The organism is Candidatus Dadabacteria bacterium (genome assembly GCA_009837205.1).
Classification (GTDB): domain Bacteria; phylum Desulfobacterota_D; class UBA1144; order Nemesobacterales; family Nemesobacteraceae; genus Nemesobacter.
In genome coordinates this window covers 570-46,237 of sequence record VXTZ01000025.1, presented here as the reverse complement: position 1 = coordinate 46,237, position 45,668 = coordinate 570, and the positions used below count along the sequence as shown (strand labels likewise).

Annotated in this window: 43 protein-coding genes, 3 tRNA genes and 1 pseudogene (1 of these 47 only partly in view); 35 read left to right on the top strand and 12 right to left on the bottom strand. The window is 48.5% G+C overall.

Features of this window, described 5'->3' with window-relative positions:
* The first annotated feature begins 19 nt into the window (after positions 1–19).
* Positions 20–1,579, top strand: a complete 1,560-nt coding sequence (gene pckA, locus F4Z13_05940; protein MXZ48771.1) for a phosphoenolpyruvate carboxykinase (ATP) — start codon at positions 20–22, stop codon at positions 1,577–1,579.
* 89 nt (positions 1,580–1,668) lie between these two features.
* Here the strand turns inward: pckA and F4Z13_05935 are convergent.
* Together F4Z13_05935 and F4Z13_05930 are read right to left on the bottom strand one after the other, a co-directional pair.
* Positions 1,669–1,746, bottom strand: a tRNA-Glu gene (locus tag F4Z13_05935).
* A gap of 9 nt (positions 1,747–1,755) precedes the next feature.
* A tRNA-Lys gene (locus F4Z13_05930) sits at positions 1,756–1,828 on the bottom strand.
* A 121-nt stretch (positions 1,829–1,949) separates the two neighbouring features.
* Between F4Z13_05930 and F4Z13_05925 the strand changes: the two genes are divergently transcribed.
* Genes F4Z13_05925 through F4Z13_05900 form a run of 6 tightly spaced genes read left to right on the top strand, consistent with a single transcriptional unit; the run spans position 1,950 to position 7,615 of the window.
* Positions 1,950–3,116 (top strand): MFS transporter, encoded by a 1,167-nt coding sequence (locus F4Z13_05925; GenBank protein MXZ48770.1) that lies wholly within the window; start codon positions 1,950–1,952, stop codon positions 3,114–3,116.
* Entirely contained in the window at positions 3,113–3,904 is a 792-nt protein-coding gene (locus tag F4Z13_05920) for a tRNA (adenine-N1)-methyltransferase (protein MXZ48769.1), read from the top strand. Before F4Z13_05925 ends, F4Z13_05920 begins: the two co-directional genes overlap by 4 nt.
* Positions 3,901–4,563, top strand: coding sequence for a 16S rRNA (guanine(527)-N(7))-methyltransferase RsmG (gene rsmG / locus F4Z13_05915; GenBank protein ID MXZ48768.1), 663 nt, complete (start codon positions 3,901–3,903; stop codon positions 4,561–4,563). The genes F4Z13_05920 and rsmG overlap by 4 nt, the downstream gene beginning before the upstream one ends.
* A 14-nt stretch (positions 4,564–4,577) precedes the next feature.
* The gene (gene mtnP, locus F4Z13_05910) at positions 4,578–5,423 is read left to right on the top strand and encodes an S-methyl-5'-thioadenosine phosphorylase (protein ID MXZ48767.1); all 846 of its coding nucleotides are present in this window, start codon (positions 4,578–4,580) and stop codon (positions 5,421–5,423) included.
* Positions 5,420–6,649, top strand: a complete 1,230-nt coding sequence (locus F4Z13_05905; protein MXZ48766.1) for a transposase — start codon at positions 5,420–5,422, stop codon at positions 6,647–6,649. Before mtnP ends, F4Z13_05905 begins: the two co-directional genes overlap by 4 nt.
* Positions 6,650–6,709: 60 nt before the next feature.
* Complete coding sequence (locus F4Z13_05900; GenBank protein MXZ48765.1) at positions 6,710–7,615, top strand: sugar kinase; 906 nt, start codon at positions 6,710–6,712, stop codon at positions 7,613–7,615.
* A 9-nt stretch (positions 7,616–7,624) separates the two neighbouring features.
* Here the strand turns inward: F4Z13_05900 and F4Z13_05895 are convergent, their stop codons facing one another.
* Both F4Z13_05895 and F4Z13_05890 read right to left on the bottom strand, forming a co-directional pair.
* The gene (locus F4Z13_05895) at positions 7,625–7,861 is read right to left on the bottom strand and encodes a DUF1844 domain-containing protein (GenBank protein ID MXZ48764.1); all 237 of its coding nucleotides are present in this window, start codon (positions 7,859–7,861) and stop codon (positions 7,625–7,627) included.
* A 74-nt stretch (positions 7,862–7,935) separates the two neighbouring features.
* Positions 7,936–8,883, bottom strand: coding sequence for a J domain-containing protein (locus tag F4Z13_05890; GenBank protein ID MXZ48763.1), 948 nt, complete (start codon positions 8,881–8,883; stop codon positions 7,936–7,938).
* Positions 8,884–9,062: 179 nt separating this feature from the next.
* Here F4Z13_05890 and F4Z13_05885 point away from each other — a divergent pair, with 179 nt between their 5' ends.
* Positions 9,063–10,007, top strand: a complete 945-nt coding sequence (locus tag F4Z13_05885; GenBank protein MXZ48762.1) for an NAD-dependent epimerase/dehydratase family protein — start codon at positions 9,063–9,065, stop codon at positions 10,005–10,007.
* Between the two features lie 116 nt (positions 10,008–10,123).
* On the opposite strand, the gene F4Z13_05880 is transcribed toward F4Z13_05885, so the two are convergent.
* Both F4Z13_05880 and F4Z13_05875 read right to left on the bottom strand, forming a co-directional pair.
* A complete protein-coding gene (locus F4Z13_05880) occupies positions 10,124–11,251 on the bottom strand; it encodes an Mrp/NBP35 family ATP-binding protein (protein ID MXZ48761.1) in 1,128 nt (375 codons plus the stop codon).
* Complete coding sequence (locus F4Z13_05875; GenBank protein MXZ48760.1) at positions 11,185–11,589, bottom strand: metal-sulfur cluster assembly factor; 405 nt, start codon at positions 11,587–11,589, stop codon at positions 11,185–11,187. Before F4Z13_05875 ends, F4Z13_05880 begins: the two co-directional genes overlap by 67 nt.
* Positions 11,590–11,810: 221 nt before the next feature.
* On the opposite strand from F4Z13_05875, the gene ispG reads away from it, so the two are divergent.
* The 3 genes from ispG to F4Z13_05860 all read left to right on the top strand — a co-directional run bounded on the left by ispG (position 11,811) and on the right by F4Z13_05860 (position 15,173).
* The gene (gene ispG, locus F4Z13_05870) at positions 11,811–12,869 is read left to right on the top strand and encodes a flavodoxin-dependent (E)-4-hydroxy-3-methylbut-2-enyl-diphosphate synthase (protein MXZ48759.1); all 1,059 of its coding nucleotides are present in this window, start codon (positions 11,811–11,813) and stop codon (positions 12,867–12,869) included.
* Positions 12,870–12,937: 68 nt separating this feature from the next.
* Positions 12,938–14,671, top strand: a complete 1,734-nt coding sequence (locus F4Z13_05865; GenBank protein MXZ48758.1) for a proline--tRNA ligase — start codon at positions 12,938–12,940, stop codon at positions 14,669–14,671.
* 151 nt (positions 14,672–14,822) lie between these two features.
* A complete protein-coding gene (locus tag F4Z13_05860) occupies positions 14,823–15,173 on the top strand; it encodes an STAS domain-containing protein (GenBank protein ID MXZ48757.1) in 351 nt (116 codons plus the stop codon).
* A 14-nt stretch (positions 15,174–15,187) separates the two neighbouring features.
* Here the strand turns inward: F4Z13_05860 and clpB are convergent, their stop codons facing one another.
* Both clpB and F4Z13_05850 read right to left on the bottom strand, forming a co-directional pair.
* Positions 15,188–17,776 carry an ATP-dependent chaperone ClpB gene (gene clpB, locus F4Z13_05855; protein ID MXZ48756.1) on the bottom strand — a complete coding sequence of 863 codons (2,589 nt, stop codon included), beginning with the start codon at positions 17,774–17,776 and terminating at the stop codon, positions 15,188–15,190.
* 189 nt (positions 17,777–17,965) lie between these two features.
* Positions 17,966–19,120 carry a thiolase family protein gene (locus tag F4Z13_05850; protein ID MXZ48755.1) on the bottom strand — a complete coding sequence of 385 codons (1,155 nt, stop codon included), beginning with the start codon at positions 19,118–19,120 and terminating at the stop codon, positions 17,966–17,968.
* A 188-nt stretch (positions 19,121–19,308) separates the two neighbouring features.
* Between F4Z13_05850 and F4Z13_05845 the strand changes: the two genes are divergently transcribed.
* Together F4Z13_05845 and F4Z13_05840 are read left to right on the top strand one after the other, a co-directional pair.
* Positions 19,309–20,325: a nitroreductase family protein gene (locus tag F4Z13_05845; GenBank protein MXZ48754.1), complete on the top strand. Its 1,017-nt coding sequence runs from the start codon at positions 19,309–19,311 to the stop codon at positions 20,323–20,325.
* Between the two features lie 33 nt (positions 20,326–20,358).
* Positions 20,359–20,550, top strand: a complete 192-nt coding sequence (locus F4Z13_05840; GenBank protein ID MXZ48753.1) for a hypothetical protein — start codon at positions 20,359–20,361, stop codon at positions 20,548–20,550.
* A gap of 101 nt (positions 20,551–20,651) precedes the next feature.
* Here the strand turns inward: F4Z13_05840 and hflX are convergent, their stop codons facing one another.
* Positions 20,652–22,391: a GTPase HflX gene (gene hflX / locus F4Z13_05835; GenBank protein MXZ48752.1), complete on the bottom strand. Its 1,740-nt coding sequence runs from the start codon at positions 22,389–22,391 to the stop codon at positions 20,652–20,654.
* A 151-nt stretch (positions 22,392–22,542) separates the two neighbouring features.
* On the opposite strand from hflX, the gene F4Z13_05830 reads away from it, so the two are divergent.
* The 14 genes from F4Z13_05830 (at position 22,543) to F4Z13_05765 (ending at position 34,738) form a co-directional block, all read left to right on the top strand.
* Complete coding sequence (locus tag F4Z13_05830; GenBank protein MXZ48751.1) at positions 22,543–23,016, top strand: hypothetical protein; 474 nt, start codon at positions 22,543–22,545, stop codon at positions 23,014–23,016.
* Between the two features lie 196 nt (positions 23,017–23,212).
* Complete coding sequence (locus F4Z13_05825; protein ID MXZ48750.1) at positions 23,213–24,109, top strand: radical SAM protein; 897 nt, start codon at positions 23,213–23,215, stop codon at positions 24,107–24,109.
* Between the two features lie 21 nt (positions 24,110–24,130).
* Positions 24,131–25,066, top strand: coding sequence for an LLM class flavin-dependent oxidoreductase (locus F4Z13_05820; GenBank protein MXZ48749.1), 936 nt, complete (start codon positions 24,131–24,133; stop codon positions 25,064–25,066).
* A 179-nt stretch (positions 25,067–25,245) separates the two neighbouring features.
* On the top strand, positions 25,246–26,832 hold the full coding sequence (locus F4Z13_05815) for an NADH-quinone oxidoreductase subunit M (protein MXZ48748.1): 1,587 nt from the start codon (positions 25,246–25,248) through the stop codon (positions 26,830–26,832).
* Positions 26,833–26,882: 50 nt separating this feature from the next.
* Entirely contained in the window at positions 26,883–27,305 is a 423-nt protein-coding gene (locus F4Z13_05810) for a 6-carboxytetrahydropterin synthase (protein MXZ48747.1), read from the top strand.
* Positions 27,299–27,730, top strand: coding sequence for a 6-carboxytetrahydropterin synthase (locus F4Z13_05805; protein MXZ48746.1), 432 nt, complete (start codon positions 27,299–27,301; stop codon positions 27,728–27,730). Before F4Z13_05810 ends, F4Z13_05805 begins: the two co-directional genes overlap by 7 nt.
* On the top strand, positions 27,723–28,427 hold the full coding sequence (locus tag F4Z13_05800; GenBank protein MXZ48745.1) for an SDR family NAD(P)-dependent oxidoreductase: 705 nt from the start codon (positions 27,723–27,725) through the stop codon (positions 28,425–28,427). The genes F4Z13_05805 and F4Z13_05800 overlap by 8 nt, the downstream gene beginning before the upstream one ends.
* Before the next feature lie 29 nt (positions 28,428–28,456).
* A complete protein-coding gene (locus F4Z13_05795) occupies positions 28,457–29,785 on the top strand; it encodes a glutamyl-tRNA reductase (GenBank protein ID MXZ48744.1) in 1,329 nt (442 codons plus the stop codon).
* The gene (gene hemC, locus F4Z13_05790; GenBank protein MXZ48743.1) at positions 29,754–30,650 is read left to right on the top strand and encodes a hydroxymethylbilane synthase; all 897 of its coding nucleotides are present in this window, start codon (positions 29,754–29,756) and stop codon (positions 30,648–30,650) included. Before F4Z13_05795 ends, hemC begins: the two co-directional genes overlap by 32 nt.
* Positions 30,651–30,721: 71 nt before the next feature.
* Positions 30,722–30,798: transfer RNA gene (locus F4Z13_05785), tRNA-Met, on the top strand.
* A gap of 173 nt (positions 30,799–30,971) precedes the next feature.
* Entirely contained in the window at positions 30,972–32,843 is a 1,872-nt protein-coding gene (locus tag F4Z13_05780; GenBank protein MXZ48742.1) for a hypothetical protein, read from the top strand.
* Between the two features lie 13 nt (positions 32,844–32,856).
* On the top strand, positions 32,857–33,093 hold the full coding sequence (gene xseB, locus F4Z13_05775; GenBank protein MXZ48741.1) for an exodeoxyribonuclease VII small subunit: 237 nt from the start codon (positions 32,857–32,859) through the stop codon (positions 33,091–33,093).
* Positions 33,094–33,987, top strand: coding sequence for a polyprenyl synthetase family protein (locus F4Z13_05770; protein ID MXZ48740.1), 894 nt, complete (start codon positions 33,094–33,096; stop codon positions 33,985–33,987).
* Positions 33,971–34,738 carry a TlyA family RNA methyltransferase gene (locus F4Z13_05765; GenBank protein MXZ48739.1) on the top strand — a complete coding sequence of 256 codons (768 nt, stop codon included), beginning with the start codon at positions 33,971–33,973 and terminating at the stop codon, positions 34,736–34,738. Before F4Z13_05770 ends, F4Z13_05765 begins: the two co-directional genes overlap by 17 nt.
* On the opposite strand, the gene fsa is transcribed toward F4Z13_05765, so the two are convergent.
* On the bottom strand, positions 34,716–35,360 hold the full coding sequence (fsa, locus tag F4Z13_05760) for a fructose-6-phosphate aldolase (GenBank protein ID MXZ48738.1): 645 nt from the start codon (positions 35,358–35,360) through the stop codon (positions 34,716–34,718). The two genes, F4Z13_05765 and fsa, sit on opposite strands and share 23 nt — an antisense overlap.
* A gap of 237 nt (positions 35,361–35,597) precedes the next feature.
* On the opposite strand from fsa, the gene F4Z13_05755 reads away from it, so the two are divergent.
* Complete coding sequence (locus F4Z13_05755; GenBank protein ID MXZ48737.1) at positions 35,598–35,894, top strand: hypothetical protein; 297 nt, start codon at positions 35,598–35,600, stop codon at positions 35,892–35,894.
* A gap of 29 nt (positions 35,895–35,923) precedes the next feature.
* The gene (locus tag F4Z13_05750) at positions 35,924–36,808 is read left to right on the top strand and encodes a hypothetical protein (GenBank protein ID MXZ48736.1); all 885 of its coding nucleotides are present in this window, start codon (positions 35,924–35,926) and stop codon (positions 36,806–36,808) included.
* A gap of 240 nt (positions 36,809–37,048) precedes the next feature.
* Here the strand turns inward: F4Z13_05750 and F4Z13_05745 are convergent, their stop codons facing one another.
* Positions 37,049–37,864: a DUF547 domain-containing protein gene (locus tag F4Z13_05745; GenBank protein ID MXZ48735.1), complete on the bottom strand. Its 816-nt coding sequence runs from the start codon at positions 37,862–37,864 to the stop codon at positions 37,049–37,051.
* A 441-nt stretch (positions 37,865–38,305) separates the two neighbouring features.
* Between F4Z13_05745 and F4Z13_05740 the strand changes: the two genes are divergently transcribed.
* From F4Z13_05740 to ileS, 3 genes are all read left to right on the top strand, one after another.
* Positions 38,306–39,487, top strand: a complete 1,182-nt coding sequence (locus F4Z13_05740; GenBank protein MXZ48734.1) for a hypothetical protein — start codon at positions 38,306–38,308, stop codon at positions 39,485–39,487.
* A gap of 70 nt (positions 39,488–39,557) precedes the next feature.
* Positions 39,558–39,896: a hypothetical protein gene (locus F4Z13_05735; GenBank protein MXZ48733.1), complete on the top strand. Its 339-nt coding sequence runs from the start codon at positions 39,558–39,560 to the stop codon at positions 39,894–39,896.
* A 72-nt stretch (positions 39,897–39,968) separates the two neighbouring features.
* Positions 39,969–42,788 (top strand): isoleucine--tRNA ligase, encoded by a 2,820-nt coding sequence (gene ileS / locus F4Z13_05730; protein ID MXZ48732.1) that lies wholly within the window; start codon positions 39,969–39,971, stop codon positions 42,786–42,788.
* A gap of 27 nt (positions 42,789–42,815) precedes the next feature.
* Here ileS and F4Z13_05725 read toward each other — a convergent pair whose 3' ends face one another.
* Positions 42,816–43,157 (bottom strand): histidine triad nucleotide-binding protein, encoded by a 342-nt coding sequence (locus F4Z13_05725; protein MXZ48731.1) that lies wholly within the window; start codon positions 43,155–43,157, stop codon positions 42,816–42,818.
* Positions 43,158–43,344: 187 nt separating this feature from the next.
* Between F4Z13_05725 and F4Z13_05720 the strand changes: the two genes are divergently transcribed.
* The 3 genes and pseudogenes from F4Z13_05720 to F4Z13_05710 all read left to right on the top strand — a co-directional run.
* Positions 43,345–44,097 carry a (Fe-S)-binding protein gene (locus tag F4Z13_05720; protein MXZ48730.1) on the top strand — a complete coding sequence of 251 codons (753 nt, stop codon included), beginning with the start codon at positions 43,345–43,347 and terminating at the stop codon, positions 44,095–44,097.
* Positions 44,094–45,539 (top strand): iron-sulfur cluster-binding protein, encoded by a 1,446-nt coding sequence (locus tag F4Z13_05715; GenBank protein ID MXZ48729.1) that lies wholly within the window; start codon positions 44,094–44,096, stop codon positions 45,537–45,539. Before F4Z13_05720 ends, F4Z13_05715 begins: the two co-directional genes overlap by 4 nt.
* A gap of 117 nt (positions 45,540–45,656) precedes the next feature.
* A pseudogene (locus tag F4Z13_05710) lies at positions 45,657–45,668 on the top strand (lactate utilization protein C); it runs 459 nt beyond the window's last position.

The following is a 45,668-nucleotide window of genomic DNA, read 5'->3' as shown; positions in this document are numbered from 1 at the left end:
GAATTTGGAGGCAACGACCATGTCCGAGAATTTTTCAATCGAAAAGGAGCTTTCAGAAAAACACCAGCTTAAGAAACCTTCGGGAGTATACTACAACCTTTCCGTTCCCAGGCTTTACGAAGAGGCGATCAAGAGAAACGAAGGACACATTGGCGAGAGTGGAACTTTTGTAGGCTACACCTCCCCTCATACTGGAAGATCCCCCAAGGACAGATTTGTGGTAAAGGAGCCCTCCACGGAAAAAAATATAGACTGGGGAGCGGTAAACAAGCCCGTATCACCAGAGGTATTTGATCACTTTTACGAGAAGGTGATGGATTATTTCAAGGGGAAGGACGTTTTCGTGAGAGACCTGCAGGTCTGCGCTCATCCGGACTACAGAACAAACGTGAGGGTGATTAATGAATTCGCCTGGCACAATCTTTTCGTAAATAATCTCTTCATACGACCCGGCGTTTCTGAGCTTCCGCATAAGGAAGTGGGTTTTACAGTCATTTCAGCCCCGGGTTTTAAGGCAGACAACCCAGAAAAATACGGTCTTAACAGCGAAACCTTTATATTTCTTAACCTAAGCCGAAGAATTGCCCTTATCGGTGGTACACGCTACGCGGGAGAAATGAAAAAATCCGTTTTTGCCGCCATGAATTTTCTTCTGCCGGAAAGAAACGTTTTTCCAATGCACTGTTCGGCAAACATCGGAAAGGACGGAAATGTGGCGCTTTTCTTCGGATTGTCGGGAACTGGGAAAACCACGCTTTCTGCTGATCCCGAAAGGGCGCTTATCGGAGATGACGAACATGGCTGGTTTGATGAAGGGGTTTTTAATTTCGAAGGTGGCTGTTATGCGAAGACCATAAAGCTTAGCCCGACTACAGAACCCGAGATTTATCAAGCAGCGCTTAAGTTCGGTTCGGTTCTTGAAAATGTCGAACTTGATCCGGAAACAGGAAAGATAGATTTTGACAGCGACAGGTATACGGAGAATACCCGCGGGGCATACCAGATTGATATGCTCGAAAATATTGTTCCGGAAGGAATAGGCAGTATTCCCAAAAGTATTTTCATGCTTACCTATGATGCTTTCGGAGTCCTGCCCCCTATATCAAAGCTTGATTCCGACCAAGCCATGCGTTATTTCCTTCTGGGCTACACGGCGAAAGTTGCCGGCACCGAGAGGGGAGTGAGTAAACCTCAGGCGACTTTCAGCTCATGTTTCGGGTCTCCTTTTCTTCCAAGACCCCCGAAGTTCTACGGAGCGATGCTGAAAGAGAGAATGGAAAAACACAAAGTAAACGTATGGCTTCTAAATACCGGAATTTCCGGCGGGCCTTTCGGGGTCGGCAAGAGAATGCCTCTTCCATCCACAAGAGCTCTTGTTACAGCAGCCGTAAGCGGTTTGCTTGACGACAGAGAGTTTGTCAAAGTTCCTATACTTGACCTCTCCGTGCCGGTTGATTGCCCTGGAGTTGATTCAACTCTTCTACAGCCTCGACTTTCATGGGATGATCCGGACGAATATGATCACAAGGCTCGTACTCTTTCGGAGCTTTTCGAGAAAGAATACGAAAAGTATGTCTAGAGTTTAAGCCGGTTTTAACCCATCTTCTTGTTAAGACTTGACTCCGTAGTATAGAAAACACCTAGCGAATTGAGGCCGGGGATTATTTCTGGCGTCCCCGAGGGGATTTGAACCCCTGTTACCGGCGTGAAAGGCCGATGTCCTAGGCCTGACTAGACGACGGGGACGGCAAGAATTGAGCCGTACAGGATTCGAACCTGTGACCCACTGCTTAAAAGGCAGTTGCTCTACCAGCTGAGCTAACGGCTCAGAAGATGCCGTATTATATCACGGACCCTTTTCATGTCAAAAAATTACAGTTGTCCTGATAGAAAGTATAAAATCATGTAAACTCCCTTTCTCACTTTCTTTTTTCGGGTCACCATTTAGGATGTCTTTTGCACAAAAGTACAGAGATTTTTCCCTCGTCACTTTGGGAAATTTTTTCTTTTTCTGCAATTTTTCCTCTTTTTTCCTGCTTCCGCTTTTCATAAAAGATATCGGGGGTGACGAGGCCCTCATAGGCTATGTCATGGGCACCTTTGGCATAACTTCAATAGGAGCTATCCCCTTCGCAGCTTATCTGATAGACCACTACGGGCGAAGAAGGTTCATGCTTGCAGGCTCTTTTCTGATGTTTTTGGTTTCCTTTCTCTATATTTTTATATCGGATATTGACGTAAAGATATTTCTCCTGAGACTCATGCAGGGAATTGCTTTCGCTTTTTTCTTCACCTCAGCCGCTACTGCGGTCTCCGATTATGTTCCCAGTGAAATAAGAGCTTACGGACTCGGCATTTTTGGAGCCTTCACAATAGCTTCTTACTCGGTCGGACCTACTATCGGAGAAATTGTGATCGAAAGATTCAGCTACTCGACCTTCTTTCTCTATACCTCCTTGTTTAGCCTGCTTGCCTTTATTCTGTGTTTTCTTTCGCGGGAGGGGAACTTCAGGGTATCCGAGAAATCCATTTTCAGCGGATTTTTCGACGTTGTTTTCTCCGAGAGGTTCCGTGTGCTTCTGCTGGTCAATCTTATAATTGCCGTGGGGCTTGGAAGCATGCTTAATTTTTTCTCCGTTTTTCTTGAGGAAAACGGAATTCATGCGTGGAGCTTTTTTCTTACATATTCGGTAACCGTCATATTAATCAGGATCCTGGGAGGAAAGCTTCCAGATATTGTTGAGAGAAGGAAAATAGCCCTGCCTTCAATGCTTATCATGGTGTCGTCCTTGCTGATGATTTTTTCCATAAACTCTACTTTGAGCGCTGTTCTGGTTTCTTTCGTCTTCAGCCTGGGTTACGGAATTCTCTATCCCACCATAAGCGCGATGATTATCGACAGAGCTCTTGATGATGAAAGGGGAACTGCGATGGGAGCGTTTAACATGTCTTTTAGCATTGGGATAAACTTTTTTGCCTTCGCTCTCGGACTCATAGCGCGAGATTACGGTTTTTCGAACATGTATTCGATAACGGGAATGTTCATGTTTGCGGGGTGCATTATCTTTACCTATAAATATTTTATAAGTGCAGGGAGGGTGAAACGTCTTTCATGAAAATAAAATCCGGCGATACCATTCTCCTCGTTTCACCCGACAACAAGAGCTTCATGGTGGTGGTAGAAGAGGGCAAGTCGTTCAGTTCTCACATGGGGATACTCGACCTCTCCACCGCGCTGGGAAAAGAATGGGGAGAAACGATAGTCTCAAGCCTTGGAAACGATTTTGTACTTCTTAACCCTACTGTGGAACAGAAGATTATGAAGGTGAGAAGGGCTACGCAGATCGTTTATCCCAAGGATGCGGCCTTGATTCTCTTTAAAACAGACGTGAGAGCGGGAGCCAGGGTTGTTGAAGCCGCAACCGGCTCAGGAGCTCTTACCATCGCGCTTGCGAATTCGGTGGCCCCTTCCGGAAAAGTCTATACGTACGAGAAAAGAGAACAGTTCATGAATAATGCCAAAGATAACGTACGACGGGCGGGGCTTTCTGAATACGTGGAATTTAACTGTGGCGATGCCAGGGAAGGTTTTAAGGAAAAAGATGTCGATGTCGCGATACTTGATCTCCCTTCTCCATGGTATGGAATTCCGGCGGCTTACGAGGCTCTTGCCTCCGGAGGGAGAATCGCGAGCATTTCCCCAACATACAACCAGGTGGAAAGAACTGCGGAATCGCTTGAGGAAACGGGTTTTGTGAGAATCGAAACGGTAGAGCTTATAATGAGGAACTATCAGGTGAAAAAGGGGAAGACCCGCCCAGATAACAGAACCGTGGCACACACAGGATTCCTTACCTTCGCCTTCAAGGGAATAAGCGATGTTGACGCTCGCGAATCAAAATGACTAACGAACGACTTCTTATAGAAGGCGCAGACCAAATAGGTATTGAAAACATCAGGACCGATCTTTTCCTCTCTTATGTTGACCTGCTACGCAAGTGGGGCAGGCGCATAAACCTGAGTTCGGTTCTCACTGACCGAGAAATCATAATCAAGCACCTGATTGATTCCCTTACAGTGGCTGAATTCATGCCCCCCGGCTCAAGGGTGATTGACATAGGAACGGGGGCCGGTTTTCCCGGAATTCCGCTTTCTATCCACGACCCGTCCCTTAACGTTACGCTTCTTGAGTCGGTTGGAAAGAAGGTTGCCTTTTTAAAGGACGTGAAAAGATCTCTCGGACTCAACGGTATTGATATTCACCATGGGAGAGCCGAGGAAGTAGATAGAGGGATGAGAGGGGGTTTTGACCGGGTGACGTTCCGGGCTCTTGGGAGCGTCGGCACTGTCGTGGCTCTCGGTACTTCTTATCTAGATATAGAAGGGGAGATGGTTATAATGAAAGGACCCCGGGGAAAGAAGGAATGGGAAGATTACGCGAACCGGTATCCGGAATATATGGAACTTCTTTTGACAAAAGAGCTTGAACTGCCTTTTTCAGGTGAGAAAAGGGTGATTATCGTCGCGAAGCCGACATCCCGGCAGATGGAGACGGAAGTTTGAAAACTATAGGAATAATGGGCGGAAGCGGTCTTTACGAAATGGAAGGGCTTTCGGACGTTAAAACCGTTTCCATGGAGACTCCATGGGGCGACCCCTCCTCAAGCTTGCTTACGGGAACCCTCGGTAGCGTGCAGATGGTTTTCCTTCCAAGACACGGGACAGGACACACAATATCCCCGTCTGAGATAAATTTCCGGGCGAACATATACGCGATGAAGGCCATGGGAGTCGAGCGGATTATATCTGTAAGCGCCGTGGGGAGCTTAAAAGAGGAAATAGAGCCGGGACACATAGTGATACCCGATCAGTTCATCGATAACACTAAACGCAGGCCTTCCACCTTTTTTGAAGGTGGCATAGTAGCCCACGTTTCAATGGCCGACCCTGTGTGTTCCGTGCTGTCGGATTGTCTGCGGGAAGCATCGCTTGGCTGCGGTGAGACGGTCCACTCGGGAGGAACCTATGTTTGTATTGAAGGCCCTCAGTTCTCCACCAAGGCGGAGAGCCATCTGTACAGAGAATGGGGAGCGGACATAATAGGAATGACCGCGATGCCGGAAGCGAAACTTGCCAGGGAAGCCGGGATCTGCTATTCCGTGATAGCCCTCTGCACTGATTATGACTGTTGGAACGAAGATCATGACGACGTTACGGTCTCGGACATAATCGAAATCATGAATAAAAACGTTGAAGCCGCAAAAAAAATAGTGGCCGCCGTAGCTGGCACTATCCCCGATGAAAGGGAGTGTCCTTGCGGGGGCGCCCTGGGTCACTCTATAATAACGTCCCCGGACTGCATAACTGAAGAGACAAAGAATAGATTTGGAATTATATATTTGACTAATCTGCGACAAAAATGACTAAGGAGATACGCACAGTAGAGTTTGTTGTTCTTCCAACCACGAGGGCGAAGGCGAGAAAGATGTTCCAGATAGCCGGGGCTTGCCGGTACGTGTGGAATCATTTCAGGGAGAGGAACCTTGCCGACTATCAGGCGTTTAAGAACGGCAAGGGTGAGAGACCGCAGACCAGTTATTTCAGTCTCGGGGTGGAGTTCACCAAGCTAAGGCATGAGACGGAGTGGCTGGGGGAACTTCCCGCCAACCCTGTAAAACATACGCTCAAGTATTTCGCTGACGCACTTGGAGAAGCAATGGCGGGCAGGAAAGGCTTTCCCAAGCCTCACAGCAAAAATCGTCATGCTCCAGGCTTCACGCTCCCCAGCACGGGGCAGTTCAGGATAGAGAAACGCAGCAGGAAGTACAGTCTGCTGCGTATTCAGGGAGTTGGCTGGGTAACTCTGACCCGAGAGGGAGGTTTTCCTTATGAGGGCATACCGAAGCAGATTAGACTTCGCCATGACGGACACAGGTGGAGAGCGTTTGTTTCCTATGAGGTAGAGGTGGAGCGGAGACCTGATGATGGCGAGGTTCTGGGCGTTGACATGAATGTCCGGCAAATCGCCACTTCTGACGGGGATTTCTACTTCCTACCCGACCTGAAGAAGAAGGAAGCAAGGCGGAAGCGGTATCAGCGAAGAATGGCGAGACAGCTCAAGGGTTCTGGCAGGCGTAGGGACACGAAGAAGAAACTTGCGAAGGTAAGCAGAAATATCGCCAACGTCCGCAAGAACTGGGTTCATCACACTACCCAGAAGATTGCCGGAAAATCCGGGACGGTAGTCGTGGAAAACCTGAAGGTAAATAACATGACAGCCTCGGCAAAAGGCACGATAGAGAACCCGGGGAAGAACGTAAGGCAGAAGGCGGGGCTTAACAGGGCAATGCTGGATACCGCCTTGGGAGAGGTAAGAAGAAACTTGGAGTACAAATGCGGGAGACTGATAGAAGTAAATCCCGCATATACAAGTCAGACGTGTTCGCATTGTGGGCACGTGGATAGAGAGAACCGCAAAACTCAACAGCGGTTCCTGTGTGTGAGTTGCGGGTTTATGTCCAATGCGGACACGAACGCTACGATTAACATAAGGCGTCTGGGAATGGCGCAACTGCACGGCGAGGAGTGTTCTGGTAGTAAACAGACTCCGACGACCCGTGAAATTGATGCGAGACAGCCAGATGGTTAGTCAAGTATATAATTCCCACAGATTTGAACTTATCGTGAAAAAATACATGTAGAGGTCTCAATGAGCATCGTCGTTGTAGGGTCAGTAGGAATTGACACCATAGAAACACCTTTTGGAAGAGAAGAAAACGTTCTCGGCGGGTCTGCCTGTTATTTCTCTCTGGCGGCCCGTAATTTTACGGATGTTCATATGGTTTCCTCCGTTGGAGAGGATTTTCCCCAGGCTCATTCCGAGCTGCTTCGCTCAAGGGGCATTGATACGGAGGGAGTAACGGTCAGCAGTGACGGAGAAACCTTCAGATGGGAAGGAAGATACGACTATGATATGAAAGATCCGGAAACTGTCTCCGTCACCCTTGGTGTTCTGGGATCACTTGACCCCGTGGTTCCCGAGAAATCCAGAAATGCCGACTATCTTTTCTTGGCCAACACGGATCCTGAGATCCAGTTGAAGGTCCTTGAGCAGGTAAGCTCACCCCGAATTGTGGCCTGCGACACCATGAACTTCTGGATAGACAACAAACTGCAGGAACTGAAGACACTCCTCGGCAGAGTCAACATTCTCATAATAAACGATTCTGAAGCAAGACAGCTATCCGAAGAACCATTAATGGTCAGAGCGGCGAGAAAGATAATGGACATGGGACCGGAATTTCTGATTGTGAAAAGAGGAGAGTACGGGGCCTTGCTTTTTTCTCGAGAGGACCTGTTTTTCGCCCCCAGTTACATGCTTGAGCAAGTGCTTGACCCGACGGGAGCGGGAGATACTTTTGCCGGGGGATTCATGGGCTACGTAGCATCTCGAGGTAAGGACCTTGACTTTGCCGGTTTCAAAAAAGGGGTTGCCTACGGGAGTGTGCTGGCTTCCTTTACGGTTGAGGATTTCAGCGTAAGACGTCTGGGCTCGCTACGGAAAGAGGAGATAGAGCAAAGATACGCAGAGTTTCTTAGGCTCTCAACCATGTAGAAGGGGGAATCAGCTCAGGGACTTTACGTATTTCATGCGAATATTGTAAATCATGTCGTCAAGAAGCTGCTTTTCCTCTTCAGTCAGATTCCCTTCGGTTTTTTCCGCAAGTATCTCAAGTATGGTTATGGTGTGCTTGGCGGCCGGAATGTTAACTTCTCTTTTTTTTGAGTGGGGATCGGGAATTTCACCCAGATGAATGAGGGCCGAGGCGTTTAATGAGAGAATAAAGCCCGAAAAGTCCATCTCTAATTCTTCTTTTTCACCGCTCACGATAAACCACTCTCCTTACAGGTAAGTTCTTAACGCCGTTGGATCAATTATAGATACTGGAGGAGTTTTTTTCTAGGGTCGTAGGGATATTTCTCTTTAATCTCGTCCATGAGTTTCTTCATATCCTCGCTGGATTCCTCCGGCATTGCTATCTGAATAACTACGAATTGATCTCCCCGTTCGCCGGTCTTGGGATTTTTCACTCCCTTTTCTCTGAGCCTCATTTTCGTGCCGCTTCCCACGCCGGGAGGGATAGTAAGTTTTACAGGACTTTCTATGGTCGGCACGTCGATCAGCGTTCCCAGGGCCGCCTCATAGACTGTTAGCGGAAGATCAATATATATATCGTCGTTTTCTCTTCTAAAAACCGGATGGGACAAGACCTTTATTTCGAGAATGAGGTCTCCGGCCATGGAGTTTATTTGCTCTCCCTTGCCCGGCAATCTTACCTTGGACCCGGTTTTCACCCCGGCCGGAATCTTGACTGTTATTTTCTTGGTTCCGCCCTCGGGCGACTTAACCAGAAGCTCTTTTTCCCCACCTTTTACCGCGGTTTCAAAACCAAGGGTTAAAGTATGCTGAATGTTTTTCGGTCTTCTCGGCTGCTGTCGCACGTTACTGAAATCAAAAACATCTCCGAAACTTCCCCTCGCTCCACCCATACCGTAAGCCCCTCCTCCCTGCGAAAAGATATCTTTAAAGATTTCATCTATGTCAGGAAATCCCCGTGAATACTGCCTGTAATTTCCTCCGCCTGTTCTCTGTCCACCGAAACTGCTTGTTCCGAACATGTCGTAGGTTTTTTTCTTCTCGGGGTCGGAGAGGGTTTCGTAAGCGTGCTGAATTTCCTTGAACTTCTCCTCGGATCTTTTGTCCCCCTGATTCATGTCGGGGTGGTGTTTCCTCGCGAGGTCTCTGTACGCTTTCTTTATCTGGTCCTGCGTCGCGTTTCGCGGTACGCCGAGCACCGCGTAAAGATCTTTTTCCGCGCTCATGAAGGTAAAAACTCCGATTTTCTCATGCTCATTATAATACTACTTGAGATTAAAAGAAATTGATTAGGGGGTTATATACTTGGCTGCCCGCGGGAGGTACCTTTTTTGACTACCGTGCCGGACTACATTCGAGCAGTAGACCACGAAACGGAAGATAGACGAGAAAATACGAGGATTTCATGAGCAAGAAGAAAACTGTCGCCGTGACGGGCGCGGCCGGGTTCATCGGCTCAAGGCTGGTGAAGAGACTAGCACAATCAGACCATGTGGACAGAGTTATAGCGCTTGACTGTCTCCCGCTAGACATATCCTATCCGAAAGTCACGGCATTCCAGAAGGACATCCGGGAGTCGACTGCGGACATTCTTCGAAAGTACCGGGTTGACGCGGTTGTCCACTTGGCCTTTCTCTTGCAGCCCGGACATGACCGCAAGGCAGCGCACAGGGTGAATGTCAGCGGTACGGCCCAGGTGATACATGACTGCTGGGCTGCCGGCATAAAACACCTTGTCTACCTCAGCAGCACCACTGTGTACGGCGCCCGTTCCGGGACTGAGGAGCCGTATACCGAAGAATCACCCGTCAGGCCCGTCCGAGGCTTCCAGTACGCTGAGAACAAGGCCGCAGCGGAACTCAAGCTGAAAACATTCGCAATGAACAATCCCAACTCCCGCGTCACCATACTGCGGGGGTGCACAGTAATGGCGCCCCAATGCGAGAACTTCGTTACTGAGGTCTTTTTCAGACTGGCGAGCGTCCGCGTTCTCGGTGCGGACCCGCAGATGCAGTTCATCCATCTGGACGACCTGCTAGACGCCTTTGAGCTGTGCCTGCTGAAGCCTGCCTCCGGGGTGTTCAACATCACGGGAGAGGGAACCGTTGCCTATAGCGAGATTGCAAGCATTGCGGGTAGACGCGCGATTATCCTTCCAGCGCCGCTTCTCGCGGTCATCACGTGGGTAACATGGATGCTGCGACTGCAAAGAGATTCTCCCGCGTGCGGGATCGAGTACGCAAGATGGCCGTGGGTGGCCAGCAACGAGAAGCTGACACGAGAGACCGGGTTCCGTCCAAAACACACTTCCCGGGAAGCACTGATGAGCTCGGTGCTGGCAAACAGTTAATTGCTTTCATTCCGCAATCATAGTCTTCATACACCTGATTGAAAAACTACCTGTATTCCTGATGACAACTAATTGGTAACTTCCTGAAAGCTAGCCAGGGTGGTTAAATTTGTCAGTCAGTTCTCTATGGATTCGAGTATCCTGTCTGCAATCTCAAAAAAGGCCTTTCCGGCTGCACTTTGCGGATCAGACTCCACAATGGGGGTTCCGTTATCCCCACCGATTCTTATCCGCGGATCGATTGGGATTTCTCCAAGAAACGGAACTTCAAACTTCTCTGCCATACGTCTTCCTCCACCCCTGCCGAATATGTCTATCTTGCCGTTTACATCGGGCATATCGAGATAGCTCATGTTCTCCACTATACCAAGAATGGGAATATTCAGTTTGTTAAACATCAGTATCCCTCTTCTTACGTCCACTAGAGCTACGTCCTGCGGAGTGGTTACTATCACCCCTCCGCTTATCGGGGCCGTCTGCGCCAGAGAAAGCTGGGCATCCCCGGTGCCTGGAGGAAGGTCAATTACCAAGTAATCCGTTCCGCTCCACTCAACGTCCTCGATAAACTGCTTTATCGCTCCGTGTACCATGGGACCTCTCCATATAACAGCGTCCTCCTCGTTCACGAGAAAACCGATAGACATTACCTTAAGGCCGAATTTCTCTATGGGAACGATCTTATCATCGGCGGTTGCGCGGGGTTTTTCGCTTATTCCCATCATCAAGGGAGCGCTCGGTCCCCAAATATCGGCATCCATAAGCCCGACTTTCTGTCTTTTTTTTGATATTGCCAGGGAGAGATTGGTCGCTATTGTTGACTTGCCGACCCCTCCTTTGCCGCTTGCGACGGCTATGTAGTACTTTATATCGGGAAGCTTGCTTTTTTCACTACCCGCATCGGCAGTTATCTGCTTCTGTGGTCGCGAGCCGATCTTCATCGAGAGGTCTTCAACTCCGGGTATGCCGAAAATGGCTTTTCGGACTTCTTCCTCGATTGTGGACTGAAGTTTCTGGTCGGGCTTGGGAAGTACTATGGAGAGGGTCACCTTCGAATCTTCCACGAGAATGTCTTTTACGAGACCGAAGGACACTATGTCCCGGTTAAATCCCGGATAGTTAACACCCTTAAGAACTTTTATTATCCGTTCTCTGTTTAGTTCCACGCGGAAAGTTCCCCCTAAGAGATACCCAGTTTCTTTTTTCCTTCCTCGGATATCATGTCGGGGTTCCAGGGAGGATCCCATATCACCTCTATAAGAACGTTATCGGCTCCCGCGCTTTTAAGGGCCATTTCAGCTTGGCCTGCTATATGTGCCCCCATGGCGCACCCTGGGGTGGTAAGGGTCATCTTGATTTGAACGTTGCGCCCGGAGATTTTGGTGTCGTAAATAAGTCCGAGATCTACTATGCTCACGGGAAGTTCGGGGTCGTACACATCCTTAAGAGCGCCGTAGACTGTCTCTTCCGTTATTTCGTTGCTGTTTTCGGGTTTTTTCTTCTTTTCAATCTTGGTAAAAGACACGGAGCTTTTATCCTTGGAGGAACCGCCCCTGTCTATCTGAATTATCTTTTTTATCCCCATGATTCTCGCCTCCTGATTTCCTCTTTATTAATGACTATGAAAAACTTATTGAGTCGGCTTTCCTCTATGCCGCTTAGATTACTTCTTATACTTTGCCGAACTCTTCAGAAGAAATAAAGACTCCGGGGTATTAGCCGAGCCAAGAAAGTACTTGAAACATACATTCAGCCTTGCGCTTTCTTGACACTATAATAACTATTCAATAGCATTTTCCGCAAGTTATGAGGCAATCCCGGCAGATATCAATCGGCGACGTAAAAATAGGCGGGGGAGCTCCCGTTTCGGTTCAGTCAATGACTATTACCGATACGAGAGACGTTGCGTCAACGGTTTCCCAGATAAAAAGACTTGAGAAAGCGGGTTGTGACATCGTCAGGGTCGCCGTTCCCGACATGGATGCCGCAAAGGCTCTGGGAGCGATAAGAAAAGAGATAAGAATTCCCCTTGTCTCAGACATACACTTTGATTACAGACTGGCCCTTGAATCAATAAGACAGGGAGTCGACGGGATGAGAATAAATCCCGGAAACATCGGCGCCAGGTACAGAATAAAGGCCGTGGTTGACGCCTGCAAGGAAAGAAGAGTTCCCATAAGAATAGGCGTGAATTCAGGCTCTCTTGAAAAAGACATACTCAAAAAGCACAAACACCCAACGGCCGAGGCCTTGGTTGAGAGCGCAATGAGGCATGTCGGCATACTCGAGGACCTTGATTTTCTCGACATAAAGATTTCAGTCAAGTCCACCGACGTGAGGAAAATGATTACCGCATACAGAATGCTCGCGGACAAGACCGAATATCCGCTCCATCTCGGAGTTACCGAGGCGGGGACCCCGGGAATGGGGACGGTGAAATCCGCCATAGGAATAGGAGCGCTTCTGGCTGAAGGGATAGGTGACACGATAAGGGTGTCCTTAACAGGTGACCCGGTGGAGGAGATAGTTGTCGGAATGAACATACTGAGGTCCCTTGGAATCAGGAACAACGGAATTGAACTTATCTCGTGTCCGGGATGCGGGCGACTTGAAATAGATCTTGAGAAGCTGGTTTCTGAAGTTGAGCAAGGTGTTTCCGGTTTTAACCTTCCAAGACCGGTTAAAGTCGCCATACTGGGTTGCGTTGTTAACGGGCCGGGCGAGGCCGCGGAAGCCGATATAGGGATAGCGGGGGGAAGGGGCAAGGGAATGCTTTATCGGGACGGAAAACTGATAAAATCTTTCAGAGAAGCCGATTTGGTCGGGGAGCTTGTCAAGGAAATAGAGAGAAATTACGTTAACTGAACTGAAAACCCCGCAAACACAAAATTGTTTTCCAGCTGAGTTCAAATCACTTTAAAGGAGAAAAACGAATGAGGTTTTCTTCCTATTTCATACCCACGGTCAAGGAAGATCCTTCGGATGCCGAGATCGTAAGTCACAAGCTTATGGTAAGAGCAGGCATGATAAGAAAGCTTGCGGCCGGGATCTACAACTACCTTCCTTTGGGACTCAGGTCCATAAGAAAAGTCGAAAACATAGTGCGGGAAGAAATGAACAGGGCAGGAGCCATAGAACTCCTCATGCCCGCAGTGCTTCCGGCTGAACCTTGGATCGAAAGCGCCAGATGGGATTACTACGGAAAGGAGCTGCTTCGCTTCAAGGACCGAGCCGAGCGGGATTTCTGTCTAGGGCCCACGCACGAGGAAATAATAACGGACATAGTCAGGAAGGAGATTCGTTCCTACAAACAGCTTCCCGTTAATTTTTACCAGATACAGACGAAATTCAGGGATGAAATCCGTCCCCGCTTTGGGGTTATGAGGGCACGTGAATTCATAATGAAAGATGCCTACAGCTTCGACGTTTCGGATGAGGGAGCGGATCGTTCCTACCAGGCAATGTACGACGCTTATGTACGTATATTTGAAAGATGCGGGCTCGCGTTCAGCGTGGTTGCCGCCGATTCAGGAAACATCGGCGGAAGTTTCTCACATGAGTTCATGGTGACTGCCGACACCGGGGAAGACGTAATAATGAGTTCCACGGAGGCAGATTACGCCGCCAATCTGGAACTCGCAAAAATTGGCATCTCAGAAGACGAAAGGGAAGGGGCAAGAACAACCTCCGGACTTGAAGAGGTCTCCGAGGTCCATACCCCGGGCCTTAAGACGGTTGAGGATGTGGCGCAGCTTTTAAAAGTCGGTCCGGAAAAACTGATAAAGACTCTTATAGTGCATACCGAAACAGAACCGGCCGTTGCGCTCGTAAGGGGAGACGCAGAGCTCAGTCTAACCAAGCTTCGAAATTTTCTCGGATGTGACGTTGCAGAACTTGCTGATCCGCAGACAATTCTGGAAGTTTCAGGAGGGCCGCTCGGATTCAGCGGACCCGTGGGACTTAAGAGAAAGAACGTGAGGGTGATTGCGGACAAATCCGTTCGCAATATGAAAAACGCCGTAACGGGAGCCAACAAAGGCGACTATCACATAACCGGCGTTAACCCCGGGCGGGACTTTGAAGCCGACTCCTATGCGGACATAAGGGTGGCAAGGGAAGGGGACCCGTGCCCGGTTTCTGAAAACGGAGTTCTGAAGGCGTCAAGAGGCATCGAAGTCGGTCATGTTTTTAAGCTGGGAACCAAGTACAGCGAAGCCATGGGAGCCACCTACGTAGATGAGAACGGAGTGGAAAAACCGCTTGTTATGGGTTGTTACGGAATCGGGATAGGAAGGACGGTAGCAGCAGCGATAGAACAGAATAACGATGAGTACGGAATAAAATTTCCCGTCCCCATAGCTCCGTTTGAAGTTTCCGTGCTTCCGATAAACATGAAACAGCAGGATGTGAGGGACGTAGCGGAAAAAGTATATTCAGCGCTTCTCCACGATGGAGTAGATGTTCTTATTGATGACAGAGCGGAGACCGCTGGTGTGAAATTCAAAGACTCGGATCTGCTCGGAATCCCGATTCAGGTCACTATCGGGCAAAGAAGCCTGAAAGAGGGCAAGGTGGAGATAAAGAATAGAAACTCCGGTGAGAGAATAAGCATTATGGTAGAAGAAGTCTCAGGAGAAATTGCTGCTCTTTTAGCTGAACAGAGATAAGAAGAAGAACCCCGGGACGGAAATTTTCGGGTTTATATGCTTCACCGCCCAAAAGTGTGATAAGATGTGAGCATGGGCTTAATGAATTTTCCCTGTAGAGCAAATTCAAGATAATACTGCAGCGTCTGAATAGTATAGAGAAGCACTTAAAATGAGCCACTCAGAAGTTAAAATCGAGGTCGATCAGCTCAAAGGAGCTCTGATAATAAGCATATCCGGCGAGATCAAAGGCCTGAGTGGACGGGAATTTCACAACGCGATATTCCAGGAAATCCAGGGGCAGGAAGTCCCTATAGTTCTGGACCTCAAAGGGCTGACCTACATCAACAGCACGGGACTGCGCTCGATCCTGCTTGTCGCCAAAAGGCAGCAGGACATCAAATCGAAATTCGCGGTGTGCTCCCTGTCCAAACCTATGAGAGAAATATTCGAGATCACGTGCTTTGACCGGATCATGTCGGTGCTTCATTCCCGCTCCGAAGCCATAGAAGCGGTAACTTAAAAGTCCGCCAACACTTAGTTGCTTCTTCCGAAGGTGAAGTTTCCTTCTTTGTCCAGATCCACTTTTACCGTGACCGAACCCTTGAAATTTCCTTTCAATATCTCGTTTGCAAGCGGGTCCTGTATATATTTCTGTACGGCGCGTTTAAGGGGCCTTGCCCCGAAAACGGGATCGTAACCAATATCAACCAGTCTTGTAACGGCTTTCTCGGAGAGTTCTATGGCGAGATTTTTCTCTGCAAGCCTCTCTCTCAGGTACCCAATCTGGATCTCGGCTATCTCAATGAGGTCTGTTCTTGTTAGGGCGCTGAATATGACAACTTCGTCAATTCTGTTTAGAAACTCGGGACGAAAATAATTTCTGAGCATCTCGTTTATCTTATTTTCCATTTCCTCGCTGTCTCCTGACGACTCCTGTATGTGCTGGCTCCCCAGGTTTGAGGTCATTATTATTACGGTGTTGCGGAAATCAACGGTTCTTCCCTGTCCGTCGGTGAGTCTTCCGTCGTCAAGAATCTGAAGAAGCAGGTTAAACACATCGGAGTGCGCTTTTTCTATTTCGTCAAAAAGCACCACGGAGTAGGGTCGTCTCCTCACGGTTTCCGAGAGCTGTCCTCCTTCCTCGTATCCGACATATCCGGGAGGGGCTCCGATCAGTCTTGATACCGAGTGCTTCTCCATATACTCGCTCATGTCAATCCGTACGATCGCGTCTTCATCATCAAACATGAATTCGGCAAGTGATCTGGCAAGTTCGGTCTTCCCGACCCCCGTGGGCCCGAGAAACATGAACGAGCTTATCGGCCTTTTCGGATCGGAGAGCCCGGCCCTTGACCTGCGAAGCGCATTTGAGACCAGTCTTATGGGCTCCGGCTGTCCCACCACCCGCTTCGAGAGTCTTTCTTCCATGTGAACGAGTTTCTCGACCTCCTCTTCAACCAGGCTTGATACTGGTATTCCCGTCCATTTCGACACAACCGCGGCTATATCCTCGGCACTCACTTCCTCGCGAAGCATTTTCCTCTGGCTCTGTATTTCGGAGAGCTCCACACCGAGGTTCTCCATATCCTTTTCAAGCTCCGGGATTCTGCCGTAAAGAAATTCCGATGCGCGGGAGAGATCTCCCTCTCTCTGTGCTCTCTCCGCATCCATTCTTCCGGTTTCTATTTCCTCCTTGGTCTTTCTTATCCTCGATATGCAGTCTTTTTCTTTCTGCCAGTGCGCTTCAAGTATCTCCGCTTCCTCTTTCAGTCCTGAGAGATCTTTTTCAATCTCTTTAACCTTTCCCAGAAGTTCAGGATCTTGCTCTTTTCTGAATCCCTCCCTTTCTATCTCAAGGCGCATTATCTTCCTTTTTATCTCGTCTATATCCGTCGGCACAGAGTCAATTTCCATTTTGAGCCGCGCCGAAGCCTCGTCCATCAGGTCAACGGCCTTGTCAGGCAGAAACCGCCCGGAGATATACCTGTTTGAAAGCTGGGAGGCGGCAACAAGGGCTTCGTCCTTAATTTTTACCCCGTGGTGAACCTCGTACTTTTCCTTAAGACCCCTTAGGATCGATACGGTTTCCTCAACGGAGGGTTCATCGACGTAGACCTGCTGAAACCTCCGCTCAAGGGCTGCGTCCTTTTCTATCTGATTTCTGTATTCATCAAGAGTGGTCGCACCTATACAGTGAAGTTCTCCACGCGCAAGGGCCGGCTTTAGCATGTTTGACGCGTCCATCGCCCCATCGGCTGCTCCGGCTCCAACTACGGTGTGTATCTCGTCTATGAAAAGAATTATCTCCCCTTGGGATTCCGTGACTTCCTTCAGTACAGCCTTGAGTCTCTCCTCGAACTGTCCCCTGTACTTTGCTCCTGCAAGCAGGGATCCCAGATCTAGGGAAATCAATTTTTTGTCCTTAAGTCCCTCGGGAACATCGGAGTCAACTATACGCTGGGCGAGCCCTTCGACTATGGCGGTTTTCCCCACTCCGGGTTCCCCTATGAGTACAGGGTTGTTCTTCGTTCTTCGAAGGAGCACCCGTATCACGTTCCTTATCTCGTCATCCCTTCCTATTACCGGGTCTACCTTCCCGCTTCGGGCAAGTTCGGTGAAGTCCTTTCCGTACTGGCGAAGCGGTTCCATGGTGTCTTCAGGATTCTGCGTGTTCACTGTCTGGTTACCTCTCAGTTCTTTCAGTACTCTTAAGATCCCTTCCTTAGTCATCCCTGATTCTGAAAATCCGGTTCCCAGAGCCCCGGAGGCGTGAGAAACAACTCCAATCAGAAGATGTTCAGTGCTCACGTACGCGTCTCCAAGATGGTGCGCTTCCTTGTCGGCCGACCGGATGGCAGAATCAAGTTCCCTGCTCATGTATATCTGGTCAGATGCCCCTTTTACCTTGGGAAGCTTGGATATCTGCTCGGCGGCCGTCCGCGCAAGTTCCCGGGGGTCGGATTCCAGTCGCTCCAGAATCTTGGTCGGCATCCCGGGCTGACTTACAAGGGCCGCGAACAGATGGGGCAGGTCAATCACCTGATTTCCGCCGTCGCTAGCCGCGTTTTGTGCCTCCAGAATGGCTTCCTGAGCCTTCAATGTGAATTTTTCAGGTGAAATCATCTCAGACACAAAATAATTCTTCTTTGTGCGGAATCAAGGAATTGCCCGAAATTGAAAACGGGCGGGGAAAGGGAGCAAGAAAAGATCGCGCAATAGCCCTCTGAGTGCGGTTAAAACACCGCACGCACAGATTGGCTGCACAGAAAAAAACGGTGAATTGCAAGGAACGCTGATTAAAGCGTATCTGCTTTATTTCCCGAGGATGCTCACGACGCAGGTAATTCCGTCCATGGCGGGCTGGGCGCCTCCCATGGTCTCGATGATGCCGACTTTTGCATCTTTTACCTGGCGCTCCGGCTCGACTTCCTCTCTCAGCTGCCTTACGATCTCGGCAGTCTGAAGAAGTCCCGTAGCTCCGACCGGATGTCCCCGTGAAAGCAGGCCGCCACTCGGGTTAACCGCGACTTTGTCGCCTCCGACCCATGTGCTTTTTTCGTCTATGAGAGTTGCTCCCTCTCCCTTCTCGCAAAAACCGAGAGATTCGACAACCATCATTTCCGCTATTGAGAAAGCATCGTGAATTTCGGCTACGTCCATGTCTTCGGGCCCCAGTCCCGCCATCTCGTAAGCCATCTGGGAGGTTCTCCAGACGTTCTCCGAAGGATCGCAGGTAAGGCCTGTGGGGCTGCTGTATTTGCCCGACTGCGCGACGCATCCCAGGATCTTTATCGGCATCTTTTTAGCAAGCTCTCCGACATGCTCCTCGGAACACAGCACCGCGGCCGCGGCTGCGTCTCCAACGGGACAGCACATGTTACGCGTAAGCGGGTCGGCGATCACCGGCGCACCCAGCACTTCTTCCACGGTTGTAGTCTTTCTGTACTGGGCAAGAGGATTGAGCGAAGCATGGTAGCGGCTTTTTACGACGACTTCGGCCAGCTGTTCAATCGTGACCCCGTATTCGCTCATGTACTTTGAAGCTCTTATGGCGTAGAGCCCGGGCATTCCCATACCTATGGATACCTCAAGGTCATCTTCCTCGAGGGGCAGGGGACCACCGGAGAGAATTCTGCTCAGATTCTCAACGCCCAGAGCGAGCGCTATGTCGTACTGACCGTAGGCCACGGTTCTCCAGGCTTCCCACAGGGAAAGGGTTCCGCTTCCGCAGGCACCCTCCACATTTATGGTGGGCTGTCCGACAAGTCCTATATCCTTAAGCGCTCTCTGCCCGACTCCCATGCCTTGGTAGACATGGCCGCAAAAGGCGATTTCTATCTTTCGCGCGTGAATTCCCGAATCCTGTATCGCGGCCCATGCGGCTTCTCTTGCGAGAATGTGAGCCGGTTTATCGGGAAATCTTCCGCAGGCGGTGTTTCCCACTCCTATTATGTATACGTCTCTCATTAATAACTCCTCCTGCTTGCGCTATAATTTCGGCGATAAATGTATACCAAACTATCCGCATTGTAAAATTTAAGGAATTTTGATTTTTGATGATGAAATTTCTGCGATTTAGTGGTATGATGTTCGGAGATGTTATGCAGTTTCAGCTTTATTCTGAACAAAAAATACCCAGATAGGAGGTTATTAATATGAGTGATGTACCAAGTGCCAGCGAAGTTGGTAGTATCATGGACACTTTCAGTTCCATAGGAACAAGAAGGTCCATCAGGTGGTATGAGCCGCATAAGTCCGTTGAGAAATGGAAGGTTCAGGCCATGCTGGAAGCTGCCCGGCTTTCTCCTACGGCAGGCAACTTCAATGGGCAAAGAGCAATAGTTGTATACAGGGATGAAGATCCCGAAATATGGGAGTTTATATCCGACTGGAGTCAGATCACAACGCAGATGGCCCCCGTGCTTATCTTCTGGTGTTATGACATGGCCAACTACGACACAATGGGTCAGTCTATCCACGACCTTCTAAGAACTGGAGCACTCGATAAGGCGCACGGCTGGGAATATGACAGGGTATCCAGGCTGTTCCCGCTTGCCGCAATGCTTCCCGATGCGGTACTGCACCGTCTTGCTGCGATCGATCTTGGAAATGCGATACAGAACGCCTGTCTTGTTGCGACGTCCTTGGGTCTCGGGACCTGTCTTAACGGTGCCAGCGGTGGAGCCAGGAGGAACACGAAAGCAAAGTTCAATCTTCCAGACACTTACGTTTTCAGCTGGCTTATGACCGTCGGTTATCCCGCAGAAAGCATGGACGGCGGCGGAGCAAGAAGCCGGCCCCCGTTTGGAACAATGTTCTTCGAAAAGCAGGTCGGAAACGCTTTCCCGAGAGACCCCGAGGTAGTAAAGCTTCTAGAGGATCTGAACATGCTTCAGCCGGCAGGACCTCTTCCCGGAAGACTCGAGGAGATAAACAAGCTCACCAGGCGTTTCGGTCTCGGAGACGAGTGGCTTACGGACTGGCAGCTTGAAGAGTCCCAGCTTGGGGATCTTGCGGGAGACAAGAAACCTGCACCCCTCAGTGCCGATGCAGTCCAGGCTTCGGTCGCGGGCGCATCCGCTGACCCCTCGGGCTTTACCCTCAAACCGACCGTAAAGCGGGAGGAGATCCAGAAGTACAGGGAAGAAAAAGGCATTGGGGATGCCGACTAGTTCTTATCAAAAATAAACAAGGAGGTTTTGGTAATGGCAGAAATAACGTTCAATATTCCAGATCCGATTCATGACAAGATAAAGAAAAGAGCCGAGCAGACCAAGAACAGCGATGTTGGTATTATAATCGCCACTCTGGCTCTTACTTTCAACGCTGCAATTTATGACCATACAAAGTGGCTCCAGAATCTAGATGGAGTGGACGACAAGTCTAAGCCTTGGTAAGGTCACGGAAGTAAAAAACAAAAAGGGGGTGTTCGTGCGAACGGTCACTCCCTTTTTGTTTTATTGCTTTTACGAACAAGACTGCTAAAGCCCTTGGGAAACTAAAGGGAACTATGCAGCAGAGGAGGCGGGAAACTGCCTTTCAGTTCTTTTTCCAAGTTAGAATTCCGAAGTTTGGCATCCGCATCAGTTTCTTCAACGAATTTCTCTAAATAGAGAAGTAACTCTTTGAAATCTCTTCCGTTTCTGGCTGATACAAACGGAGTTTCAGGAAATGTCTCGCGAAGAGCGGCTTGTGTGTCTGCATCGGCCTGATCAACCTTATTAAACACGAGAATGCTTGGTATGTCTTCGAACTCCATGGATTCTACGATCTTAATTACCGAATCTATTTTGTCCCTGACTTCGGGATCACTCGCATCAGCTACATGAAGCAGCAGGTCGGCTTCGCCTATTTCTTCAAGCGTTGCCCTGAACGCATTTATGAGTTCCTTGGGAAGCTTGCTTATAAAGCCCACGGTGTCTGTCATGAGCACATGCTTTCCTCCGGGAAGCATGACCCTTCTTGTCGTCGGGTTAAGGGTCGAGAAGAGCTTGTCCTGGGTAACTATTGAGGATTTGGTCAGGCGGTTAAAAAGCGTGGATTTGCCGACATTCGTGTACCCGATAAAAGACAGGGTCGGGATCATTGAGGTTCTCCTGTTCTTTCTCGTGTGTTCCCTTCTTCTGCAAAGGCCGTCAATCTGCTTTTCTAGCTGTTCAATCTGTTTTCTTATGTTTCTTCTTTCCTGCTCAAGTTTTTTCTCTCCGGGACCTCTCGTGCCTATTCCACCCCCCAGCTGGGAAAAAGCCGTCCCCTTGCCTTTAAGTCTCGGCAGATTGTACTGGAATTCTGCAAGCCTTGCCTGGATTTTTCCTTCGTTTGTCTTGGCGTGTTTCGCGAATATCTGTATTATCAGCTGGCTTCGGTCCATTATATCAAGACTGGACTCTTCCCCGATAGCGTTTGCCTGGGTGGGGGTAAGTTCCGTGTCGAAAATTATGGTGTCGGCCCCAAGGTGCTTGGCGTGAAGAGCGATCTCCCTGAGTTTTCCTCTGCCGACCAGGTAACGAGGATCAACGTTCTTTCTTATCTGGACCATCTTGTCGAGCACTACTTTTTCCGCGGAAAGAGCCAGGGAATTAAGCTCCTCCAAGGATTTTTCAGCAAGGTAGCGAAACTTGGTGCTAAACCCCACAAGTATGACTCCTTCCCTGTTTTCCTTGCCCCCGTTCTTGAGAAAAGCGCTCCTTAGGGACTGTTCTATGGCGGCTATCTCTTGTTCAAGGTTAATGTTTATGCGACCTACGTCAGAAAACTTCGAGATTTCCCACTTCGCATGGTTTTCTCCGTCTGGTGGGACAAGGTTCGCATACTCAAAGCGCCCCGCTGAGCCGTTCTGACCTAAAGAGACAGAAGCTACCAGATCGAGTCTTTCATTTGCCAGGGTCGCCAGATCAGAATTCGTGAGACCAGACCCCTTGAGGTTAGTTCTTACGGCGCGAAATCCCCTGAGCCTGTATTTAGCTCTTCTCATCCTTCCAAGTAGATTTTCAAAAGGAAAATCGCAAGGTTCTCCGATGAATACGAACCTTATCTTTCCCTTACGGTCGATAAATGTCGTTATGGTTTTTCGGAGTTCCTTCGAAAAGGCTAAGAGGGTGCGCGTAAATTCAAGGGTGACCAGATGGTCTTGAGGGATTTTTCTCTTGTATATTCTGAGCAGGTTCTTCAGGTCGCTTCTGGTGAGGCCTGAGGTGTTTCCATGGATTCTGTCTATCTTTTGTCCCCCTTGAAGCATATATTATTACATCGAGCAAAGAATTTGAAGCATTTTCGGCGAAGAGTGGGAGAAAGCTTGCCGATTTGCCGATTTTTCAATGTTTAAAACGATAAGGCTCTTCATCTGTAGACCCCAGGTAGGAAGCGAAAAGTTATTAGGGTAATACACCGTGGAAACAAAAAAACAGCCATGGATTGCCGAGTTCTACGAAAAGGAGAAAGTCTCGGCCGACTCGGATAAAACATGCGGAAAAGCGGAGAAGGCCTCGGATTTTCTCTGTCGCAGCTTCGAGACCTGCGTGGAATCTTTAAACAAAGAATATGGCCGAGACGCAATCAGCGTGGTTGCTCCGCCTCGGGGCTTTATGCACGCGGTTTTTGATGCTGATGAAGAAACTCGAGGTTTTCTGCTCCTTTTCGGAACTTCAAAGCTGGTAATGGTCTTTTGCGGGGACGGAAACGCCGTTACATTTGTCGGGAGAAAAATTGATTCTGACTCCCAAAGCCAAAAGAAGAACTTAAAACTTCTCGGGGCAACTTGGGAAGAGACAGAAGACGGGGAATATCTCTTGCGGGACAGTACGGGAGTAGAAATCGAAATCCGCGAACTTGTGCTGCGGATAATCCGTTGGGGTACGGGCTAAGGAGTGAGGATGATGTGCGTCAGAAAGGCGATGACCATTATAAGCCCTATAAGCAACGGTACGCCAAGGATATAGTGAAACCCTTCTTTTTCGTGCGGTTCGAGATCAAACATTACGGCGCAAGGATAACCTATGCTTTCTGCCATTGCAAAGTTTTATTGAAGAGACTCTGAAATTTTGTTAGATTTCTACTGTAATGACTGAATATGTAACGCCTTTTTTCCGCCCTCCAAGCGAGCATAAAAGTTTCATTCTGCAGGCCACAATCGGCTGTTCCCATAACAAGTGCACCTACTGCGCCATGTACAGAAAGGAAACCCAGAAGTTCAGGGTAAGGCCTATGGGGGAAATAAAAGAAATTATTGATGCCGCGGCGCAGAGCGGGTTGCTTGAACGAAGAGTTTTCATTGCAGACGGCAACGCACTTGTACTCTCCACGGCTAAGCTGATGGAGATAATGAACTATCTCTATGAGAAAGCCCCGGATATTGAAAGGATCACCATGTACGCAAACATAGGGGACATACTCAGAAAATCAGTTGAAGACCTCACACGTCTCCGGGAAAACGGCCTCAGCATGGTCTACATAGGTTTTGAGAGCGGAGACGATGTGGTTCTTGAGAGAATAGAGAAGGGAGCGAATTTTGCCGAGACAGTTGAAGCCTCAAGAAAACTGAAAGCCTCCGGGATAATGAATTCGGTCATGGTGCTTCTCGGCATCGGCGGGAAGGACAGGAGCAGGGAACACGCTTTGGCTACCGGGAAGCTTCTTACCGAGTGTGACCCGGAATACGTCGGGGCTCTTTCTCTCCAGCTTCGTCCCGGGGCACCGATTTACCAGCAATGGCAGGAGGGTCTCTTTGAACTTCCGGACAAGTTCCAAATGATAGAGGAGCTTGAGACTATTGTTGAGAATACGGAGCTTTCCGACGGCTATTTCTACTCGAATCACATATCAAATTATCTTCCCGTCAGGGCGAAATTCCCTGAAGAAAAAAACAGAGTTCTTGAAGAGATAAAAGAAGTGTTAAAGACAAGAGACGAAGCTTTCCTTCGTCCAGATTACTACAGAGACGTGGTGAACCAGTACTGAAAAAGACTTAAGGAGGCTAGAATGGGAAAAATTGCAACGACTTCACCGGTTTGGGGATGCAGCGTAAGCGATCTCAGAGAGCTCGCGAAGATCACGGAAGAAGCAGGTTTTGACGGTATTTTCTCTCCGGAAGTACCGCCATACAACGCCATAACGAACGCTCAGGTATTCGCCGAGTGCACGGAGAGGGTAAACGTTGGAACGTGGATAGCTAACATATACATGCGTCAACCGGTAGTTGCTACCGCGACAGCGCTTACTATACAGGAAATAACGGACGGAAGAATGATTCTCGGACTCGGAGTGAGCCATAAACCCGTCAACAACAGATACGACATAGACATGGGAAACCCGATTGAGGCCATGAGAAACTATGTCGGGGAAGTGAGGGCGTTTGCCGACGGAACGTCTCCAAGGCTTTCTCTTAAAAGAAAAGTGCCCGATCTCCCGGTCCACATAGCCGGCCTTACAAAAGCTGCCGCGGAGCTTGCTGGAGAGGTTGCCGATGGCATTATGCCGTATCTTTGTCCTCCCGCCTATATAGCTACCTTAAAAGAACATGTCGCTGCGGGCGCCGCGAAAGCGGAAAGGGATCCCTCAGCTATATCAATTACAAACGGCATTCCGTCCTTTGTCTCGGATGATGGAGCCGCGGCCGTCGCCGCAGCCAAAAGAGGGCTCGGTCCATACGCCAGGTTTCCTTTTTACCAGAGACTCATAAGAAACATAGGATTCGGAGATATAATCGACCAGGTGCAGGACGGAGCAAATCCGGCCGAAGTGTTCACAGACGAACTGATAGATTCAGTAGCACTTGCCGGTACACCCGATGACTGCAAGGCAAAGCTTGAGGAGCATTTCGCAGCTGGAGTCGATCTTGCAATATTGGTTCCCGGACCAGTAGGAAAACAGAGCAATATAGAGGTAATGGAGATAACAGCTAAAGCGTATTCTTAAGTTATTCGCGGATCAGAAGAGCGGAAGATAACCAAATATTTTCCGCTCTTCTGCTTTTTCGTCATCTGTATTTCTTTCAGTAATCAATAGTTTTTTTCAGGACCTGTCGCAGGAATTTGAATTTTTTCACGTGCGCGGTTGTGAACAAAATTTTATGAAAGTATAATTACGGCGATTTTATTCTTTTTGCTTCGGTCCGCCTGAACGTGAGTCTCGATAACAACATTTTGTCCCTGCTCGTATTTTTCCCCCTTCTGGGAGCTGTCGTGCTCGCGGTTCTGCCGTATTTTCAGAAGGTTTCCGATTACCAGTTAAAGGCAGTTGCGTTTGTAATAACGCTGGTAGAATTCCTGATATCCCTTCCTCTTTTTTTCCGCTTTAACGGTTCGCTTTCCACAATGCAGTTTGAGGAGAAGATTCCTTGGCTGACAGAGCTTGGGGTGTCTTATCATCTGGGAGTCGACGGTCTCAGCCTTTTGCTTGTGCTTCTAACGACCTTCCTTTTCCCCATCACGGTCCTTTGTTCCTGGAACGCGATAAAAGGCGGATGGAGAGCATTTCTCAGCCTTACTCTTTTTCTTGAATCAGCGCTTATCGGGACCTTTGTCGCGCTCGACATGATTCTTTTCTTTATATTCTGGGAAGCGGTACTGATCCCAATGTATTTCATCATAGGAATCTGGGGGTCCTCCAGAAGAATTTACGCGGCAATAAAGTTCTTCATCTACACGGCGCTTGGAAGCGGACTTATGCTGGTTGCGATCATCTACATGTACTACGCCCACATAGACCAGTTCGGCTTTGCGTCAATGAATCTTTTCGACCTCCAAAGGACCAGTCTTGCTTTTGACGGGATACTGAGTCCCCAGGGGCTTGTGTTTCTGGCTTTTTTCCTGGCCTTCGCAATCAAGGTTCCGATGTTTCCATTTCACACCTGGCTTCCCGACGCGCACGTTGAAGCCCCCACGCCCGGGAGCGTAATACTTGCCGGCGTTCTGCTTAAGATGGGAACCTACGCAGTGATAAGATTTCTTATCCCGTTTTTCCCGGAGGCGATAGAAGCATACACAGGGGTTCTAATAGCCCTCTCCATCATCGGGATAATCTACGGAGCGATGGTGGCCTTCATGCAGACGGATCTCAAGAAGCTGGTCGCCTACTCAAGCGTAAGTCACATGGGACTTATAATGCTGGGCGTGTTCATCTACAATCTCCACGGTGTACAGGGCGGAGTCTACCAGATGATAGGTCACGGTCTCTCAACCGGTGCTCTTTTTATTCTCGTCGGAATGATATACGAAAGACGTCACACTAAAATGATTTCTGAGTTCGGTGGGCTTGCGAAGGTAATGCCGATTTACGCACTGTTTTTCATGATTGCCATGCTCTCCTCGATAGGACTTCCTCTTCTAAACGGTTTTATAGGGGAATTTCTGATTCTGCTTGGAGTGTTCGCAGAGAGTTATTTGTACGCGGCACTTGGAGCCACGGGGCTTGTACTCGGAGCCATTTACATGCTCTGGGCTTACCAGAGGGTAATGTTCGGACCTATAGTAAAGAAAATAAACACAGGGCTTAAAGACCTTAATCCCAGAGAGATAGCCCTTATGATTCCTCTTGCCGTTATGATATTCCTTATGGGTATCTACCCCCAGCCCTTTCTCTCAAAAATGGAACCCACGATAACAAGAATGATAGACGGTACGCAGCAGGAAGCTTTCCGCGCAGACGTCGCAGTACCGGAGATCCGGAAAAACAGGCCTTAGGATCATGGCCGATTCTCAGATAAAACTGGTTGCCAGATTGATCAAAATCGATGTCTTTTAAAAAGCTCATAACGAAGAAAGTCGAGTTTTCCGCTTCTCACAGGTACTGGAATAAAGACTGGAGTGAGGAGAAAAACCGCGAAATCTACGGTAAATCGAGCCTGCCGGGCGGACACGGGCATAATTTCGTGCTCGAAGTCACAGTGGAAGGAGAAATAAACCCGGAGACGGGCATGATAATCAATCTCTTTGATCTGAAGCAGATTATTTCATCGGTTCTGGCTGATTTCGACCACAAGAACCTAAACGAGGACAACCCCCGTTTTCAGGATCTTATACCGACGACGGAGAACATAGCAAGGGTCCTGTGGGAAGTGATTGAGGAAAAAATCATCGAGAGGGATGACTGTCGTCTTTACAAGGTAAGGGTGTATGAAACGGACGATCTTTTCGTCGACTACCGCAAATGCTAGAAAGAAAAGAGCAGGTACTTCTTACGAGAATATTCAGATTTTCCGCAAGCCACAGGCTTTTTATGGAAGGATTGTCTGACGAAGAGAACTTCGCCATATTTGACAAATGTGCAAATCCCGCGGGACACGGACACGACTATACGGTGGAAGTGGCAATAGGGGGAGAAATAGACGATGAAACGGGCATGCTCATAAACCGTATAGACTTTGAAAAACAGGCGGCACCCGTAATCGAAGAACTTAACTACAAGTGGATAGACAGGGATATTGATTTTTTTCAGGAGAACATATCGACTGTTGAAAATATAGGGAAATACCTGTGGCAGAAATTCACAGAAATCGTCCCGGGCAGGCTTGATAGTATAAGGGTCTGGGAGAACCCGAAAAGTTATTTTGAGTATTTCGAGGAAAAACAAGATGGCTGAGAAAGTTGTGATTGTAACCGGCGCGGCAAGAGGCATAGGAAAAGCAACCGCAATTGAATTACTCGAGGCGGGGTTTTTTACGGTACTTTGCTCAAGGAATATCCAGACCATGGCTTCTCTTGAGACTGAAATATCGTCTTTTGCCGGGAATTTCATGATTTCCTCCGTTGATATATCGGTCGAAGAGGAAGTCAGGGAATTTATCTCAAGCGTTGCTGAAAAAAAGGGGAGAATTGACGTACTGATCAATAATGCGGGCGTAGTCCACACTGGTCCAGTAGAAAAAACCAGCGCCGAACAGTGGGATGAGATGATGTCTGTAAACGCAAAAGGGGCCTTTCTCATGGTAAAACATTCACTTCCGTTTATGCCAAGAGGAGGCCATATCGTAAATATCGGTTCGAACGCTTCAAAAAAAGGCTTTCCCGGGTGGGCAGCCTACTGCGCTTCGAAGTTCGCTGTCCTAGGTTTTACCAACTCGCTTAGAGAAGAGGTAAGAGACAGAGGAATAAAGGTCTCCGCCGTCCTGCCAGGTCCGACCAAGACGGACATCTGGGATTCTCTTCCCGGAGAATGGGACAGGGCAAAGATGATGTCTCCTGAAATTACAGCGAAAACAGTCCTGTCGGTCATAAACCAGCCCCTCGAAGCGAATATAGACGAAATTGATATAGTTCCATCCACGGGTAATTTATAACTACGCGAGATCGGTTTCGGAAAAAGCAGATGGTAGAGATAGTTTCAGTCGGAATAAGCTACAAGACAACCCCCGTGGAAGTGCGGGAGAAGTTCTCTTTTTCGGATGAGGATATTAGGGAAGCACTCCGAATCCTTCGTTTGAGAGAAAATGTGCTTGAATGCTTCATAGTGTCCACCTGTAACCGAGTTGAGATATATGCGGTGACCGAGAACCGTGGAAAATGCGAGGAGGAGATAAGGTCCTTTCTTCTGGATTTTCATAAGCTTGGGGACAAGAGCCTTTATCCCTATATGAATACCCGCTTGGGATCTGATGCGGTTAGACATTTTTTCAGGGTGGCGGCCAGCATTGACTCCATGGTAATCGGAGAAACTCAGATCCTGAACCAACTCAAAAATTCATACAGCGTAGCGCGTTCCGAGAATACGGTCGGACTCATACTTAACAGGCTTTTTAACAGAGCTCTTTTCACCGGGAAAAAAGTTAGGGCCGAAACGGGGATATCTTCTCAGGCGGTCTCGATAAGTTACCTCGGAGTGGAACTTGCAAAAAGAATATTCGAGAACCTTGCAAACCGCACCGCCATGCTGGTGGGAACCGGTGAAATGGGAGAACTCTTCGCAAAACACCTTATCTCAAACAACATAAGGGAACTCTATGTAACGAGTAAGAATTTCCATAACGCGGAAAAATTTTCACAATCCTTTAAGAGCAAACCTGTAAGGTTCGAAGAGATGCTTTACCGTCTGAAAGACATCGATATTCTTGTTACCGCGACCGGGTCTTCTGATTACATAATAAGAAGTGAACACATAAAACAGTCTCTCAAGCTCAGGAAAAACGATCCGATCTTTATGATCGATATAGCCGTCCCGCGCGATATAGATCCGAAGATAAACAGAATTCCCGGGGTTTACCTCTACGACATAGACGACCTGAGAGTTGTTCGGGGCGAAAACTTAAATTCCAGAAAAGAAAATCTAAAGAAAGCTGAAGAAATAGTTGCGGACGTAGAAAGAGCTTTTATGGACTGGATGGAAAGCCTTAAGGTTTTTCCCATCATAATCGATATCAAGCAAAAATTCGAGAAAATAAAAAAGACCGAGGTCGAGAAGGCGCTTCGAAAACTCGAGGGCGGTACCGGAGCACAGAAAGAAATCATAGAAAGCCTGGCAAATTCAATAATCGGAAAGATATTTCACGACCCGGTCACCAACCTGAAGAGGAGAACATCCGGTTACGAAGCGGCTCTTTACTCCGAGGTAACGAGAAGACTTTTTGAGCTCGACCCGGTGGACGCCTCGCAGGACACAACAGATATTTATGACGAAGCTGAGAATTGGGACCAGGGGTAGCAGGCTCGCCCTGTGCCAGGCCCGCCTTGTCGAAACAGAACTTCGCGCTGTTTTCCCTTCACTTGAAATGGAAATAACGAAAATAAAGACCTCGGGAGATATAAACTCCGAAGAGGACATCTCCCGGATGGGTGGCAAGGGGATCTTCGTAAAAGAAATAGAGCAGAGCCTTCTCTCAGACGAAATAGATATCGCCGTTCACAGCATGAAGGACATGCCTTCAGTTCTTCCAGACGGGCTCATCATAGGTTCTGTGCTTAAAAGAGAAGACTCGAGAGATGTTTTCGTCTCAGCAGACGGACGTACCCTTGAACAGCTCGGAGGGAAAGGCAGGGTGGGGACCGGAAGCATAAGAAGAAGAGCTCAGCTGCTTTTCAGGTTTCCTAATCTGGAAGTTGTCCCTATAAGGGGAAATGTTGATACTAGGCTAAAGAAAATTTTCTCAGAAGACCTTGACGGAATCGTTCTGGCCGCAGCGGGACTCAACCGGCTCGGGCTTTCCGAACGCATTACCCAACACCTTGCGCAGGATGACATGGTTCCGGCCCCATGTCAGGGAATAATCGCCATAGAATGCAGAGAAGATGATACCGAAACCAGAAACCTCATATCCTCAATCACGCACCCGGACACAGAAACCGTAGCAGTGTTTGAACGCTCCTTCCTGGAAACTTTTGGTGGAGACTGCCAAATTCCGCTTGGATGCTGTGCGCTAGTGCATCTTGGAAAAATATCGGCACATTCTGTTTTTATAGATATGGAGGAAAAGACAGTCTCCAGGAACACCTGGAAGTGCGATTCGGAAAAAGCTTCCGCAGAAGGATCTCTTATGGCCAAGGACCTTATGAAACGGGCAGGGCTTTAAGGAGACACCCGAAGGTGCTCTGCTTGACATAACCGGTGTCTTGATTACATTTTTCGGTTCATTGCTTCTGTCGCGGGGTGGAGCAGCTTGGTAGCTCGTCGGGCTCATAACCCGAAGGTCGCGGGTTCAAATCCCGCCCCCGCTACCAATCTGCTACTATAGCCTTCTTTTGAGAACTGCAATTATCCTTCAGTATTACTCTGACAATTCACGATGCTAAATGGGGGATTCTTGTTTCTTTTTTAACCCTGCTCGGGTTATAATTTGCCATTAAGGGTTCTTTTTCGAACCCTAACTTCCGTAAAAAGGGTGGGTATCTCTTTGCTTGTTATGGTGTCCCTTGCCTTGGTGCTGGGAGTAGTCGGCCAGATGCTCTCCATCAGGACAGGATTTCCAAATATTGTATTTTTCCTCATTTTCGGGATTTTGGTAGGTCCGGAATTCTTATCTCTGGTCCATCCCTCGGAGTTTGGAGAAGGACTTGAAATAATAATAAAGCTCTGCGTAGCCATCGTTCTTTTCGAAGCAGGACTCAACCTGAATAAAGAGGAGGCTCGTAGCCACGGGAACATAATACTGCTGCTTATAACCGTGGGCGCGATGATTACGATGGTAGGCGGGGCGGTCTTCGCGTACTTTGTAGGAGATCTTTCCTGGGAAATGGCCTTCGTTTACGGCGCTTTGGTCATAGTAACCGGCCCAACCGTTGTCCATCCCCTATTGAGAAGATTCAAAGTTAAGCCAAACCTAAAACACATACTCGAGTACGAAGGAGTTCTGATCGACCCTATCGGGGCCTTGATAGCTCTTTTTGTAGTTGAGGTAGTCCTTATCGGAAGCACCCAGACTGCGTCTGGCTTAACCTTCGGATTCATAAGTCATGTCGGGGAGATCGGCCAAGCAGTGCTCCTTGTCGTTTACAAGTTTCTAGTAGGTGGGATTTTCGGTCTTCTTGGAGGTTACGCAGCGACCTTTGCAGTTAAGAGATTCTATATCTACATGGAGGACTTCGTAGATCTTTTTATGCTTGCCTCAGCACTTGCCGTCTACGGATTTGCAGAAATGGTAACTCTGGATGCCGGGCTCGTGGCGGCTATCGTCTCAGGAGCTATAGTCGGAAACCTCAATATTCCAGAGGAAGAGGAAATGAAGAAGTTCAAGGGCAAGCTTACGATTCTTGTCATTTCTCTGCTCTTCATTTTTCTCGCGGCAAGCCTTGAACTCGATTATATAAAGGATTTGGGTATCTATGGCCCCTTGATTGTGCTCGGGCTGCTTTTCATCGTACGACCGATAGAGATATTTCTTCTCTGCATGCGTTCCAATCTTTCGATCAGGGAAAAAATGTTTCTTTCGTTCGTTTCCCCGAGAGGAATCATCGCCGCGTCAATAGCTTCGATTATAGCCCTGGAGTTGCACAGACATGAAATTGAGGGTGGCAATACGGTCCAAGGACTTGTATTTCTTACCATAGCTATTTCGGTCTTCCTTCAAGGAGGTGCAGGAGGCTTTGTCTCAAGGGTACTAGGGGTTAACGACAATAGGAATAAAGTGGTGATACTAGGAGCCAACAATCTCGCAAGACTTCTGGCGAGATTGCTTGAAAAAACAGGAAAAGAAGTCTGCCTAATAGATACAAACAGGAGGCTTGTCGAGCTTTCCAAATCACAAGGACTAAATGCGATTGAGGGAAACGGCCTGACCGTTGACGGACTTGAGAAGACGGAAATTTCTTCCCCGGATACCCTTATATCCCTTACAACAAGCGATCATGTGAACGTTCTTGCCTGTCGTCTTGTGAGAATAGATTTCAAGGTCAGTAACGTTTGTGCACTTATAAACAGGATGGCGAGTCCTTCCGATATTGAGGACATGGAAAGATTCAGGGTTCCCCTTGCTTTCGGAAAAAAAATTGACGTGATGGATATATATTCGAAAATTACTGCTAAGGAATACGTTGTCTTCAAATCCCAGATCAAAAAAGAAACAATCGATAAAATGGATTTTGAAAAATCGCTTCCGGAGCACATGATTCCACTTGTCGTGGAGAGAACGAGAACCGAAGAAGTTTCTGTTTACCATGAAGGCTTTAGTCTTGAGGTGGGAGATATGGTGTCCATTCTCGATGTGGACCCGGTTTCAACAAGCCCTCATGTTCTTGGGGAATTCGAAAAAGAGTTAATTGAGGTGTAGAGGTGAAGAGAAGATGAGTTCCGAGATGAAATCCTTTGAAAACCTTCTTGATGAAATAAAGGAAATTGTCGATACGCTTGAAACGGGGAAACTGCCTCTTGATGAATCCATTGAAAAATTCGAACGTGGGGCAAGCCTTATAAAGGAATGTTATTTAATTCTTGAGAGCGTAAAAAAGAAAATAAGTCTTATAGTGGAAAAAAACGACGGTACTTTTGATCTTGAAGATTTTAGCAATGAAGAACAGTAAATGAGTTTTGACACAAAAGAGTACCTCCACACACGAAAAGAGATCATTGACCGCAGCCTACGCGAATACCTGCCTCCCGATAAGGCCGAAACAAAGCTCCATCAATCAATTGCCTACAGCGTACATCCAGGCGGAAAAAGGCTAAGACCGATACTGTGTCTTGCCACCGCGGAGCTTATATGCGGAAGCCATAAAAATGTTTTGCCTGCGGCGTGCGCGATTGAGATGATCCACACCTATTCCATCATTCATGACGATCTTCCCTCAATGGATGATGACGATACCAGAAGAGGGGAACCGTCAAACCATAGGGTCTTCGGAGAAGCCGTGGCCACCCTGGCAGGAGACGCTCTTTTAACCGATGCCTTCAGTCTGATAACGGAAAAGTCCCTCAAGGAAAGTATATCGTCAGAGCTTATATTGCGAGTGATTTCCATTATTTCCGAGGCCGCGGGGTCGAAGGGAATGGTTCTCGGGCAGGCATTTGACCTTGAGATGGACGGGGGACAGCATTTATCAGTTAATGAAATTTCGAATACTTACCTAATGAAAACGGCAAAAATGATCACAGCATCCGTTCTTAGCGGAGCAATTCTCGCTGGAGCGGGCGAGGAAGAGGTCCTGAAGCTCAAATCCTATTCGGAGAAAATAGGTATCGCCTTTCAGATAAAAGACGACATTCTGGATGTTACGGGAAGTCACGGCACAACACAGGAGTCAGAAGACAAAACCGGAGCGAAGAAATACACCTACGTATCTGTTATGGGAGTACAAGCATCAAACGCCAAGGTCTCCGAGCTCACAAACCAAGCCATAGGAGAGCTTGAAAGTTTTCAGAAAACTCCAAACCCTCTAAGAGAAATAGCCATCTGGTTAAGTGAAAGAGAAGAATAAAACGAGACTTGACAGCCTCCTTGTCGAAAAAAAACTTGCCCAAAGCGGAAACCAGGCCCGGGCGCTTATAATGTCGGGGCGGGTTGCGGTGGACGGAAAAAAAGTAGAGAAACCCGGAACGGCGGTAAAAAAAGATTCCGAGGTTGTAGTGGAGCATGACCCTAGAAGATTCGTAAGCAGGGGAGGGCTTAAGCTTGAGAAGGCAATAACGGAGTTCGATATAGACATAAGGGGGAAAGTCGCCCTTGACATAGGAGCATCAACCGGCGGTTTTACGGACTGTCTTCTGCATTTTGGGGCATCCAGAGTCTATGCCTTTGACGTGGGTCACGGGCAGATTGACTGGAAGCTTAGAAATGACAAGCGGGTCATAGTAAGGGAAAAGATAAACTGCAGGTACCTGCGGGCAGAAGACGTCGGAGAAAAAATCGATATAGTCACGATCGACGTTTCTTTTATTTCTCTCACGATGATAGTAGAACCTGCCGTTTCCGTGCTTGCCGATAACGCAACGCTGATTGCTCTAATAAAACCCCAGTTCGAGGTAGGCAGAAAAGACGTTGGAGCGAAGGGAATAGTAAGAGATGAGGGTAAACTCAAAGAAGTTAACGACAAAATATTATTCTATCTTAGTGAGTTAGGATTTAAAATTAAAGGCTTGGTTGAATCCCCTATAAAAGGATCCGGAGGCAATAGAGAGTCCTTAGTTTGCGCCTCATGCATTGCATCTACTTCTTCCCCCAGTCCTTAAGAAACCTCTCAAGTCCTATGTCAGTGAGAGGATGTTTGAACAGCTGGGTAAATACCCTGTAGGGGAAAGTTGCAACATCGGCTCCCATCTTTGCCGCTTCCACTATGTGCATCGGATGCCTTATACTTGCAACTAGTATCTCGGTTTCATAGGCGTAGTGCGCGTAGATCTCGCAGATATCAAGCACAAGGTCCATCCCGCTAGACGACACGTCGTCAAGCCTTCCGACAAAAGGGCTTACGTAGGCAGCTCCAGCTTTTGCAGCCAAAAGCGCCTGAGAAGGAGAAAAAACAAGGGTAACGTTAACATTTACCCCCTCGTCTGAGAGGGTTTTTGTGGCTTTTACACCGTCTTCGGTCATAGGAAGCTTGACGACTATATTCTCATCTATACCCGCCAGTCTCCTGCCTTCCGAGATCATCTCGGAATACTCGGTGCTTAACACCTCCGCGCTTACCGGGCCCTTTACCACATCGCATATCTCCTTGACTAGGTCCTCGAAGCTTTCCTGGCTTCCTTCTTTGGAGACAAGTGAAGGGTTTGTTGTTACGCCGTCCACTATTCCGAAAGCCGCGGCGCTCTTGATTTCTTCCATGTTCGCTGAATCTATGAAGAACTTCATTTTCCTCTCCTCTTGCGGAAGTTCCGCTTTTCTTCGGTTTACTTTACTGAAACACAATACATCCTCGGGAAGAAAATAACAGAAATAGACATTTTTTAAATGTTTCCGTTAACAGCACGCCATCTGTTCGGAAGCATAGTGCGCTTTTTTGTCAGGTTTCGCAGTAGCTGGATAATTGTATTTACTAGAACCAATCGTTACAATTACCTTTTAATTTTTTAAAAGGAGGAAGACCTAATGAAATACTTTACCGTTTTATTTCTTGTTGCGGCGGCAGTGCTGCTCATTAACGTTCCGGCTTTCGCGTCCGGTTCCGCCTCCGCGGGGAGTGGAGCGAGCCCCAGAAGCGATTACGCCAAGGGAAAGGCGATAACGTTCAGCAAGCTTGTCTGCGACACCTGTTCAATGCAGAAGGGCGACCTGAACAAGGAAAGCGCCATGGGCCTCAAAGAGAGCCTTGGAGAAATGCAGGACCTCAGCAGTGAAGAGAAGAAGCTTGTAAGCGAGTATCTAAACCGCCGCTACAAACTCTGATTCCATACAGAAAAAAAGGAGAGATGATTATGAGAAAATTAAGTTTGATTGCAATTTCTGGAATTATTGCGGTTTTCGGCTATCTGCCGCTTGCCAACGCGGGCAATTCCGCCTGGCTTCCGGCTCCGGGAGGAGGTTCCGTTTCTCTTTCCCTCATTTACCAGAGTGCTGAAGAATACTGGAGCGGCAGCAGTAAAGCTCCCAATGGAGGAGCTCTTGGGGATGGTAACAACCTTACCCAGGGAACCGCTACGGTTCAGGTCAAGTACGGGCTTATGGACTCCTTGGCTCTTGATCTGGCTGTGGGAGCGTCCCGGGCTTCAAAAGTCGGAACTGGACCGAAGAAATCTGACGATGAAAACGGCATAACGGATGTGAAAGCTGGCGTAACCGTTCGTCTGGTCGACGAGGCGGTAACCCAATCGGCGCCGAGTATCGCCGTCCGCATTGGGGGGATAGTGGGCGGAAACTACGACACGGGCTACATAAACTCGATCGGCGACGGGGGAGATGGTGTTGAATTTTCTGGAATCGTCGGCAGGTTTCTCTCTGATAACTTCGCCATGTCCGGCGAACTTGGTTACCGTTTCCTCAATCAAGACATTCCAGATGTTATTTTCGCCGACGTCACCGGAACCCTTATCCTTGCGGACATGCTCGGAGTGAGCGTTAACTACACGATGGAAAACGCAAGGGATGCGATTGATCTCGGAGGTCCCGGGTTCGGCATAGAAGATGTTCCAAATCGAAAGAGGTTCTGGCTGGTAGAAGAAGACTTTCACGCCATCGGGTCGACGCTCACTTTTCTTACGGGCGACAGAACTAGCATAAGCGGTTCATACGCAAGGGTTATTGCCGGTCGCAACACGGGGGAATTCAACATTTTCGCCGTTTCTCTCGGTTACTCCTTCTGAGGCGCCTGATCCGGAGAGAGCAGACGTAAGCGGACTTGTTCTTCTTCTCAGTTTAAATCAGCTCCGGCATGCCAGACGGGATCCTAGAGGCGGGTCTCATCCGGTATGACCGGAGTTTTTTCGCCCCGAGAAACGGGCCGGAACCGCCGCTCCGCAGCGTAACCAACCTATGCGGATAATGTTCAGGGCGATTTTCTCCGCTAACGGAAATCTGTATTGCGCCCAGGGAAAAGCTTTTAATCATGGGCAGTTAAGGTTCCAGTCGTACTCGTAATCCATCGTTCCTTTGAAATTTCGAAGTCTTTTTGCCAGCTTTTCATCGGCGTAGCTTGCAAGATGCCGGATGATGTCCTGCTCGCTTTTACCGAAATCCTCCGAATACCAGTCGTAGATGCTCGAGATAACAATCAGATCGTTTCCCATGAAGCTCACCCCGCGCGGATGATTCACGTACTCTCTCGCCGCGCCGCCTAGCAGCTTCTGGGTGTTTTCCCCGGTAAAAGCCGTCTGAAGAAGATTCGGACATCCATAGCTCGCGCAGCTGACCCCGTAGTGGATAAGGTTATCCTTCCAGATGTGACGGAGAATGTCGTTTTCTATGTTGTCAAGAGTGAGACTTCGCCCGGCTACTTTCGCGCGCACTTCCTTCCACGGACCCGAGCATTTCGAACCGGAAGCCCGGTCTTCGCATATTTCGAGTATGGACTTAACGGGAAAGGCATCCGCAACAACTTTCACCGTAAGGGCGTTGTAGAAGTTAATCCAGTATGCTTTCTGCTCGGCCCTCGAATAATCCCTAGGGTCGATCTTCTGCAGGTAGTCAAGATAGCTTTCAAGTTTCGCCCTGTCCCGGGCGCTTTTCTTGAGCGCGGCATAGTCAAATTTGTTTATTCCCGCGCTGTGAATCCGCAGATACCCGTCAAGCAGTTGCTGCCAGGCGCTGTGGTCAATCTTTTTCGGGTTTGACTCATTCGCTACGTCCCAGAACGAAACCGACTTGGTTTTAGCCGAAGCAGGAGACGTAAAAAAAAATAAAACGGCCGAAACAACGAGAATAAAAACAAAAAACCCTCCGGCAGTTCCGTGTTTCGCGGTTTTTTGGGTTATCACCTTTTCGTCCTCTCTATTAGGCAATTTGGGCAAACAATAAAAAAGCGGATTGTGTATTATTATTTCTAATGCTAACAGCACCCTTGAGAATTAAAAGTCACCCATATCTCTCGATGGCTTGTTCTGTCTCTCCCCCCGGCGGAAACGGTTTATCCCGCAGATTGAAAAGAAAGCTTCATCGGGCACGCAATAATTCTGAGAATTGCCGACAACGCAATGACTCCAAGTAACTGGCGTTATTTCTGAACCGAGATGCCTGCTTTTAATGGGAACGCCGGGTCTTCAACCGCTGCTCGCCGCCTGACGGACATAACCGGATTATGGTGCGCCGCCGCCTATTGCGCTCTGGCCTTTTTTGCCCGCCAGCCTGGAGAACCCGCTTTGTCCTTGTTCTTTCTTACAGCGGCATGTGCGGGGCTTCCGGTGTTTTTTCTCTATTTTTATATTTCCCGCCGGGGTGAACGATTCCCGGTCGGCCGCATTTTTCTCTGGGCGGCGGTATTCAGGTTCTGCGGCCTTCTGGGTGGACCTTTTTTTGAGGATGACTTCTACAGGTATCTCTGGGACGGCTACCGCTTCGCGACGGTCGGCACTCCTTACGGTATTGCCCCCGAAGCTTTTTTTGCCGACCCCGCAGTTCCAAAGCTGTTTCAGGGGATTCTTGATCAGATAAACAACCCCGGGCTGGCAACCATCTACGCCCCAGTGACCCAGTTTGTCTTCCTTCTAGGCTATTATCTCTCTCCGGGAAGCGTAACGGCGCTCCAGGCAATTCTCATAATATTTGATCTTGTGACCATAGCTCTGCTTTTCCGCCTGACATCCGCCGGAAATGTCATGCTCTACGCATGGTGTCCACTTGTCGTAAAGGAGATAGCTTTTACCGCTCACCCAGACGGAGTAGGGGTATGTTTTCTTCTGGCAGCGATTGTTCTCTCAAGAAAATCCCGATGGAAAACCGCTTCCATCTGCCTTGGAATGGCCGCCGCGACCAAGGTATTCGCGCTGCTTCTTGTCCCTCTGGTGCTCCTTCGTGCCGCACCGAGATATTGGATGCTGTCGGCAGCCGTGTTCCTGGGTCTCTACGCACCGTTTGTCTTAAGCGGCGGAACCGACATGCAATCGTTTGCGGTTTTCGCCCGGGAGTGGGAGTTCAATTCCGCGCTCTTCGGCCTCCTCTCAGCTGTTCTGGGGACATTTGAGAGCAAACTCGTGCTCGGCCTTGGGTTTGCCGCTTTGTGGATATCTTACGGCATTCGCTACCGTAAAAGCGGCGAGCGGATACCCCGGGGTGACTTGATCTACGGAGCGCTTCTAGCGGTATCGACGGTTATCAATCCATGGTACCTGCTGTGGCTTCTTCCCTTTGCCGCTGTTTTCCCAACCGCCTGGGCGTGGACGGCATCGCTTGCGGTACTTGCGAGTTATATAACCGGGCTTAACCTTAACGACTACACCATGGGGCCGTACCAGCAGCCGATATGGGTGCGCCCGCTTGAGTTCACCCCCATCGTGCTGGCGGCGGGCTACGATGTGTTCCGGTATCGGAGACAAAAGATGGGGCACTGAACGGCCTTGAATCTTACTTCAAGAAATTATTTGAAAAATATTGTAAAATTCTTTTTTGGCGGAGGTAAGAATGGAGCTCTACATATCAATGAAGGCTGAGAACATAAATCCAACAATGTTCAAGCATGCAACAATAATGGATATGCCTTCACCCCAGAGTAACGGCTATTTCATCGCAGAATACAGGGAGGCCCAAGAAGAAAGAATACTAATCCTTCACAGGTACTCTTCAATACTTGAAAAAAAACTCCAGAAAGTCGGGTATTTTCTTGTGGAAAAATTCAACAACGGAATAATCGTCAAGAAAAAAGTCGACGAATCAAGAGACTACATGGACGAATGGGAAGAATGGGTGGAGTTTTCAAATGCCCTGCTTGAAGAATTTGAATCTTTTTTCGATAATGTCTGATAATCCATTATCGGCGAACTGACCGGAAACCTCGGGTTTCCCAGCCTCCCCGCAAATACTTCTAACAATAAGATGCAGCAGAAAATAAACTACAAAGACACCCTTAACCTTCCCAGAACGGATTTCCCGATGAAGGCCAACCTCCAGCAAAAAGAACCTCTCATTCAGAAATCCTGGGAAAAGGAAGACCTCTTCGGAGAAATCCGCAAAAAAAGCCGCGACCGTGAAAAGTTCCTTTTCCATGACGGGCCCCCTTACGCAAATGGCCCCATTCACTTGGGACATCTGCTTAACAAGGTTCTAAAGGACCTTGTCGTGCGCTCAAAGATAATGGAAGGGTTTGACGTGGACTTCGTTCCCGGCTGGGATTGCCACGGTCTCCCGATAGAGCACAAGGTCTTAAAAGAACTGGGGGAAGACGCAACTTCCATGCCGGCGCTCTCAATCAGACGCAACTGCAGCAAATACGCGTCAAAATACGTAAAAATGCAGTCAAAGCAGATGATCCGCCTCGGGACTCTGGCCAACTACAAAAAACCCTATCTGACAATGACCCCCGATTATGAAGCCGGAGTGTTAAGGGCCTTCTCGAAACTGCTTGAAAAAGGGCTTGTTTACAGGGACTTAAAACCTGTCCACTGGTCAATCGATAACCGCACTGCCCTCGCCGAGGCGGAACTCGAATACCACGAAAGAGAGGACAGGAGCGTCTACGTGCTCTTTGAAGTTGACGACCCGGCGGCGCTGCCCCCGTCCCTTAACGCGGAACAAGCCGAAAGGGTATGCCTTATGATATGGACCACAACGCCATGGACCCTTCCGGCAAACCTCGCCGTCGCCGTAGCCCCGAAGGGGAAATACGGTCTTTACAGGTCCCCTGAAGGTGAGAATCTGATTATCGGCGAGGCACTTTGCGAAGAAGTTTTCGAAAAATCTGGAAGAAAAGATTACGAAAAAGCCGGTTCCTGCCTGGGAGAGGAATTGTCGGAACGGGGCGTATCGTGCAACCACCCGTTTATTGAAAGAAAATCAGTCGTAGTAACGGCCGATTACGTGACTTTTTCAACCGGCACAGGATGTGTCCATACGGCCCCCGGTCACGGCGATGAAGACTACAGAACCGGTCTTCAGGAGGGGCTTGATATCTACTGTCCGGTTAAAGAGGACGGCACTTTTGACGATACGGCGCCGGAATGGCTGAGAGGGAAGGGGGTCTGGGAAAGCAATGAATTGATAACGCATAGACTTGCGGATGCTGGAAACCTTTTTCACTCAGAACCCTATACACACAGTTATCCGCATGACTGGCGAAGCAAGACGCCTACCATATTCAGAGCGACAGATCAGTGGTTCATACATATGGACAAACCGTTTGGCGAGACCGGAAAAACCCTGAGAGAAATAGCAATTGACGCGGTCGGGAAAAAAATCGATTTCTATCCGGATTGGGGAAGAAGCCGCCTCGGCGGCATGCTTGAGTCAAGGCCTGACTGGTGCATATCGAGACAGAGATCATGGGGACTTCCGCTTCCATACTTTACGGACGGAGAGGGAAGGGCGGTTATGACGGCGAAAATCGTTGTGGCCGTTGCCGAAAAAATAAGAGAGAAGGGTTCTGACGTCTGGTTTTTCTCTGAGCCGCACCAGCTTCTTGATAACTATGATCCGCAGGACGACCCCGAAGCCCCGGACTGGCTTAAGTCAAAAGAGGATTTGAAAGACCTTTTAAAAGGCGGTGACGTATTTGACGTGTGGCTTGAGTCGGGCTCTTCCTGGAACTCGGTCCTCAACGCAAGAGATCTCGGGTACCCGGCGGATATGTACCTTGAGGGTTCGGATCAGCACAGGGGGTGGTTCCAGTCCTCCCTTCTTGTGGCCCTGGGAGCAACCGGAGAACCTCCCTTCCGTGCGCTTTTCACCCATGGATTCATGGTGGACGCCCGGGGCAGGAAAATGAGCAAATCCGGCGGCAATGCGATCGAGGTCGAAGATATCCTGCGTAAATACGGGGCGGACATATGCAGATGGTGGGTAAGCTCGCTTAGCTACTCAAACGATATAAAAGTCGACTGGGAGTTTTTCGACATCGCCGCGGACGAGTACAGAAAAATAAGGAATACCTTACGGTTTCTGCTGGGGAACTTAAATGACTTCGACCCGGCGCAGGACAGCATTGAATTCGAAGAGGATGACAGGAACTCGATTGACCACTGGGCATACTGCGAGTTCACCAAGTTCGCAAACGAAACCTTGGATGCCTACTCGGGCTTTAGTTACAAGCAGGCAAGCGACCTTATTTTCTCTTTTTGCTGCGATGAGATGAGCGCCGTTTACCTCGAGTGCATAAAAGACAGGCTTTACTGCGAAAAAAAGGACAGCAGGAAAAGAAGACGCGCCCAGACGGTCATGTACAAGGTAGCCGATGGAATCATAAAGTTTCTCGCCCCTGTCCTAGTCCATACTTCCTTTGAAGCCTATAAATCCCTGAAAAGAGAGGACGATGCCAACGTGCACCTTGAAACATTCCAACGCATTAAGAAAGTTGAGGCCGATAAAATCTGGAACGATGTTATGGATATAAGGAAACTATGCCTAAAAGCCCTCGAGGATGCGCGGGGGGAGGACGGCATAAACAACCCCCTTGACGTTGCTCTTTCAGTGACGGTTAACAAAGATCTTTTTGACAATGTAAAGAAGTTCGAACCGGAGCTTGAAGATCTCTGCGGGGTAAGCAGATTTGAGGTCTTTGCGGGAGAAGAAATCCATGTGGAACTCACGGATCTTTCCCAGGAACCTAGATGCGAGCGGTCCTGGAAAAGGGGTAGGACCGTAAAGAAAAGGTCAAATGGAAGATTCCTCAGCGAGAGGGATGCATCAGCGCTTGGGCTTTAGTCCGCTAACACCTCAGAGTATATGAAATTACCCCGGGGGCCAGGTAAGGGTCCTTCCACCGAGAATATGCATGTGCAGGTGAAAAACGCTTTGTCCTGCATCCTCGTTCGTGTTTACGACAAGCCTGTACCCGCTCTCACTAAGGCCGAGCATTGAGGCTATTTCCGAAGCCTTAACCATAAGGTGTCCCAGAACGGTCTGATCTTCAGTCTTAACAGTCGCCATCGAAATTATTTCCTTTTTCGGGATGAGGAGGACATGAACAGGAGCCTGGGGATTTATATCCCTGAAAGCCAGACAGAACTCATCTTCATATACTATATCGGCCGGAATTTCTCGATTTATTATTTGTGTGAAAATCGTGCTCATGCCTGTGATTGTCCACCAACTTGGTTTTGATGTCAAAAACCCTTGTTAACTCTTCCGGTTCATTAACGGATGGATCTATAAAGAATGGAGAATTTGAATTGAGACTATACGGAACAAAAGCTTATTTGCTGGAAGACTGGGAACAGTTTGTAGAAATCCCGTGGGTTAAAGTTATCTTATATGAAGTATGACCCCTCCTGAGAGAAAACAGAGAATCCGTCTTTTCATAAGCTGCCTTGTAGACAATTTTTTTCCCCAAGTAGGAGAAGCAATGCTGAGGGTTCTCTCCGGCATGGGACTGGAAATCGAATTTCCGCAAGAGCAGACATGTTGTGGGCAGCCCGCGTTTAACTCCGGTCACGCAAAAGAAGCCGAGAAGGTCGCCTGTCACTTTCTTGATGTTTTTGGCGATGGGGACGAGGCAATCGTGTGTCCCTCGGGTTCATGCGTATCCATGGTAAAACACTATTACGCGGAACTTTTCCGTAATGACCCAGAAAAACTGCCCCAAGTAGAGAAGATTTCATCCAACATTTATGAGTTCTCAGAATTTGTTTTCCAGCATAAAGAAGCTCTCAATCTTAACTCGGCATACAAGGGCAGGGTTACGTTTCATGATTCCTGCCACGCGCTCAGAGAACTAGGGATAAGTTCTCAACCTCGCGAACTTATCAGGTCCCTTAACGGAGTCGAACTCGTTGAAATGGAGATGGCCGATGCCTGTTGTGGCTTTGGAGGAACTTTTTCAATTAAGTATCCGGAAGTATCAAAATCCATGCTTCAGGAAAAAACAGACTCGATCCTGGATTCAGGGGCAGATGCTGTCGTTTCAACCGACATGGGATGCCTCATGAACATAAAAGGACTTGTATCCAGAAAAAAAATGCCTGTAAAAGTGCTTCATCTGGCCGAGCTCATTGCTTTTGAGGACACTAAATGATTACCGAACGCATAGATTTCAAGAAAAATTCCGTAGAGGCTCTAAAAAGCCCAAAGCTGAAAAAAGCTCTTGTGAATTTCACCGACAGGTCAAGAGTCTTCAGACGGAAAGCGGTAAACGAAGTCTCTGAGTGGGAAGAACTCAGGTCCGAAGCCAGAAGGATAAAAGAAGATGTGATCAACAATCTGGACAGCTATCTCCTGGAACTTGAAAGAAGCGTTATCAGGATGGGTGGCAACGTACACTGGGCAAAAGATGCCGAAGAAGCTTCCTCAATAGTGGTCAATATAGCCAGAGAAAACAACGTCAGAAACGTCGTGAAAAGCAAATCGATGGCCACAGAGGAGATAGAACTTAACAGGCACCTCATATCAAACGGGATAAACACCGTGGAAACAGACCTCGGGGAATACATAGTTCAGCTTTGCGATGATCATCCCTTCCACATAATCGCCCCCGCAATCCACAAAACCAAAGAAGACATATCGAAGCTTTTCTCCGAGAAATTCGGAGTGCCCGAGTATGAAGAGCCGGAAAAGCTTACGGAAATAGCGAGAAAAAAACTGAGAGAAAAGTTTCTCTCGGCAGATATGGGCGTTTCCGGGGTGAACTTCGCCGTGGCGGAGAGTGGAACCATAGCAATAGTGGAGAACGAGGGCAATGCCAGGCTTGCAACCACGTTTCCAGACATACACGTGGCTATCATGGGAATAGAAAAAATCGTTCCCAAGTTCGAGCAGCTCTCCATCTTTTTGAGCCTCCTGGCAAGGAGCGCAACGGGGCAGAAATCCTCCACTTATGTTTCTCTTATAACGGGCCCCAGAAGGGAAGGGGAGAGTGATGGCCCCCGGCAGTTTCACCTTGTTTTTCTTGATAACGGAAGAAGCGACATAGCAAGATCAGAGGAGACAAAGGAATCGCTCTACTGCATAAGATGCGGAGCCTGCATCAACATATGTCCGGTTTACAGGCAGGTAGGAGGGCACAGTTACGGATGGGTTTACTCGGGGCCGATAGGCGCGGTAATAACTCCCCAGTTAAACGACTTGGAAAAAACGGCAGACCTCCCGTTTGCGTCATCCCTTTGCGGAGCCTGCAGGGACGTGTGCCCGGTAAAAATCGATTTTCCCCATGTTCTTCTCTCTCTGAGGCAGAAAGTAGTGGAGCAGGGCAGGAAAAAGCCGGATCCGGCAGGATTCATGGAGAAAATTGCTTTTCGGGTCTGGAGTTTCGTTTTCAGTAAGCCATTTTACTATAATCTTACAGGAAGAGTGATGGTTTTTCTTCAGTATTTCTACCAAAAAGGCAATGAATTAGAGGGACTTCCATATGCTTTTTCAAAGTGGACTAGAGAAAAAAACTTTCCTGCCTTCTCGAAAAAACCCTTCAGACAAAGATGGAAAGAGAAATACCATAGGGAAGATGGAACAGGACTAAGATGATCTTTAAAGAATCCAAGGCACTTATACTACAAAACTTACTAAATCCCGCGGGAACAATGGAGAAAAGGGGAAGGGAAGAAACTACAAAGAATGGTTTTCTAAACCCTCAATTATCTATTGATCAAAGCA

Coding starts and splice junctions, on each gene's coding strand:
- pckA (MXZ48771.1), top strand. CDS start 20: ATGTCCGAGAATTTTTCAATCGAAAAGGAGCTTTCAGAAAAACACCAG.
- F4Z13_05925 (MXZ48770.1), top strand. CDS start 1,950: ATGTCTTTTGCACAAAAGTACAGAGATTTTTCCCTCGTCACTTTGGGA.
- F4Z13_05920 (MXZ48769.1), top strand. CDS start 3,113: ATGAAAATAAAATCCGGCGATACCATTCTCCTCGTTTCACCCGACAAC.
- rsmG (MXZ48768.1), top strand. CDS start 3,901: ATGACTAACGAACGACTTCTTATAGAAGGCGCAGACCAAATAGGTATT.
- mtnP (MXZ48767.1), top strand. CDS start 4,578: ATGGGCGGAAGCGGTCTTTACGAAATGGAAGGGCTTTCGGACGTTAAA.
- F4Z13_05905 (MXZ48766.1), top strand. CDS start 5,420: ATGACTAAGGAGATACGCACAGTAGAGTTTGTTGTTCTTCCAACCACG.
- F4Z13_05900 (MXZ48765.1), top strand. CDS start 6,710: ATGAGCATCGTCGTTGTAGGGTCAGTAGGAATTGACACCATAGAAACA.
- F4Z13_05895 (MXZ48764.1), bottom strand. CDS start 7,861: ATGGACTTTTCGGGCTTTATTCTCTCATTAAACGCCTCGGCCCTCATT.
- F4Z13_05890 (MXZ48763.1), bottom strand. CDS start 8,883: ATGAGCGCGGAAAAAGATCTTTACGCGGTGCTCGGCGTACCGCGAAAC.
- F4Z13_05885 (MXZ48762.1), top strand. CDS start 9,063: ATGAGCAAGAAGAAAACTGTCGCCGTGACGGGCGCGGCCGGGTTCATC.
- F4Z13_05880 (MXZ48761.1), bottom strand. CDS start 11,251: ATGGGATCCTCCCTGGAACCCCGACATGATATCCGAGGAAGGAAAAAA.
- F4Z13_05875 (MXZ48760.1), bottom strand. CDS start 11,589: ATGGGGATAAAAAAGATAATTCAGATAGACAGGGGCGGTTCCTCCAAG.
- ispG (MXZ48759.1), top strand. CDS start 11,811: ATGAGGCAATCCCGGCAGATATCAATCGGCGACGTAAAAATAGGCGGG.
- F4Z13_05865 (MXZ48758.1), top strand. CDS start 12,938: ATGAGGTTTTCTTCCTATTTCATACCCACGGTCAAGGAAGATCCTTCG.
- F4Z13_05860 (MXZ48757.1), top strand. CDS start 14,823: ATGAGCCACTCAGAAGTTAAAATCGAGGTCGATCAGCTCAAAGGAGCT.
- clpB (MXZ48756.1), bottom strand. CDS start 17,776: ATGATTTCACCTGAAAAATTCACATTGAAGGCTCAGGAAGCCATTCTG.
- F4Z13_05850 (MXZ48755.1), bottom strand. CDS start 19,120: ATGAGAGACGTATACATAATAGGAGTGGGAAACACCGCCTGCGGAAGA.
- F4Z13_05845 (MXZ48754.1), top strand. CDS start 19,309: ATGAGTGATGTACCAAGTGCCAGCGAAGTTGGTAGTATCATGGACACT.
- F4Z13_05840 (MXZ48753.1), top strand. CDS start 20,359: ATGGCAGAAATAACGTTCAATATTCCAGATCCGATTCATGACAAGATA.
- hflX (MXZ48752.1), bottom strand. CDS start 22,391: ATGCTTCAAGGGGGACAAAAGATAGACAGAATCCATGGAAACACCTCA.
- F4Z13_05825 (MXZ48750.1), top strand. CDS start 23,213: ATGACTGAATATGTAACGCCTTTTTTCCGCCCTCCAAGCGAGCATAAA.
- F4Z13_05820 (MXZ48749.1), top strand. CDS start 24,131: ATGGGAAAAATTGCAACGACTTCACCGGTTTGGGGATGCAGCGTAAGC.
- F4Z13_05810 (MXZ48747.1), top strand. CDS start 26,883: ATGTCTTTTAAAAAGCTCATAACGAAGAAAGTCGAGTTTTCCGCTTCT.
- F4Z13_05805 (MXZ48746.1), top strand. CDS start 27,299: ATGCTAGAAAGAAAAGAGCAGGTACTTCTTACGAGAATATTCAGATTT.
- F4Z13_05800 (MXZ48745.1), top strand. CDS start 27,723: ATGGCTGAGAAAGTTGTGATTGTAACCGGCGCGGCAAGAGGCATAGGA.
- F4Z13_05795 (MXZ48744.1), top strand. CDS start 28,457: ATGGTAGAGATAGTTTCAGTCGGAATAAGCTACAAGACAACCCCCGTG.
- hemC (MXZ48743.1), top strand. CDS start 29,754: ATGACGAAGCTGAGAATTGGGACCAGGGGTAGCAGGCTCGCCCTGTGC.
- xseB (MXZ48741.1), top strand. CDS start 32,857: ATGAGTTCCGAGATGAAATCCTTTGAAAACCTTCTTGATGAAATAAAG.
- F4Z13_05770 (MXZ48740.1), top strand. CDS start 33,094: ATGAGTTTTGACACAAAAGAGTACCTCCACACACGAAAAGAGATCATT.
- fsa (MXZ48738.1), bottom strand. CDS start 35,360: ATGAAGTTCTTCATAGATTCAGCGAACATGGAAGAAATCAAGAGCGCC.
- F4Z13_05755 (MXZ48737.1), top strand. CDS start 35,598: ATGAAATACTTTACCGTTTTATTTCTTGTTGCGGCGGCAGTGCTGCTC.
- F4Z13_05750 (MXZ48736.1), top strand. CDS start 35,924: ATGAGAAAATTAAGTTTGATTGCAATTTCTGGAATTATTGCGGTTTTC.
- F4Z13_05735 (MXZ48733.1), top strand. CDS start 39,558: ATGGAGCTCTACATATCAATGAAGGCTGAGAACATAAATCCAACAATG.
- ileS (MXZ48732.1), top strand. CDS start 39,969: ATGCAGCAGAAAATAAACTACAAAGACACCCTTAACCTTCCCAGAACG.
- F4Z13_05725 (MXZ48731.1), bottom strand. CDS start 43,157: ATGAGCACGATTTTCACACAAATAATAAATCGAGAAATTCCGGCCGAT.
- F4Z13_05720 (MXZ48730.1), top strand. CDS start 43,345: ATGACCCCTCCTGAGAGAAAACAGAGAATCCGTCTTTTCATAAGCTGC.
- F4Z13_05715 (MXZ48729.1), top strand. CDS start 44,094: ATGATTACCGAACGCATAGATTTCAAGAAAAATTCCGTAGAGGCTCTA.